At 40.0% G+C, this 57,671-nt stretch carries 57 protein-coding genes, 2 rRNA genes and 3 pseudogenes; 37 read left to right on the forward strand and 25 right to left on the reverse strand.

Features of this window, described 5'->3' with window-relative positions; all coding sequences use genetic code 11:
• Both rrf (AC1TO4_RS14330) and rrf (AC1TO4_RS14335) read left to right on the forward strand, forming a co-directional pair.
• Positions 1–101 (forward strand): 5S ribosomal RNA (gene rrf, locus AC1TO4_RS14330); the annotation flags it as partial.
• Between the two features lie 163 nt (positions 102–264).
• Positions 265–389, forward strand: a 5S ribosomal RNA gene (gene rrf, locus AC1TO4_RS14335).
• A 481-nt stretch (positions 390–870) separates the two neighbouring features.
• On the opposite strand, the gene AC1TO4_RS14340 is transcribed toward rrf (AC1TO4_RS14335), so the two are convergent.
• Together AC1TO4_RS14340 and AC1TO4_RS14345 are read right to left on the reverse strand one after the other, a co-directional pair.
• Entirely contained in the window at positions 871–1,230 is a 360-nt protein-coding gene (locus tag AC1TO4_RS14340) for a hypothetical protein (protein WP_482105895.1), read from the reverse strand.
• 77 nt (positions 1,231–1,307) lie between these two features.
• Positions 1,308–1,460 (reverse strand): hypothetical protein, encoded by a 153-nt coding sequence (locus AC1TO4_RS14345; protein WP_482105896.1) that lies wholly within the window; start codon positions 1,458–1,460, stop codon positions 1,308–1,310.
• Between the two features lie 229 nt (positions 1,461–1,689).
• Here AC1TO4_RS14345 and AC1TO4_RS14350 point away from each other — a divergent pair, with 229 nt between their 5' ends.
• The 5 genes from AC1TO4_RS14350 (at position 1,690) to AC1TO4_RS14370 (ending at position 7,161) form a co-directional block, all read left to right on the forward strand.
• Positions 1,690–2,517 carry a YihY/virulence factor BrkB family protein gene (locus AC1TO4_RS14350; RefSeq protein WP_482105897.1) on the forward strand — a complete coding sequence of 276 codons (828 nt, stop codon included), beginning with the start codon at positions 1,690–1,692 and terminating at the stop codon, positions 2,515–2,517.
• Positions 2,517–3,191, forward strand: a complete 675-nt coding sequence (locus AC1TO4_RS14355; RefSeq protein WP_482105963.1) for a response regulator transcription factor — start codon at positions 2,517–2,519, stop codon at positions 3,189–3,191. The genes AC1TO4_RS14350 and AC1TO4_RS14355 overlap by 1 nt, the downstream gene beginning before the upstream one ends.
• Positions 3,188–4,567: a HAMP domain-containing sensor histidine kinase gene (locus tag AC1TO4_RS14360; protein WP_482105898.1), complete on the forward strand. Its 1,380-nt coding sequence runs from the start codon at positions 3,188–3,190 to the stop codon at positions 4,565–4,567. The genes AC1TO4_RS14355 and AC1TO4_RS14360 overlap by 4 nt, the downstream gene beginning before the upstream one ends.
• Before the next feature lie 75 nt (positions 4,568–4,642).
• The gene (locus tag AC1TO4_RS14365; protein ID WP_482105899.1) at positions 4,643–5,041 is read left to right on the forward strand and encodes a hypothetical protein; all 399 of its coding nucleotides are present in this window, start codon (positions 4,643–4,645) and stop codon (positions 5,039–5,041) included.
• The gene (locus tag AC1TO4_RS14370) at positions 5,041–7,161 is read left to right on the forward strand and encodes an MMPL family transporter (RefSeq protein ID WP_482105900.1); all 2,121 of its coding nucleotides are present in this window, start codon (positions 5,041–5,043) and stop codon (positions 7,159–7,161) included. The genes AC1TO4_RS14365 and AC1TO4_RS14370 overlap by 1 nt, the downstream gene beginning before the upstream one ends.
• A gap of 47 nt (positions 7,162–7,208) precedes the next feature.
• Here AC1TO4_RS14370 and AC1TO4_RS14375 read toward each other — a convergent pair whose 3' ends face one another.
• The 6 genes from AC1TO4_RS14375 to AC1TO4_RS14400 all read right to left on the reverse strand — a co-directional run bounded on the left by AC1TO4_RS14375 (position 7,209) and on the right by AC1TO4_RS14400 (position 13,551).
• A complete protein-coding gene (locus AC1TO4_RS14375; protein ID WP_482105901.1) occupies positions 7,209–7,553 on the reverse strand; it encodes a MaoC/PaaZ C-terminal domain-containing protein in 345 nt (114 codons plus the stop codon).
• On the reverse strand, positions 7,550–7,945 hold the full coding sequence (locus tag AC1TO4_RS14380; RefSeq protein ID WP_482105902.1) for an FAS1-like dehydratase domain-containing protein: 396 nt from the start codon (positions 7,943–7,945) through the stop codon (positions 7,550–7,552). Before AC1TO4_RS14380 ends, AC1TO4_RS14375 begins: the two co-directional genes overlap by 4 nt.
• On the reverse strand, positions 7,942–9,039 hold the full coding sequence (locus AC1TO4_RS14385; RefSeq protein ID WP_482105964.1) for an acetyl-CoA C-acyltransferase: 1,098 nt from the start codon (positions 9,037–9,039) through the stop codon (positions 7,942–7,944). Before AC1TO4_RS14385 ends, AC1TO4_RS14380 begins: the two co-directional genes overlap by 4 nt.
• Positions 9,035–10,501 (reverse strand): AMP-binding protein, encoded by a 1,467-nt coding sequence (locus AC1TO4_RS14390; RefSeq protein ID WP_482105903.1) that lies wholly within the window; start codon positions 10,499–10,501, stop codon positions 9,035–9,037. Before AC1TO4_RS14390 ends, AC1TO4_RS14385 begins: the two co-directional genes overlap by 5 nt.
• Positions 10,502–10,709: 208 nt before the next feature.
• Positions 10,710–11,261, reverse strand: coding sequence for a biotin transporter BioY (locus AC1TO4_RS14395; RefSeq protein WP_482101385.1), 552 nt, complete (start codon positions 11,259–11,261; stop codon positions 10,710–10,712).
• Between the two features lie 157 nt (positions 11,262–11,418).
• Positions 11,419–13,551 carry a type IA DNA topoisomerase gene (locus AC1TO4_RS14400; RefSeq protein WP_482105904.1) on the reverse strand — a complete coding sequence of 711 codons (2,133 nt, stop codon included), beginning with the start codon at positions 13,549–13,551 and terminating at the stop codon, positions 11,419–11,421.
• A gap of 636 nt (positions 13,552–14,187) precedes the next feature.
• Between AC1TO4_RS14400 and AC1TO4_RS14405 the strand changes: the two genes are divergently transcribed.
• Positions 14,188–14,934, forward strand: a complete 747-nt coding sequence (locus AC1TO4_RS14405; RefSeq protein ID WP_482101383.1) for a gluconate 2-dehydrogenase subunit 3 family protein — start codon at positions 14,188–14,190, stop codon at positions 14,932–14,934.
• Positions 14,935–15,008: 74 nt separating this feature from the next.
• Positions 15,009–16,721 (forward strand): GMC family oxidoreductase, encoded by a 1,713-nt coding sequence (locus AC1TO4_RS14410; protein WP_482101382.1) that lies wholly within the window; start codon positions 15,009–15,011, stop codon positions 16,719–16,721.
• 491 nt (positions 16,722–17,212) lie between these two features.
• Here AC1TO4_RS14410 and AC1TO4_RS14415 read toward each other — a convergent pair whose 3' ends face one another.
• Positions 17,213–19,195: a methyl-accepting chemotaxis protein gene (locus AC1TO4_RS14415; RefSeq protein ID WP_482105905.1), complete on the reverse strand. Its 1,983-nt coding sequence runs from the start codon at positions 19,193–19,195 to the stop codon at positions 17,213–17,215.
• Positions 19,196–19,462: 267 nt separating this feature from the next.
• Here AC1TO4_RS14415 and AC1TO4_RS14420 point away from each other — a divergent pair, with 267 nt between their 5' ends.
• The 6 genes from AC1TO4_RS14420 (at position 19,463) to AC1TO4_RS14445 (ending at position 24,773) form a co-directional block, all read left to right on the forward strand.
• Positions 19,463–19,879: a MarR family winged helix-turn-helix transcriptional regulator gene (locus AC1TO4_RS14420; protein WP_482105906.1), complete on the forward strand. Its 417-nt coding sequence runs from the start codon at positions 19,463–19,465 to the stop codon at positions 19,877–19,879.
• A gap of 77 nt (positions 19,880–19,956) precedes the next feature.
• Positions 19,957–20,994 carry an LLM class flavin-dependent oxidoreductase gene (locus AC1TO4_RS14425; RefSeq protein WP_482105907.1) on the forward strand — a complete coding sequence of 346 codons (1,038 nt, stop codon included), beginning with the start codon at positions 19,957–19,959 and terminating at the stop codon, positions 20,992–20,994.
• 49 nt (positions 20,995–21,043) lie between these two features.
• Positions 21,044–22,357, forward strand: coding sequence for an NtaA/DmoA family FMN-dependent monooxygenase (locus AC1TO4_RS14430; RefSeq protein ID WP_482105908.1), 1,314 nt, complete (start codon positions 21,044–21,046; stop codon positions 22,355–22,357).
• Between the two features lie 262 nt (positions 22,358–22,619).
• Positions 22,620–23,252 carry an FMN-dependent NADH-azoreductase gene (locus AC1TO4_RS14435; RefSeq protein WP_482105909.1) on the forward strand — a complete coding sequence of 211 codons (633 nt, stop codon included), beginning with the start codon at positions 22,620–22,622 and terminating at the stop codon, positions 23,250–23,252.
• 143 nt (positions 23,253–23,395) lie between these two features.
• Positions 23,396–23,953: an NUDIX domain-containing protein gene (locus AC1TO4_RS14440; protein WP_482105910.1), complete on the forward strand. Its 558-nt coding sequence runs from the start codon at positions 23,396–23,398 to the stop codon at positions 23,951–23,953.
• Positions 23,954–24,164: 211 nt separating this feature from the next.
• Positions 24,165–24,773 (forward strand): MOSC domain-containing protein, encoded by a 609-nt coding sequence (locus AC1TO4_RS14445; protein WP_482105965.1) that lies wholly within the window; start codon positions 24,165–24,167, stop codon positions 24,771–24,773.
• Between the two features lie 107 nt (positions 24,774–24,880).
• Here AC1TO4_RS14445 and AC1TO4_RS14450 read toward each other — a convergent pair.
• The 3 genes and pseudogenes from AC1TO4_RS14450 to AC1TO4_RS14460 all read right to left on the reverse strand — a co-directional run.
• A pseudogene (locus AC1TO4_RS14450) lies at positions 24,881–25,135 on the reverse strand (DUF817 family protein); the annotation flags it as partial.
• A gap of 93 nt (positions 25,136–25,228) precedes the next feature.
• Positions 25,229–25,450 (reverse strand): helix-turn-helix domain-containing protein, encoded by a 222-nt coding sequence (locus AC1TO4_RS14455; protein WP_482105911.1) that lies wholly within the window; start codon positions 25,448–25,450, stop codon positions 25,229–25,231.
• 9 nt (positions 25,451–25,459) lie between these two features.
• On the reverse strand, positions 25,460–25,942 hold the full coding sequence (locus AC1TO4_RS14460; RefSeq protein ID WP_482105912.1) for a DUF2975 domain-containing protein: 483 nt from the start codon (positions 25,940–25,942) through the stop codon (positions 25,460–25,462).
• A 1,140-nt stretch (positions 25,943–27,082) separates the two neighbouring features.
• Between AC1TO4_RS14460 and AC1TO4_RS14465 the strand changes: the two genes are divergently transcribed.
• From AC1TO4_RS14465 to AC1TO4_RS14495, 7 genes are all read left to right on the forward strand, one after another.
• Positions 27,083–28,066, forward strand: a complete 984-nt coding sequence (locus tag AC1TO4_RS14465) for a ring-cleaving dioxygenase (RefSeq protein WP_482105913.1) — start codon at positions 27,083–27,085, stop codon at positions 28,064–28,066.
• A 17-nt stretch (positions 28,067–28,083) separates the two neighbouring features.
• Positions 28,084–28,692 carry an NADPH-dependent FMN reductase gene (locus tag AC1TO4_RS14470; RefSeq protein ID WP_482101374.1) on the forward strand — a complete coding sequence of 203 codons (609 nt, stop codon included), beginning with the start codon at positions 28,084–28,086 and terminating at the stop codon, positions 28,690–28,692.
• A gap of 142 nt (positions 28,693–28,834) precedes the next feature.
• Positions 28,835–29,776 (forward strand): ring-cleaving dioxygenase, encoded by a 942-nt coding sequence (locus tag AC1TO4_RS14475; RefSeq protein ID WP_482105914.1) that lies wholly within the window; start codon positions 28,835–28,837, stop codon positions 29,774–29,776.
• 67 nt (positions 29,777–29,843) lie between these two features.
• Entirely contained in the window at positions 29,844–30,782 is a 939-nt protein-coding gene (locus tag AC1TO4_RS14480) for a ring-cleaving dioxygenase (RefSeq protein WP_482105915.1), read from the forward strand.
• Positions 30,783–30,800: 18 nt separating this feature from the next.
• Positions 30,801–31,406, forward strand: coding sequence for a flavin reductase family protein (locus AC1TO4_RS14485; protein WP_482105916.1), 606 nt, complete (start codon positions 30,801–30,803; stop codon positions 31,404–31,406).
• Positions 31,407–31,455: 49 nt separating this feature from the next.
• Positions 31,456–32,070 carry an alpha/beta hydrolase gene (locus AC1TO4_RS14490; protein ID WP_482105966.1) on the forward strand — a complete coding sequence of 205 codons (615 nt, stop codon included), beginning with the start codon at positions 31,456–31,458 and terminating at the stop codon, positions 32,068–32,070.
• Between the two features lie 8 nt (positions 32,071–32,078).
• Entirely contained in the window at positions 32,079–32,507 is a 429-nt protein-coding gene (locus AC1TO4_RS14495) for a MarR family winged helix-turn-helix transcriptional regulator (RefSeq protein WP_482105917.1), read from the forward strand.
• 120 nt (positions 32,508–32,627) lie between these two features.
• Here AC1TO4_RS14495 and yiaA read toward each other — a convergent pair whose 3' ends face one another.
• On the reverse strand, positions 32,628–33,098 hold the full coding sequence (gene yiaA / locus AC1TO4_RS14500; RefSeq protein WP_482105918.1) for an inner membrane protein YiaA: 471 nt from the start codon (positions 33,096–33,098) through the stop codon (positions 32,628–32,630).
• Between the two features lie 260 nt (positions 33,099–33,358).
• On the opposite strand from yiaA, the gene AC1TO4_RS14505 reads away from it, so the two are divergent.
• The 5 genes from AC1TO4_RS14505 (at position 33,359) to AC1TO4_RS14525 (ending at position 38,604) form a co-directional block, all read left to right on the forward strand.
• Complete coding sequence (locus tag AC1TO4_RS14505; protein ID WP_482105919.1) at positions 33,359–34,102, forward strand: IclR family transcriptional regulator; 744 nt, start codon at positions 33,359–33,361, stop codon at positions 34,100–34,102.
• Between the two features lie 77 nt (positions 34,103–34,179).
• On the forward strand, positions 34,180–35,112 hold the full coding sequence (locus AC1TO4_RS14510) for an aldo/keto reductase (protein WP_482105920.1): 933 nt from the start codon (positions 34,180–34,182) through the stop codon (positions 35,110–35,112).
• Positions 35,113–35,159: 47 nt separating this feature from the next.
• Positions 35,160–36,305: an NADH-dependent flavin oxidoreductase gene (locus AC1TO4_RS14515; RefSeq protein WP_482105921.1), complete on the forward strand. Its 1,146-nt coding sequence runs from the start codon at positions 35,160–35,162 to the stop codon at positions 36,303–36,305.
• Between the two features lie 350 nt (positions 36,306–36,655).
• A complete protein-coding gene (locus AC1TO4_RS14520; protein ID WP_482105922.1) occupies positions 36,656–37,504 on the forward strand; it encodes a VOC family protein in 849 nt (282 codons plus the stop codon).
• Positions 37,505–37,530: 26 nt separating this feature from the next.
• Complete coding sequence (locus tag AC1TO4_RS14525; RefSeq protein WP_482105923.1) at positions 37,531–38,604, forward strand: LLM class flavin-dependent oxidoreductase; 1,074 nt, start codon at positions 37,531–37,533, stop codon at positions 38,602–38,604.
• Positions 38,605–38,841: 237 nt separating this feature from the next.
• Here the strand turns inward: AC1TO4_RS14525 and AC1TO4_RS14530 are convergent, their stop codons facing one another.
• Positions 38,842–40,326, reverse strand: a complete 1,485-nt coding sequence (locus AC1TO4_RS14530) for an MDR family MFS transporter (RefSeq protein WP_482105924.1) — start codon at positions 40,324–40,326, stop codon at positions 38,842–38,844.
• Between the two features lie 376 nt (positions 40,327–40,702).
• Positions 40,703–41,242 carry a DUF1572 family protein gene (locus AC1TO4_RS14535; protein WP_482105925.1) on the reverse strand — a complete coding sequence of 180 codons (540 nt, stop codon included), beginning with the start codon at positions 41,240–41,242 and terminating at the stop codon, positions 40,703–40,705.
• Positions 41,243–41,639: 397 nt separating this feature from the next.
• Between AC1TO4_RS14535 and AC1TO4_RS14540 the strand changes: the two genes are divergently transcribed.
• Together AC1TO4_RS14540 and AC1TO4_RS14545 are read left to right on the forward strand one after the other, a co-directional pair.
• Positions 41,640–42,374, forward strand: coding sequence for a sulfite exporter TauE/SafE family protein (locus AC1TO4_RS14540; protein ID WP_482105926.1), 735 nt, complete (start codon positions 41,640–41,642; stop codon positions 42,372–42,374).
• A gap of 165 nt (positions 42,375–42,539) precedes the next feature.
• The gene (locus AC1TO4_RS14545) at positions 42,540–43,139 is read left to right on the forward strand and encodes a short chain dehydrogenase (protein WP_482105967.1); all 600 of its coding nucleotides are present in this window, start codon (positions 42,540–42,542) and stop codon (positions 43,137–43,139) included.
• 63 nt (positions 43,140–43,202) lie between these two features.
• Here AC1TO4_RS14545 and AC1TO4_RS14550 read toward each other — a convergent pair whose 3' ends face one another.
• The 4 genes and pseudogenes from AC1TO4_RS14550 to AC1TO4_RS14565 all read right to left on the reverse strand — a co-directional run bounded on the left by AC1TO4_RS14550 (position 43,203) and on the right by AC1TO4_RS14565 (position 47,147).
• Positions 43,203–43,451: a hypothetical protein gene (locus tag AC1TO4_RS14550; protein ID WP_482105927.1), complete on the reverse strand. Its 249-nt coding sequence runs from the start codon at positions 43,449–43,451 to the stop codon at positions 43,203–43,205.
• 11 nt (positions 43,452–43,462) lie between these two features.
• On the reverse strand, positions 43,463–44,671 hold the full coding sequence (locus AC1TO4_RS14555; protein WP_482105928.1) for an alanyl-tRNA editing protein: 1,209 nt from the start codon (positions 44,669–44,671) through the stop codon (positions 43,463–43,465).
• A gap of 94 nt (positions 44,672–44,765) precedes the next feature.
• Positions 44,766–45,754, reverse strand: a pseudogene (locus AC1TO4_RS14560) (bile acid:sodium symporter family protein).
• 14 nt (positions 45,755–45,768) lie between these two features.
• Positions 45,769–47,147, reverse strand: a pseudogene (locus AC1TO4_RS14565) (FAD-binding oxidoreductase).
• A 189-nt stretch (positions 47,148–47,336) separates the two neighbouring features.
• On the opposite strand from AC1TO4_RS14565, the gene AC1TO4_RS14570 reads away from it, so the two are divergent.
• Positions 47,337–48,050 carry a FadR/GntR family transcriptional regulator gene (locus tag AC1TO4_RS14570; RefSeq protein WP_482105929.1) on the forward strand — a complete coding sequence of 238 codons (714 nt, stop codon included), beginning with the start codon at positions 47,337–47,339 and terminating at the stop codon, positions 48,048–48,050.
• A gap of 661 nt (positions 48,051–48,711) precedes the next feature.
• Here the strand turns inward: AC1TO4_RS14570 and AC1TO4_RS14575 are convergent.
• The gene (locus AC1TO4_RS14575) at positions 48,712–49,464 is read right to left on the reverse strand and encodes a hypothetical protein (RefSeq protein WP_482105930.1); all 753 of its coding nucleotides are present in this window, start codon (positions 49,462–49,464) and stop codon (positions 48,712–48,714) included.
• Positions 49,461–49,997, reverse strand: coding sequence for an RNA polymerase sigma factor (locus AC1TO4_RS14580; RefSeq protein WP_482105931.1), 537 nt, complete (start codon positions 49,995–49,997; stop codon positions 49,461–49,463). Before AC1TO4_RS14580 ends, AC1TO4_RS14575 begins: the two co-directional genes overlap by 4 nt.
• A 190-nt stretch (positions 49,998–50,187) precedes the next feature.
• Here AC1TO4_RS14580 and AC1TO4_RS14585 point away from each other — a divergent pair, with 190 nt between their 5' ends.
• A complete protein-coding gene (locus AC1TO4_RS14585) occupies positions 50,188–50,733 on the forward strand; it encodes an NADPH-dependent FMN reductase (RefSeq protein ID WP_482105932.1) in 546 nt (181 codons plus the stop codon).
• 148 nt (positions 50,734–50,881) lie between these two features.
• On the opposite strand, the gene AC1TO4_RS14590 is transcribed toward AC1TO4_RS14585, so the two are convergent.
• Positions 50,882–51,445 carry a GNAT family N-acetyltransferase gene (locus AC1TO4_RS14590; RefSeq protein ID WP_482105933.1) on the reverse strand — a complete coding sequence of 188 codons (564 nt, stop codon included), beginning with the start codon at positions 51,443–51,445 and terminating at the stop codon, positions 50,882–50,884.
• Between the two features lie 93 nt (positions 51,446–51,538).
• The gene (locus tag AC1TO4_RS14595; protein ID WP_482105934.1) at positions 51,539–52,426 is read right to left on the reverse strand and encodes an EamA family transporter; all 888 of its coding nucleotides are present in this window, start codon (positions 52,424–52,426) and stop codon (positions 51,539–51,541) included.
• Between the two features lie 224 nt (positions 52,427–52,650).
• Between AC1TO4_RS14595 and AC1TO4_RS14600 the strand changes: the two genes are divergently transcribed.
• The 5 genes from AC1TO4_RS14600 to AC1TO4_RS14620 all read left to right on the forward strand — a co-directional run bounded on the left by AC1TO4_RS14600 (position 52,651) and on the right by AC1TO4_RS14620 (position 56,411).
• Entirely contained in the window at positions 52,651–53,589 is a 939-nt protein-coding gene (locus tag AC1TO4_RS14600) for a carbohydrate kinase family protein (RefSeq protein WP_482105935.1), read from the forward strand.
• A gap of 141 nt (positions 53,590–53,730) precedes the next feature.
• Positions 53,731–53,931 carry a PLDc N-terminal domain-containing protein gene (locus AC1TO4_RS14605; RefSeq protein WP_482105936.1) on the forward strand — a complete coding sequence of 67 codons (201 nt, stop codon included), beginning with the start codon at positions 53,731–53,733 and terminating at the stop codon, positions 53,929–53,931.
• Positions 53,928–54,827 (forward strand): ABC transporter ATP-binding protein, encoded by a 900-nt coding sequence (locus tag AC1TO4_RS14610; protein ID WP_482105937.1) that lies wholly within the window; start codon positions 53,928–53,930, stop codon positions 54,825–54,827. Before AC1TO4_RS14605 ends, AC1TO4_RS14610 begins: the two co-directional genes overlap by 4 nt.
• Entirely contained in the window at positions 54,827–55,609 is a 783-nt protein-coding gene (locus tag AC1TO4_RS14615; RefSeq protein ID WP_482105938.1) for an ABC transporter permease, read from the forward strand. Before AC1TO4_RS14610 ends, AC1TO4_RS14615 begins: the two co-directional genes overlap by 1 nt.
• 97 nt (positions 55,610–55,706) lie before the next feature.
• A complete protein-coding gene (locus AC1TO4_RS14620; RefSeq protein WP_482105939.1) occupies positions 55,707–56,411 on the forward strand; it encodes a CBS domain-containing protein in 705 nt (234 codons plus the stop codon).
• A 46-nt stretch (positions 56,412–56,457) separates the two neighbouring features.
• Here the strand turns inward: AC1TO4_RS14620 and AC1TO4_RS14625 are convergent, their stop codons facing one another.
• Entirely contained in the window at positions 56,458–56,706 is a 249-nt protein-coding gene (locus AC1TO4_RS14625; RefSeq protein WP_482105940.1) for a hypothetical protein, read from the reverse strand.
• Positions 56,707–56,862: 156 nt separating this feature from the next.
• Between AC1TO4_RS14625 and AC1TO4_RS14630 the strand changes: the two genes are divergently transcribed.
• Positions 56,863–57,330 carry a YflT domain-containing protein gene (locus AC1TO4_RS14630; RefSeq protein ID WP_482105941.1) on the forward strand — a complete coding sequence of 156 codons (468 nt, stop codon included), beginning with the start codon at positions 56,863–56,865 and terminating at the stop codon, positions 57,328–57,330.
• A 31-nt stretch (positions 57,331–57,361) separates the two neighbouring features.
• On the opposite strand, the gene AC1TO4_RS14635 is transcribed toward AC1TO4_RS14630, so the two are convergent.
• Entirely contained in the window at positions 57,362–57,556 is a 195-nt protein-coding gene (locus AC1TO4_RS14635) for a CsbD family protein (RefSeq protein ID WP_482105942.1), read from the reverse strand.
• Positions 57,557–57,671: the final 115 nt, after the last annotated feature.

The following is a 57,671-nucleotide window of genomic DNA, read 5'->3' on the forward strand; positions in this document are numbered from 1 at the left end:
GAAGAGGTCACACCCGTTCCCATACCGAACACGGAAGTTAAGCTCTTCAGCGCCGATGGTAGTTGGGGGTTTCCCCCTGTGAGAGTAGGACGTCGCCGGTCTCAAAGTAAAGTCATTGCCTTCGGGCAGTGGCTTTTTTTTGTTTTATTAGATTTTAACCGAAGGTTATATTGATCTGATCCAGTGGAATGCGAGAAAGGCGAGGGACGGTAGAGTTCGAGGAAGCGAAGGCAGGAGGATCGGAGCGTATGAAATACGTGAGAACCGGACGACTGAAGCTGACAAAGAAATCTGCCGTTCATCGACTTTCGGAGCCCGAACACGGAAGTTAAGCTCGCGCTCCGATGGTAGTTGGGGGTTTCTCCCTGTGAGAGTAGGACGTCGCCGGTCTCAAAGTAAAGTCATTGCCTTTTAGGCAGTGGCTTTTTTTGTTGTTTATATTAAATTATAATTGAAGGTTGGATTGCTCACGCGCCAATGGGTAGTTGGGGGGTTCTCTTTGTGAGGGAAGGACATGTTAACTCTCGCCATGTAAAGTCGTCCTACTTATATAATTATATTTACTTCAAACAAAAAGAGTGACCCCCTAAGGATCACTCTTTTTGTGCTGTCATAGCTGCTCGGAGGAGAAGAAAGGAAGTTTTAAATCCCATTACACCTGTTACCCGAGATTTTATAGATTGTTAATCGATCATTATTGAACTTTGTAATTTAAGAAAGTTGAATGTTTACCTTTTAGGTTTAAACGTTTAGCCTTGAGCTTTTTTTCAATTATTTAGGTTGATTGTAGTGCAGGGATTTGACCCAGACCCTGCAAACGGGAAAACTTTCTTCTTTTTCTCTATAACAGCAAATCAAAATGGTTATGTACTAGTTAACAGTTATTAATGTACGCGCATTGATTTCGCTGAGTGCTACATCGACATCATCTTCAAAAGTATCAATATCAATTGCCATTTTCGTAGTTAGTTCTTTTACATTGATTGGATCAATCAATTTAGTTTCCTCAGATGCCCAAAATAGCTTTTTATAGCCTTCAACAGCGGTTAAGTCTGTTTTACCATCTTTAGAGATCATGTTATTTAGTTGCGTGTCTAGTCTATCTTGGGCAAGTTCATTATTTTCTTCTACGCGTACTTGAGATTGACCATAGTCATTATTCATTTTAAAAAGAAGTGATTTCTCTATTTCGATAAAATTCTTACGTTCAATTGCATCAGCAACCGTCATTTTAACTCCAGAAACTTCTACAATTGTTTTTGCATTGGATTCAACAATCGCTTTTTTTATTTGTTTTCTACGAGAAATCAAATCTTTAATGGATTGTAAGCTCTCTTTTGCTTCATTTTCGAACTCGTTGATTGTTTTGAAGCCGCAAAAGTAGTTTCACTAATTTTTTTTAGTATACGTGCATCCAAGGTTTTAAGTTCACGTAAAGCTTTAGTAATAGAGATATCCATCTGCAAATCACTCCTAGTTTTTACCTTACTATAAGTAATAGTCTACCGTAGTTAATGAAGCAGTTCAAGTATTCCTTTAATAGCCCAGTTGACCTTAGACCGGCTTAATGGATTAGTCGACCCCAATAAATCAAATTCTGCTATTGGAACTTTATATTCATAATTAATTTTTGTGGTAATCCATTGGCTTTGTTTAGAATAGGGTATATTGGAATAGGGAGGTAAGCGTATGAAGATTATTGAAAATGTAATCGGTCGTTTTTTCAAGGAACGCTTTTTTGATCAAGCAGCGCAGACGGCATATTATCTTCTATTGTCGATGTTTCCATTTTTCCTTTTCGTTTTATCCCTGCTTAGCTTATTTCCAGTTAATGAAGAAATGCTACTAACCTTTCTGAGACCTTTCGCCCCTGTTGAGGCATTCACTGTAATAGAAGACAATGTCCGAGCAGTTCTAAATAAAGGCCATGGAAAAATACTGTATGTGAGCCTGATAGCAGCATTTTGGGTTACTTCCATGGCTGTACAGTCGTTAGCTCGTTCACTTGATCTTGCGAATGGCCATGTGCGCCGTTATGCATTTTGGAAAGTCCTTATCCGTGATTTGGGCGTCACACTCCTTTTTATGCTCGTTATCCCACTATCATTGTTTCTTCCAATTATTGAGAAAGCTTTATTCAAAGTAGTGACATACTACGATACAATTGAAGAATGGCAAGGTTGGCTTTATATTTGGCCAAATGTTAAATGGGGGCTGGGTACGCTCTTTTTACTTCTGTTTTTCCTTTTATTTTACAAAATTGTACCAACGAGCAAAGTTACATTTAAAGAAGCGCTGCCGGGTGCGATTTTTTTTGCTATTGGTTGGCAGTTATTTTCTCTAGTTTTTGGAAGCTACGTCTCGAATGTTGACTATACTCGTTTATATGGCCAATTGTCGGGTATTATCTTACTTGTTATCTGGTTTTATTTGACGGCCGTTATCATATTGTTATCAGGTTTATTAAACGCGGAATGGTATAAGTTATACGGTAGAAAGAAAGGGAATGTTTCATGATGAAAATACTTGTGGTAGATGATGATCCTAATATATTGGAACTTGTGTCTATTCAATTGTCTCAAGCGGGTTATACGGTTCTGAAGGCGTCTGATGGATTTAAGGCGCTAACGATACTAGAAGAGGAATTAGCCGACTTGGCAGTGGTGGATGTAATGATGCCAGGTATGGATGGGTATACGCTGACAAAAAGAATTAGAGCAGAGCTGGATATTCCGGTACTATTGTTGACAGCAAAAGGGGAATTAGAAGATAAAGAAAAGGGTTTTCTAGCGGGTTCTGATGACTATGTTGTAAAACCATTTGAACCAAAGGAATTGTTATTTAGAATAAATGCAATCTTACGTAGATACGACAAGGCGGTTGATGTGTTTATCCAGGCAGGCCCGATGAAAATAAATCGGCAGAGCTATGAAGTTTCCGTCGAAAAAAAGGTACTCCTTCTTCCTTTAAAAGAGTTTGAATTACTTTCAGTTTTAGCATCACGACCGAATCATGTGTTCACAAGAGAAACTTTGATTGAACGGATATGGGGTTATGATTATGAAGGTGATGAACAAACATTGAACGTGCATATTAAGCGGATTCGAGACAAGCTGGCGAAACTCACTGGGGAAGTGACCATCTCTACTCTGCGGGGTATTGGATATAAGCTTGAAGTGTCCTCGCTATGAGATCGTTATACGGGAAGTTTATTGCGACAACAGTGGTGATAATGATATTGAGTACGCTCATCGCATTTCTCGCCATCAATACATATTACCATCAGCATTTGAAAGGGCAGAACGACGAGAAGAATATGAACATTGTAAAAAGCATTGTATCATTCATTGAGTCAAATAAGGATATCGATCTTGAAGATTATTTGGAAACACAATCAGCAGTCGGATATAAGCTCTATGTGGTCAATGAAAATCTAAAGTCTACTATGTATGGGGACGGATTTCGAGAAGAAAAACTTTCAAACGAAGTCATAGATAAGGTAATGAATGGTGAAGAATACCATGGGATGAGAGATCTCCCGAGCGAAACGTTTGTAACAGGCTATTTCTCGAATAAGTTGGCAAACACAGTCGGAGTTCCGTTTAAGTATAACAACGAAACGTTTGCACTATTCCTACGCCCCGATATTAAAATGCTATTCACAGAAGTCCATTATATTTTAGGTGGAATGGTTTTAGTCATGGCTGTTTTCAGTTTGCTATCAATGTTATTTGTGGCTAAAAAGCTGATTGATCCAATTACGGAGCTGACTGCGGCAACAAAAAAAGTTGGCGATGAACAGTTTACAGGGACGCTCGATATTAACCGAAAAGATGAAATTGGGCAACTGGCAAAAAGTTTTCAGCTAATGACAGAGAAATTGAGTGAAAATGATCGAATACGTAAAGAGTTCATAAGCGATGTGTCGCATGATTTCCAGTCACCCTTGCTTAATATCAAAGGTTATGCGGAGCTTCTTTTTGACAATATGCTAACGGAAGAGGCGCGAAAAAGTTATGCATCTGTCATCCAATCAGAAACGGAACGATTGTCTTCATTAACGAAACAGCTGTTGCTACTAACTTCGCTTGATCAGTTAGCATCCCCACTTGAGATGAAAACCTTTGAATTGGATGTGCAGTTGAAGGAGACAATCCGCAAGTATAGATGGTTGTTAGAGGAAAAGGATATGACATTGTCGATGGATATTGCAGAGGTCCATTTTACTGGTGATCCTGCCTTCCTTGAAAAAGTATGGGAGAACCTTTTATCTAATGCGTTGAAGTATACGGAAGTTGGCGGAGCGATTGAAATAGTGCTAGCAGAGGAGACGGACCACGTTATAATCCTTGTTCGGGATAACGGGATTGGTATTGAGGAAAAAGCACTGGCGCGCATCTTCGACCGTTTTTATCGGGCAGATCATTCAAGAACCCAGGAAACTGGAGGAACAGGACTTGGATTGTCCATTGTCCAGCAAGTCGTGAAATTGCATGGCGGGACGATTGAAGTAGTTAGTGGTAAAGGGAGTGGCACAACTTTTACTATGAATTTTCCGAAGTTGTAATGTCCTGTTCATCTTCCGTTCATAAAGGAAGTCTAAGATAAATGTATAACATCAACAACATAGGGGGAATTTTGCATGCAAGAAAAATGGAGTTTACGGCTTATTCGTGTTTCTGCAATTTTCGGATTGATAGGAACAATATTAGGCTCACATATGGCGGGTTCTGGATCAGCTGCCTTCCGTCCAATCCACGCGCATATTTTATTGGTTGGCTGGTTGTCACTATTTGCTTGGGGCGTCTTTTACAAGATTTATAAAGTTCGAGCTAAAAAACTCGTCTCCGTTCACGGTTGGACTGGTATTATTGGTGCAATTGGTCTGACGACTGGGATGTGGTTGCAATTTATGCAACCATTTGGCATTAATTCAACGTTTTCGCTTATTTTCTATATAATCGGTGGAACAGTCTTGCTAACGAGTTTTGCTTTGTTTGTCGTCATTACATTCATGACTGAAAAAGAAGGCAAACGATAATGGCAAATGAAAAACGAACCCGAAAAAGAATATGGGTATGGTCAGCTACTATCTGGATTTTACTTGCAATTGTTCTTTCTGCTTTTGCGCCCGGCGGCAATGAATTTGTCACCGCCAATAAAGACAGTGGTTTGCCAGCCGATGCAGAGTCAATCATAGCGGAAAGGAATCTTGAAAAGTATTTTCCAGCAGATGGTGGATTACCCTTGTTTGCTGTCTTTCATACTGAAGACGGTTTAACAGACGAGGATCTTTTCGGATTTTCAGAAACACTTGAGTCACTTCAAGTCGATCCGACGTTAAGTGAAGTGACAGTAGTCCCGTTGACGAAACTTTCTCCGGACGTTCGGGCAACATTTCTTTCTGAAGATGGAAAAACATTTTTCGTACCTCTCACGTTATTAGGGGAGCTAGAAAGTAAGGAACTAAATAATTTAGTTAAATCAATTAAAAAAGATGTAGAACCTAAAATAGATGAGGGTATTGAAGTATCATGGACGGGACCTGCTGGAATCGCTTCTGATGCAGTTGAATTATTTAGTAAAGCGGATGTCATTTTATTATTATCTACTGTTGGAATAATTCTCGTTTTACTGTTGGTCATTTATCGCTCCCCATTGTTGACACTAATCCCGCTTGCTGGGGCAGCGATTGTGTATGTCGTTGTTGACAAGATAATCGGACTGACGACACAGGCAGAATGGTTTTTAGTAGATAGCCAAGCTCTGTCGATTATGACAATATTATTATTCGCAGTTATTACAGACTACTCTTTGCTAATCTTTTCACGCTATCGTGAAGAGCTAAAAAGATATGAGTCGGTTAATGATGCAATGACTGAAACGATGCGTCATGTAAAAGAACCAATTTTCTTTAGTGGGAGCACAATCATATTGGGAGTAGCAACATTATTCTTCGCCCTTTATGAACCGTACCGTAATTTTGCGCCTGCTTTTGCCATTGCAGCTATAGCAATGCTTATTGCAGGACTTACGCTGTTGCCAGCACTATTTGCATTGATTGGCAGAAGAGCTTTTTGGCCGGTCATTCCAAAATATGGAGAAGTGCAAGAAGACAAAGCATCCATTTGGGGCAAAGTTGCAATTAAAGTTACGAAACGCCCTGCTATGTTTATGGTTCCAATTCTATTGCTGTTACTAATCGGAGCGTGGAATGTGACCAATATTAAAGAATCTTATGATCTAATTGAATCCTTCCCGGAGGATTTGTCTTCTCGCATAGGGTATGAGCGACTCGGCGAATCATTTACTGAAGGAAGTTTAGCACCTAGTACTCTGCTTTTCGTTTCGAAAGAACAAATGGGTATGGAAGAAATGCTTGTTGCAATTGAGAAGCTTGAAAAACTACCAGGCGTTGAGAGTATTACTGCTCAAGGAAATCCTTCTACGGAAGATGGAAAAAGTGCTAAATTCTCCATCACATTTAAAGGCAATCCGTATGATAAAGAAGCACTGGATGCTGTGAAAGAAGTCCGCGCAAACAGTGAAATGATTTTAAGAGATGCTGAACTTACTGAAACGAAACTGTTTGTCGCTGGAGAGAGTGCGAAAAATGCAGATATTCGAGATGTTAATAAGCGAGATACGATTGTTATTATGTCGATTATGACGGTACTTATTTCGATCATGCTTGGACTCCAAACACGTTCGATTATCGCACCGGTTTATATGATGGGCACAATTCTGTTGTCCTATGCGGCTACACTTGGTCTATCCCTCTTCCTATTCGACGTCTTTTTAGGACTGGAAGCAATCAGTTACCGAATTCCGTTATACACGTTTGTCTTCCTAATTGCACTCGGCGTCGACTATTCAATCATGCTTATTGCAAGAGTACGTGAAGAGATGAAGTCAATGCCGTTTGAAGATGCGGTTAGAAGGGGAGTCGATAAAACAGGAGGCGTCATCAGTTCTGCGGGACTTGTCCTGGCAGCAACATTCCTGGTGCTTGCGACAATGCCAATTTACGAACTTAAACTCTTTGGGTTTATCATGGCACTTGGTATTATTATCGATACGTTCGTTGTACGACCACTTCTGATTCCAGCGATACTGATATTGTTAGGGAAATGGAGCTTCTGGCCGAGGAAAATGAATTAAATTAGTCGAAAAAGTCACTTCCTAAATAAAATAGGAAGTGACTTTTTTCATGTTATTATAATCGATCCTTTAATAACAATTTGCTCTTCGCATATTCCTTCAATTTGAAGTCTATCTGCATCGTGTACGACCTGTAAAACTACGATGTCTTCTGCATGAATAGGCGAATAAAAATCAATGATATACTTCGATGGGAAGTCATTAGGCGTTAATAAATTGCTTGAAACCGCACTCCAAACTTTCCCCATTACCAGCATGCCGTGGGCGATTCTTCCTGAAAATCCATGATTCTTTGCCTGACCATCATCCAGGTGGATTGGATTATAATCACCGGAAATCTCAGCATAGTTTTCAATGTCTTGCTGCGTCAAAAGTAACTTTATTTCAATCATACCAATTCACCTGAAACAAGTTGAGAGATCCCGCTGAAACACAAACTCCCTTCATAATTGTATAGAAATAGTGTCTGTTTACTGAATGTATGTCCCTTTCTGACTTTCACATCCGATAATGAAATAAAACCGGTGTATACTTCATCGATGTACATTTTAATATGATTTATGCATTGTTGTTTACGAAGAATAACAGGCGCTTGTAACGTCCATGGTATTTCGAATGATTTATAGAGAGTCATTGGCATTACAGGCGGGATAGGGATTGTCCGAAATCCCAATTGCCGTGCACTCTCCTCGCAATCATATACAGGATTTAAGTCACCGAGCATTTGAACATATTTCTGTACTTGTTCTCTCTGGAAAATGAACGACTGTTTTTCTGTTTTCACCCAATCACCTCAAATAACACTGCGAGTCCCACACCGCCAGCACTTCCAATGGAAGCAATCACATATTTCATCCCTTTTCTTCGTTGAACCTCATAAAATAGCCGGGTAACCAGAATTGCACCTGAAGCCCCGTAAGGATGTCCTGTTGTCAAAGCACCGCCGGATACATTTAGTTTTTCGTAGGGAATCGACAATTCCTGCGCGCATGCAACAATTTTTGAAGCGAAGGCTTCGTTTATTTCAAACAAGTCGATATCCTCAATCGACAGACCGTTTCGATTCAATAACTTGTGGATTGCTGGAACTGGAGAAATACCGGGATAATCAGGATGGATTCCACTCACTTCACTATCGACGAATCTCAGAACGGGTTTCATATGTAGTTCCTTGGCAAGTCCTTCTTCCATGACAACTACCGCCGCAGCCCCATCGTTAATACCACAGCTGTTTGCGGCAGTTACTGTACCGGCGTCTTTTATGAAAATGGGTTTAGCGCGTGTTAACAACTTTTCCATATCGCGTTCTTTATAAAAGCTTTCGTCTATAGTCATTTCTCCGAATTCAATAATTTCAGGTTGATACAAACCTTCACGATAGGCATTCCAGCTACGCTGATAACTGAGGAGTGCATAATCATCTTGCATTTTTTTAGTGATTTTGTATTTTTGTGCGACATTTTCTGCAGCTATGCCCATATCAGGGTCGCCTAAATGGTCAGGGGAAAATCGTGCTCTTTTTGGAAACGGGGAAGTACTGGTACTTTCCACACCCCCTGCGATATAACAATTGCCTGCTTTCCCTTGAATGAAATGGCACGCGGTCCGAATGGCTTCAAGACCCGCGCTACACTGCCTATCAATTGTCATTCCAGTTACCGATAAAGGAAGCCCTGATTCCAACGCAGACAAACGGGCGATATTTCCCCCGGGCCCTATAACATTTCCAAAAATAATTTCATCTATTTCATGTGTTATCCCCGTTGACAATTCTCGGAGAAGTGGCGCTGCAAGAATATGAGGTTGGATATCTCGGAACATTCCGTCTTTTTTCCCTATAGGTGTCCGTTTCGCTTGTACGATTACCGCCCTGTTAATTTCTGACCACCTCGGTTTCGACTAATTGTTGAACTTGCATGCGGGCAATCTTACCGCTAGTTGTATAGGGTATCTCTTCGACAAAAAACCATTTACGTGGAAGTTTGTAAGAAGATAGATTATTCATACAGAGCTTTTTTAAGTCTTTCTTAGATGCATGCCCTTTTATGACGGCAACTGGTACTTGTCCCCAATACGAATCGTTCATGCCAATGACAACTGCTTCTTCGACATCGGGATGCCTCAGCAAGACCGTTTCGATTTCTTCAGGGAAAACATTTATACCGCCGTATAAAATCATGTTTTTCTCACGCCCGACGATATATAAGTAACCGTCTTCATCTAAATAACCCATATCATCGACAGTTACCCAATTGTTTTCGTCTTTGATAGATTGAATGGCATGTGATTGTGGATGAATATAGCCATCAAAGATCATTGGGCTCCTGACAAAAATTGTACCTATTTCCCGATCGGATGCTTCATCCAGATGGGCGTTTCTGATTTGAATTTCAACGTTATGAAAAGGTTTACCCACAGAACCAAGTTTGTCCTCATCGCTGTCATTACATAAAAAAGATACAAAACTTAGTTCACTCGCCCCATAAAACTCAAACATCCTAACATGAAGTAACTGCTCCTGGATTTTTCGTTTTGAATCTACTTCCCATTTTGCCCCCGACGATATGATCTGTATAGGCTTATCGATAATATAGTCTTCCAAGAGCATCGCTTCTACCATTGTTGGTACGACATACAGTATTGTTATCGGGTAGTTTTTGATGAAGTCCAGTGCAAGAAGAGGTGAAAACTTTTCTAATAGATAAATTGTTCCGCCTAGGTACAAAACACTGATGGCTCCGTAAAGAAAATGGGAATGAATGAGCGCACCTGGAATGAGAACATGATCAGTTTTGTCTATGTGAAAATCATGCCGGCTACATTCGAAACTAGCAATCCATGAATCATGGGAACGAATAAAGGCTTTAGGGACACCGGTTGTTCCTGAGGTGAAACCCATGTAAAAGGGTATTTCCCCTGTGAAATCTTCGCTCCAAGAAGAATCACACTGTAGGATTTGGTCTAAAGCATCTTCCCAAATAATGATGGTAAACTCCGTGCCCCTAATGCGTTTAGCCAATTCGGCGGTTGTTACAACAACTGAAGGGGACGAGATTACTAAACGCTGTTCAAGCTCTGTTGGTTTCCATTTAGCGTCAAAAGTTGCGGCAATACGCCCAGCCATCGCAGCGCCTGTAAATAGTTGAAGAAAAGAAATACTGTTCGGCATGAAGATACCGATGACACCGCGGGTAGCGGTTATCGAATGTATCCAATTTGCTGTTTTGCAAACGACTGTATTCCAGTCGCGGTATGTAATGGATTCGGTAGAAGTTTGTATGGCAATTTTATCAGGATTGACAAAGACTTGTTGTTGATAGGAACTTGTAATCGTAGGCACATAAATTCTCCTTTTTGTAAGAAAAGTGCAAAGCGCCGTTTAGCCCCGACAGGCATAAGACGGTTTGCGAGGAGGCGTACTTCAGCCCCCACAGCAAAATGGCTTATGACCCGAGGGGCTGGCGCTTGGAGTTAGACAGTAAGAAAAGTGCAAAGCGTCGTTCAGCCCCAATACCGACCCAGGTAGAAATTTTTCAACTTTTATATCTTCAAGTGAAAAGTAGTTTTCTATTGAAAACGGGATACTTCTTTAATTTGACGACTAGTAATGTTGCTAGTGTTGCTTTGATGAGATCACCAGGCAAGTAGACAAGACTCATCTTGACTGCAAGCAGCAGATCGATATTCATAACGAAAGCTTGTACAGGTATTCCAAACAAGTAAATAAGGAAAATACCAACAGTTAAGTTAATGGGTAAAATAGTAGCAACCCTTACTTCTTTGAAGCGAGACTGAATGGCCCCTAAGCAAAATGCTGTAATGGGATAAGATAGCAAATAACCCGCACTCGGTCCAACAAATACACTGAGGCCGCCCCGGCCACCTGACAAGAGCGGGAGCCCAGCAGCAACGAGTAATAAGAAAACGACTTGACTCATTGCGCCTAAACGAGCACCTAAAATCCCTCCGGCAAGCAAGACGCCAATCGTTTGGAGTGTAATCGGAACGGGTGTAAATGATAGAAAAATAGGAGGAAGTAAACCTAACGCTCCCATAATTGCAGCGAATAAAGCAACGTGTGTCATCTCTCTAATTTTCATAAGACATCCCCAGACATAGGTTAATTTAGTTGATATCGAGTATTTTAAGCTCAAACCATCATTTGTGTCAACCTACTTCTTTATTTTGTTAACTAATAAAGTCGATAAAAAGATACGCAACCCACAAATCTTGGGTTACGTATCTTTTTTGGGAAACTTAGAACTCTATAGTAATCTTACCGTTTACCAATGTTAAGGTTCCATCAAACTTTTTATCCGAATTGGAAGTGAAGCCTTTGATAACGTTTGTTTTCCCTTTTGTACAAAGAAGCTTTACTTGAGTAGGTGAAAGCTTTTTCTTTAGAAAAACAGCGGGGAAAGTCTGCTTGCAACCACTTGCGTATGCACTGCAGCCATAGAAATCTTTCCGCGCAACGATTGTACCTGTTTTGCATGCTGGACACGGAACAATTCCATTCGTGACGATGGCGGGGGAAGCAGGGGAATTGGATATCAGTTTTGTATCAATCTTTTGAGATTTCAATTGACCTGGTACTTCTTCCAATAAGCTGTAGATGAACTTTGCAATACTACCTAGAAAACGTTCCTGCGTTCCTTCACCGTTGCCGATCTTCCGCAAATAGGTTTCCCACTTGGCGGTCATAGATGGACTTGCAAGCAGATTCCCTTCTATTGCCTGGCAAAGAATACGCCCTTTATCCGTGATAGAAACAATGTTCTTCGTTACATCGATGTAGTTATGCCTTTTGATTGTTTCGATGATTCCACTTCGGGTCGCCTCTGTACCAAGTCCTTCTATTTCTTTCAAAATATCGGTCTCTTTTTTGTCCTCGACAAGTTTCCCACATGTTTTCATCATCGCGATTAGCTGACCTTCTGTATAAGGCTTAGGCGGCATTGTTTTGCCTTCTTTAATGCTGATATCACTTTCGACCGGTTCGCGCATCGTAAGCGGTGGTAGCGTAGGCTCGTCCTTGTCGTTTTCCTTCGTTGAACGGACAAACAATGCTTTCCATCCTTTATCCCGTTCTGTTTTACCGGTTGTGAAGAAAGGTAGCTTGTTGACGTCCGTTGTTACTTTTGTTTCAGTGTAGAGATAGTCCGTATGGAACATGGCGAGCGTCGTCCGGACAACTTCTTCGTATAAATTGCGCTCGATGGTAGATAGTCCGGCAATCACCCCTTGTGACGGAATTTTCTTCGTAGGAATGATTGCGTAATGCTCCTGTACTTTTGAACTGTCGACATACCTTTTTTTCGGAGTGAGTGATGCGACAGGGAAAGGGTGGCCGATGAGTCGTTGATAGTCGGTCACTTGTCCGGCCAGATAGGTAAATTCACTTGGTGTAATGTACCGGGAATCCGTCCTTGGGTACGTCACAAGTTTCTTTTCATAAAGTCCTTGCATAGTCTTCAATACATTGGCGGGACTGATTTTCCACAAGCGGTTTGCTGTAGCTTGTAGCGTAGACAACGCGTGTAATTGAGGCGGTGGCGTTCGCTTATCAACTGTTTCTACAGAGGTAACTACCCCCGGTGAATTTGGTTGGATGTCATGCTTCGCAAGTAGGTCTCGGATAATTTCCCTTTTCGGTTCCTTTGCTTTCGCTTTCCCTTTGTACGTTCCATTTACGGCGGTAAAAGTAGCTTCGATTTCATAGAATGGTTCTGAAACAAATGCTTCAATTTCCTTTTGCCGCTGATAAATAAGGTAAACAGTTGGCGATTGCACACGGCCAATCGAAAATACTTCCCGAATTCCACGTGCTTGCAACAAAAGTGAATAAAGGCGAGAACCATTCATCCCGACAAGCCAGTCACTAATCTGCCGGGCTTTCGCTTCCTCGTACATGAGAAGGTCTTTGCGGTTGTCTTGTAGGTTCGCAAATCCTTTCCTCACTTCATCCACTTCGAGGGAATTAATCCAAAGCCGTTTAATCGTCTGGTTTTTTGCACCTGTTTGATAATAGATACTATAGAAGATATTCGATCCTTCACGGTCGACGTCACAGGCGTTAATAACAGTATCAGTACCTTTAATCAGCTTCTTTACAATGGCGAACTGCTTGCTTTTTCCTTTTGCGACTTGAAACTCATAGTGTTCCGGCAAGATTGGTAAACTGGCAAGCGACCACTTGGCCCATTTTGGATCATACTCTTTCGGTTCTTTTAGTTCGACAAGGTGGCCGATTCCCCATGTAATGTATGCACCTTCAGAAAATATCGGAGAAGGTAATAATTCCAAATAACCTTCATGCCGTCGCACAGAAAAAGCGTCTGCATACGCTTTCGCTTGGCTTGGTTTTTCGGCTAGGATGACTGGCTTCATGACAAGACCTCTTTCACTGATAAGGTAAAAACGTTAGTTCTACTATTATCGCATAATTCAAGGAGGTTTTCTAATGGAAGCAATATTGAACTGAGTCAATTTTATAGAGACTTCTGCCACAGCCAATTATTTTGCCCTCACAGATAACCAGATAGTGATCTGGTAGAAAAAATAATAAAAAATTGAATAGAGATAAGAAGGCGTGCGCCGGGAACCCAAATCGCGAAGAGTTGACTTTCATCATGAAACAAATGATTTTGTTCACAAGGGAAAATCTAAAAACATTTAATATATAAAAAGATTATTCTCCAAATTATAATAGTAACCACAAAAATCTAACACAATAGTGTAAACAAAAGGTAGAAAAAAGTCGATTTTTGTGGTATACTATATGAGCATTTCGAGATAGGGATCAATAAGATAGTGGGTCTTCTATCTTATAAAATGTCGAAAAATGTTAATATTTGTCGAAAAATATAAACTTATGGTAATGAGTTTGTAAGTTTTGTTGTGCAAAGACTTATAGTTCATTATGTGTCATAAAAAAATACTAGATTATAAAAACCCTTTTTTTTATTATGAATTAAAAATAGAACTTTCACTATTTTTTTTGGGGTTTATTAGGAGGGGCAAACGATGGCGGACAAAAAGACAGCGAATAAATCTACTCGCAGAGATTTTCTTAAAAAATCTGGTTATGTAGCCGGTGGAGTTGTTGGTGGTAGCGTTTTAGGTGGATTGCTCGGAACTCAATTGGGGGAAACTAAAGAAGTTTCTCCAGTTGCAACCAAAGTACAGCAGTATGATCATGCTCTAGAATATTTTACGAATCGAGCGGATTTCATATTGCTAGGACAGGCCACAGAGCGAATTTTTCCTGAAGATGAAAATGGACCAGGTGCGCTTGGTCTAGGAGTTCCTTATTATATCGATCACCAATTAGCAGGTAAGTGGGGAATCAATGCGAAAGATTATAGACAGGGACCCTTTCATGTGGGAGAGGCTGTTCAAGGTTATCAAACACAATTAAAGTATCATCAGGTTTTTGACTTAGGAATAGAAGCAATTGAGAATCATAGTCAAGCGACATTTAAAGAGAAATTTACAGCATTAGAGGGCGAACAGCAGGATGAGGTCTTAGTAGCTCTTGAAAATGATAAAGTGAAGATACCTGGTCTTAAATCAAGCTTCTTCTTTGAAATTTTACGCAAAGCAACTTTAGAGGGTGCGTATGCTGATCCACTTTACGGTGGGAATAAGGATATGCAAGGTTGGAAGATGAAAGAGTATCCTGGTGTTCAAATGACTTATTCGGCTGAACAAGTGGCATCTAAAGAATTCATTGAAGTTGCACCAGTGAGTCTTCATGACAGACTAAACTAATTATTATATAAAATAATGAAGCTAAATAAAAAAGCTTCATAAAATACGAACAGCAGGAAGAGGGGTTATTCATTATGGTTACGAAACTACCTAAAACAGATGTTGTAACGGTAGGTGTAGGCTGGACAGGCGGAATTATAGCTGCTGAGGCCAGTAAAGCAGGTCTAAAAGTTGTCGGATTAGAACGTGGTGGAAATCGTGGAACGGAAAACTTTGGTATGAAACATGATGAACTGCGCTATGCAATACGCGGTGAATTGATGCAGGATTTATCGAGAGAAACGTTAACATTTAGAAATAATGGTGGTCAGCGCGCATTACCAATGCGTCAATATGGATCCTTCATGTTAGGAAATGGTGTTGGAGGAGCAGGTACACATTGGAACGGAATGACCGACCGTTACAACCCATATGACTTTGAAATTAGATCAAAAACGGTTGAAAAATATGGTGAGAAGAAAATTGCAGATGGGCTACTCATCCAGGACTGGGGAATTACCTACGACGAAATGGAGCCATATTATACGATGTTTGATAAAATGGCTGGTATTTCTGCCGACGAGACGCCTCTACGTGGGAAACGTTCGGAACCCTTCCCAAATCCAGCATTGAAACATGGTCCTGAGCTTGATTTATTTAAAGAAACAACGAAAAAAATGGGACTGGATCCTTTCACCATGCCAGCAGCGAACAACTCACGACCTTATCAAAATCCAGATGGTCAGCATTTAGCTGGTTGTCAAATGAACGGATTCTGTGAACGTTTCGGTTGTGAATATGGTGCAAAAGCAAGTCCAAACGTTACGGTTATCCCAACAGCATTGAAAACTGGTAATTTTGACCTTCGCCCGTATTCTGAGGTCATCGAAATTTTACACAAAGATGGAAAAGCAACAGGGGTTATTTATGTCGATACACGTTCAGGTGAGAAATTTGAACAACCTGCAGATATTGTTGCAATAACAAGTTATACGTTTAATAATAATCGTTTGTTACTCAATTCAAAACTTGGTACTGCCTATGACCCTAAAACGCAAAAAGGTACAATTGGGAAAAATTACTGTTACCAAATAATCGTAGGTACGAACGGATTCTTTGATGATCGTAAATTTAATACTGCAATTGGTTCAGGTGGACTCGGTGCAACATTAGATAACTATAATGCTGATAACTTTGACCATACAGATCTTGATTTTATACATGGTGGAATGATTACCATTAACCAATCAGGAAAAAGACCTATTGAGAACAACCAAGTTCCTCCTGGTGTACCAAGCTGGGGTAAAGAATTTAAACAGCAATCGTTAAAATACTATAACCGTATGATTAACGTTCACACGTATGGAGCAGTTATGCCTCATGTGAATAACTATTTGGATTTAGACCCGACATATAAAGATATACACGGTAAACCACTTGTTCGCATGACGTTTGACTTCTCGGAAACGGACCGTAAACGTGGTGAATTCCTAAACAACCACACTAAGAAAATCATGCAAGAAATGGGAGCAACACATGTCTCTGACAATGAGTCACTTGAGCACTATGACATAACAAAATATCAAGCGACACATAATACAGGTGGTGTAATCATGGGAGCGGATCCTGAAACATCTGCTGTCAACTCTTACCTACAAATGTGGGAAGCGGATAATGTTTTCGTTGTTGGTGGATCAGCATATGCTCACCAAAGTGGTTACAATGCGACTCATACTTTAGGAGCGCTTGCTTACCGAGCATCAGAAGGAATCATCAAATATAGTAAAGAAGGAAACATGCTAGTCTAAGCGTGTTAACTAGAATCGGACTCAAATCCGAGGAACAAATTTGTTTACCCGACCGAGTAAGTGAACAAGAGTAGTTCCTGTTCGTTTTACTCAAGTACTTGTGAACATATTACGAAGCACACCGACCCTTTAAAGGGTTGGTGTGCTTTTTTTAATATAGTAGTAATAGGGATGGAAAAGAGTAAGGAATCCATGAAATAATACCTTCTTGAATGATAGGTAAATATTAATATTTGACAAATAATTTGGTTACTTGTAAGGAAGTGATTTAGTTTTCAACTGCTTGGTGGCTTACTTTTAAGCTACATTATACAAAGAAGGTTTTCTAATATGTAAGCAGATAAGGTTCCTGTCACCTGTCACAATGTGAAAAAAGAAGTCAACCAAGATTTAACCTGGCTGACTTCTTTTCTCTGAACAGTGTTTCACTTCTGTTTTTAAAAGAAACTAATATGGATTTTACTGTTTTTTAATAGTGACGCTTGCTTATTTCAAAGCTTAAAATGACGAACCAGCTCATGTAGCTCATCTGCTAAGTCAGATAGTTTATCTGATCCCATCGCTACTTCTTCCATCGAGCTGCTTGATTGTTGGCTTGTTGCAGCAGTTTCTTCGACGCCGGCAGCTGACTCTTCGGAAATTGCCGCAATTTCCTCAATCGAGCTATTCAACTCTAGGCTGTTTCCTGCAATATCGGATAAATTCTCAGCAATTATTTTAATATTATCCACCATTTCCGTCACAGCATCGTTAATGCCATTTAAAGTATTACTTGTCGTTTTAATATGGCGAGTTCCTTGTTCGACTTCTTTGTAGCCTCTTTGAAGCGAATCGGTTACATCTGATGACTCTGTTTGAATATTGTTAACAATACCTGTGATATCCGTTACTGAAACAGACACTTGTTCTGCAAGTTTTCTTACTTCATCTGCAACTACAGCGAAACCTTTTCCATGTTCTCCAGCTCTTGCAGCTTCAATCGCTGCATTTAAGGCTAGGAGGTTCGTTTGCGCAGCCACTTCTTGAATAACAGAAACCAACTTAGATATCTCTTGCGTCTGATTGTCGAGGTGATCCATTTTTCTAACGGCTTCTTGAACGATTTCTTCGATTTTTATCATTTGGTTCTCTGAAGATGCCATCAATCGTTGTCCATCATTTGTCAGGCCAAGTACTTCTAAAGAGGATGTGTGTATTTGCCCTCCTTTTTCACTCGTTTCTTGTGCTTTTGTAGCAAAAATGCCCATCGTATAAGCTAGACTACTAGCATTGTCTGCTTGTTTTTCCGTTCCAGATGCAATTTCCTGCATCGTTATAGCAATTTGTTCCGATCCTGTTTTTACTTCTATTGCTGATTGGGTTAATTCTTCACTTTGTGCTGAAACACTGAGAGAAGCGTCAGCAACTTGTTGAAGTGTCTCATGAAGTGTGTTTTTCATAACTTGCATCGCTTCCGTTAATTGCCCAATTTCATCATTTCGGTTACTTTCTCTTATTGCAACTGTTAAATCACCCTTAGAGAGTTCCCCCATCAATCCAGCTATATATTTAATTGGATTCGAAATCGTTTTACTGAACTTAATAGATACAAACAGCACAACCAACAATGTCACGACTGTAATAACTAATGCGATTAACAGAATTTGTTGCTTCGTATCCTCAATAACAGATATGTCTTGATTGATGCCGATGGCGCCAATAATCACACTTTGCGTTGGATCATACATCGGGATATAGGAATTCAGACGTTCGCCATTACTCTCGGAGATTGATTCTCCATTCTCTACAGAAGATAATATTGAAGCATAATCAATGGCCTTCCCGACATTTTCCTCTTCGGAAGAGACAACAACCGTTCCGCTTTTATCATAAAGATCGATTGTCACGCCTTGCAACATCTCGTTCAATTCCTTTAGAAAAGTACCGTCAACACCCGTTTGTAGGGTTCCAATCACTGCATTATTGTGGATTACAGGTGCAAATGCACGAACGGATAGACCGCTTGAACCAAACTCGAATCCGGAAATCGATTGGCCATCTAACGCAGATTGAATTGCTGAAAGTCCGCTCTTGTCATCACCATGCTTATCTGGATTATGCCCACGTAACGAAACAATGCCTGAAGTATTTCCGAATTCAAATACATTAAGTCCATGTTCCTCCTGGAGACGAGGGTAAATTTTCTCGACCTCTTGTAGTAGTTCATCACGCTTTCCTGATTGCAAAGCTAAGACAAGTTCTTCATCTGCAGCATAAATCGATGTAACATCAAGTAGGGCTTCGGAAGCCTTGTTGAATTGCGTTTGAATGGTATGCTCCATCTCTTCCTGCTGATTGGTAATCAGTTTTGTAAATCCTTGTTCCATTGCATAATAAATCACGAGAACCGTAATTATTAATGGAATAATTGTTAACGATAAAAAGATTGCGAGCAACTTTTTGTTTAAGCTGTTTGGATTAAATATTGTTTTCATTTCAAAATTCCTTTCATATCTTTTCAAGGATTCGAATCAATAGGTGATTCTTCAAACATCCCAATTCCTTATACCTATAGCTAATAATAATCGCTATATAAGTAACTGTCACTAGAAAGTGTCATTTTTCACAACGAAATCACTTTATATAGCGAAGGTTAAGTTTTCTACGCTATATATAGGAGATAAAACAGATTATTGGATATTAAAATGAGTTTTTGATATGGTTAGCATGCTATCTAATTTTTTCTATGAGAAGGTGAACTTTTGATTGATGATGAGATTCGTGAAATACTTGATGGAATATCGGCTCAGATGCGGAGGAATTACTCGGAAATGCTGCGTGAACTAAACCTTCATGTTGGTCAGGACCAGTTATTGTGCCGCCTTTGGAGCGAGGATGGCGTTACACAGACCCAGTTAAGTGAACGTTTGAACTGTGAACCGCCAACCGTAGCAAATATGGTAAAAGCGCTCGAAAGTTATGATTTGATTTATCGGCGGCGTGATGAGTTAGACGGTAGGGTCAACAGGGTTTATTTAACGACTAAAGGTCACAATATAAAAGTTCCTGTCGAGCGTATTTGGGTAAAGCAGCAAGATAAATTATTGGATGGCATTTCATCCGAAGAGCGTATCGTTTTAAAAAAGCTTCTGAAAAAAATGGCTGAAAATATTAAGTAAGCTCAGCCTATTTTTATTCAATTAGTTAGCATGCTACTTAATTCTTAATATTAAAGGTAAAAGGGAGTTTTGAACATATGTCAACTTCGGCAACTCAAAGTAAATTACAATTATCAATTTTAGATCTAGCAAATATTTATCAAGGTAAGACTGCAAACGAGACTTTACTAGATTCAACTGAGCTTGTGCAGCTAGCTGAAAGTTTGGGCTATACTCGCTACTGGTTTGCGGAACATCATAATGCCAAAAATCAGATTAGTACTTCTCCTGATTTATTGAGTGCTCATGTAGCGGCGAAATCGAAAAGTATACTTGTGGGGTCAGGTGGTATTATGTTGCCCAATCATAGTCCACTTAAAGTAGTCGAGAACTTTGCGCTATTGGAAGCTTTGAATCCTGGCAGGATCGACTTGGGAATTGGTCGGGCACCAGGAACGGATGGAATGACCGCATACGCATTAAGACGTTCACGTGAAGCAGTAACTACTTATGATTTTCCGCAACAACTAGATGAGCTACTTGCATTCTTTTCCCGAAATTTTCCTGCTAATCATCCGTTTAGTGGAATTACACCGACAGCAGATGAATCATTAATACCTGCAATTTACATGTTGGGGTCAAGTGATGGGGGCATGCAGTTTGCGGTTGAAAAAGGGTTGGGCTTTGTCTTTGCAGCACATATTGCACCTCATTTAGCAGTCCCGATGTTACGTGCTTATCGCGAAAACTTTAAACCCTCTACGTACATGTCTGAGCCTAAAAGTATTTTATCGACAATTGTTATTACGGCTGAGACCAACGAGGAGGCGGAGTACTTGGCGGGCCCGGTAGAATTGTTTTGGGCTCGATTAGTAACAGGGAAATTGGAACTGCCAATTCCGACTCTTGAAGAGGCGAGTTCTCATGTCTATTCTCTAGCGGAGGAACGAGCACGACGTGAGAATAAAACGCGTTTTGTAATAGGTAGTGTAGAAAAAGTTGCAACGAAACTAAGAAACCTTGCTACAGAAGCAATGGTTGACGAAATCATGATGATGGATTTTTACACAGAAACTGTCGATCGACATAAAGGATACCGACTATTGGCAGAAGAGTTTGGTCTTTCATCTAACTAAGTAATTTATCGCAAAAAGCACGTCGATTTTATCTGAGGAGATGGTTGTTTTGAATAGCAATGCAAAAATGCAATTAGCAATGCAATTGGGTTCTGGATATGGCTTAGATGCAGGTGCTTGGCGAATGCCGGGCGCTGATCCGACTGCCTATACAAATATGGACGTCTACGTAGAGTTGGCAAAAATTGCTGAACGAGGGAAGATACAGATGCTCTTTATGGCAGATACGCCAGTACTGTCAGTGGACTTGAGTAATCAGCCACCGCAAACTCCAATGGATCCAATGCTGACATTAGCTGTGATTGCACGAGAGACTGAACGCATCGGACTTGTAGCGACGTTATCCACAACATTTAATGAACCTTATAACGTAGCTCGTCAGCTCAAAACACTAGATGTAATTAGTAATGGACGTGCAGGATGGAATGCGGTAACAACATCAAATCAAGCAGCTGCGGCAAATTTCGGTAGTACTGTTGCCGGTCGTACCGAGCGATATGAGCGGGCGCATGAGTTTATCCAACTTGTTCAAGCGTTGTGGGGGAGCTGGGGTGAGGATGCTTTAATACTTGATACGAAAAACGGTAATTATGCTGATATGAATAAGATTAAACCGATTAATTTGGGTGGGAAATACTTGTCTTCTCAAGGGCCATTGCCAATACCACCTTCTGCGCAGGGACAGCCCGTTATTTTTCAAGCAGGTGGTGGTCGTGAGGGATTAGAACTTGCAGGTCGATACGCGTCCGGCGTTTATGCAAACCCTTTCGACATTCCTTCTGCGATGACTCACCGGGCCATGGTACGGCAGAGTGTAACTAGCTTCGGGCGAAATCCTAACGAAATAAAGTTGTTGCCAGGGATTATTCCTTCGATTGCATCAACAGAACGAGAAGCATTGGAACGACGCAAACAACTTGATCAGTCTATCGATTTACCAGGGAGAGTTGGTTATCTTGGTCATATGATCGGGGTACCGCTGTCAATCGATGACATTGATCTTCCTGTATCGGAAGACTTGCTGAATCGTACCTATGCGAATCCTGAGGATCCAAGATCAGTCTATGCGCTTGAACTGGCACGAAGTGGTATGACGGTTCGTGATGTGTTGGCGCATGGGGTCATTAATTACCATCCTGTTATTGTAGGGACACCTGAGCAAGTAGCGGATTTCATGGAGCAATGGTTTGTTGCGGGAGCTTGCGACGGTTTTGCTATTCAACCGGATGTCAGCTTTGACGGCGTTTCTGATTTTGTCGACCAAGTGATTCCTATTCTACAAAAACGCGGACTGTTTCATGAAGATTACGAGGGCACTACGTTACGCGACCATATGGGTGTATCATACCAGTACGGGTTCTAATAAAAGATAGTAACTACTTATTTTACAAGCTCAGCATGATTGAGAAACTACTCATACATATCCTAAAATGAAAAAGGTACAAAAATAATTGAGCTGACAACATCTACAATAACAGCATTTGCTCATTCTGGAAATTTTTTCATAGTGTATGGTGGACTGGCATCGGAAGCGTACTGAAACAAATGAGTTGATATTTGTCCTGAATTCATATAGTATGAATTCGAGGTAATAACAATAAAGATTTAAAGAGGAGATTAATAAAATGAATATATTAGTAGTCAAAGCAAATAACCGCCCAGCTTCAGAAGCTGTATCAAGTAAAATGTATGAAACTTTCATGAATAATATTGAAGGTGTAAACGTAACGACTTATGATGTATTCGAAGAAGATATGCCTTATATTGGTCAAGAATTATTCGACGCTTTCGGTAAAGTACAATCGGGCGAAGAAATGACAGATATCGAACAACGTCTTTTAGCTGCAAAACAAAAAGCAATGGATGCATTAACAGCAGCAGACATCGTTGTTTTCGCCTTCCCATTATGGAACTTAACAATTCCGGCTAAACTACATACATTCGTCGACTATGTATACCAAGCTGGTTTTGCATTTAAATATGATGAAAATGGTCAAGCTGTACAATTAATGACTGACAAAAAAGCTGTTATTCTAAATGCGCGTGGTGGTGTTTACTCCACACCGGAAGCAGCACCAATGGAAATGGCTGCTAACTATATTAAAAACGTCTTTGGTGGCGTATTCGGTATGGAAATCGTGCAGGAAGTTATTATTGAAGGACATGCATCAGCACCAGATCAAGCAGAAGCTATTATTGCTGAAGGTTTAACAAGAGTGGAAGCTGTCGCAAAAGAGTTATCCGCAGTATTGGTTTAATATCAATCGGTTATAGATGATAGTCATGGAAATGATATCATTGTATTGGAAATTAAATACAAATAAGAAAGCGCCATTCGGAATATACTGAATGGTGCTTTTTGTTTATCTGAATATCAAAACAATAATATGGAGGTTTTTATATGGAAATGAATTATTGCCCGAACTGTGGAGAATTGTTAGAAGTGCGTATTATCAATGATGAAGAGTATAAGGCGTGTCCAAGTTGTTCGTTTATTCATTGGGGAAATTACAGTATAAGTGTTGGAGCTTTAGTCATAAAAGATGAAAAAATGTTGCTCGTCCGCCGTAAAGATAATCCAGGGAAAGGGAAATGGACGAACCCTGGTGGTTATATCGGACAAACAGAACTCATTGAACAAAGCATTATACGCGAAGTATTAGAAGAAACAGGTGTAACTGCAAAAGTGAAATCGGTCGTAATGTTGGGGGATTATCCAGGTCGAATACATAACGTCTATGTTGGATTTGCGATGGAATATGTAGAGGGGCAGCCACAACCAGATGACGTTGAAGTAGATGGTGCTGACTTTTTCTCATTGGAGGAAATGGAGTCAATGGATGTTGCAGATATGACGCGGGGTCTGGCCCAAATCGCTTTTGAACAACAAGCCGTTGGATTAGAATTAAATCCGCTGCCGAAAACAGTTTTTAATGGCTACACCTTTTTTAATGTTTAGGAAGATGATAAATCGTTATTCAATAGCACATGAATTTCACGATTATAATTCAACAACAGAGACAGATTAATGACGCTAACTATGCGTGGTGGTTTTGGCAATGGTATAGTTTTGGTAATAGATATTTTACGAGGGAAAGGGGGTAATTCATAAAGTGGGGAATAAGGATTCTATTGAGCTGAAAAACATTTCTATTGGATCACCGAAACTAATGAAATATGATGGTGGGAAGGAAATAAATACCGGAATACGCAAGGGGACAGTGGAAGAGGCTTTTTTAAGAAAAGAAGGGTTTCACGGGGATGGCGTTGCCGACTTACGTTTTCACGGTGGCCCTGATCGTGCCGTTTGCGTTTATCCATATGAACATTATTCGCAGTGGGAACAAGAATTTGGAACCCCTTTACCTGCCGCAACCTTCGGGGAGAATTTAACAGTCTTAAATATGTTGGAAGCAGATGTTCATATTGGCGATATCTTTAGGTTGGGGGAGGCGGTTATCCAAATCACACAAGGCAGAATTCCGTGTAGTACAATTACTAAGCGAACGAATCTGCCATTACTTCTAAAACGAATGGTAGAGACAGGTTTTACAGGCTACCTTTGCCGTGTTTTAGAGGAAGGAACAGTTAAACATGATTCAAAGATAACATTGATTGAGCGGCATCCTAAGCAAATGTCAATCCTGTTCGCAAACGAGACTTATTTTCATAACCCTAGAGATATTGAAGGTATTAAAAAGATACTAGACGTTTCGGAATTGGCTGGAGAGTGGAAAGAGTCATTAGAAAAGCGGCTAAATAAATTAACAAGTTTATAGCAGTAAAGATAGGCTATTAGAATTGTTTGCATAGCTAGAATTTAAACACCACGCCACAAGTGCTCGCATTTGTGGCGTGGTGTTTTTTTCGAGTTTTCGCCATGAAGCATAGGTAAAGCTAACGTAACCCAATAAAAGTGGACCACTACTTCTAAGTATCGTAAAAGTAGGCGTGTTTCAAGACCTGATCGCACCATCCACCACTGCATCAGAAGGCAAATGATGAGCACCCAGTCATAACGTGGTAGGAGGGGAAGTGGGATGAATTTGGTAAAAGCCAAAGAGGCAAAAATAACGACAGGAAACAAACATGATAGAGCCTGCTCGCGGCCAAAACGAACGAGTTGTTTTAGTGCTCTCATGATTTGTGCCTCCATTTTGAATGGTTAACTACATGAGTGATCCCATTATGCGAAATAATGGAAAAAGAAGTATCTCTTTTCCTTTCAACTTTATTAAACTGGGGTGTCTTCATCACTTCGGTATTCTAAAATATCTCCAGGCTGACAGTCCAAAGCCTTACAAATCGCCTCTAGAGTTGATAATCGAATCGCTTTTGCCTTTCCATTTTTCAATATAGAAATGTTAGCCATTGTTATCCCAACTCGATCTGAAAGTTCTGTTACGCTCATTTTCCTTTTTGCCAACATCACATCAATATTGATTATAATCGCCATTTTTTCACCTCAGACTGTTAAATCATTTTCAGATTTTATCGTAATAGCTTCTTGCAAAAGTTTTTGGAGAACAGCAGCAAAGACTGCGATTACCAATGGAGCAAATATAAAAAGCATTCCAACCAATACGACACCCGGAGCGTCATCTAACTGCGCAAAGATAAAGAAGAATGGCAGTCCAATGAGATGTAAGCCGCTGATTGTGATTGCACAATACTTTATATTTTTCAAAGCTTTTACGGATATTTCCGAAAATGCTTTGTTCCGGTCAATATAACTTAACAGTTTAAAAGCTTGATACAATGCTATGAAATACGGTATCGCCGACACATACATAACGGTTACAAAGCCATATACCACATAAGCGAACTCCGAATTACTTTCTGTTGCATCTTTCGCTAGTATTGGCAACGCAAATATACATATAGCAAGGATTGGGAGTCCGAGAAAAATAACAGCTATTTTCAAAAAGTTTGTTGAACCTCGTTTCATAAAAAGCACCTCACCTCTTTATTGTTAGTTTTATTTTAGCACGGTATTTATCGTTTTGCAATAAATATTTATTGCTAATAATTGATTACAAACATCCCAGTACTTGTATAGTTGCTATTGGATTGCTTTGAATTGAACGACTTCTATACCATTATCGAGATATCTTAACAAGTAGGGATGCGACTTCGCCGCATCTCTACTTGTTTTTTCGGTAATCGTATGGTGGTTGTTTATCCGTCGCTCTCCAAAGACAGAAGTACAAGAAGTGCTGAAGCTTTTCGGGACTAAAGAATAGCTCACTTCTCATATGGAGAGAAGCGGCCAAAGATACAATTTTGGCCGCTCAAGCTTCTACTATTAAGTCTCTATTTTTATTTTAAGGAAATATCACTTTCTTATAGAGTAAAGCAGAGAATACAATGTACAACGTGCTAGATTGCCCGAAATTGCATCTTCGGGCACTTACACTCTTGATAGAAGTACATCTATTCTTTTTTCAAAGCAACAGCATTTTTCACTTGAATATTGCAGGAACGCGACAGGTGATTAATCACAACAGGATTATCCCAAAGAGTGTGGCTAGAAGTGACGGAGTCACTTCTAGCCACACCTTCCCCTTGGTAAAAGTGTCGTGATTAATTCGCCGAAAGCGGGCTGAAAATAATCCAGTGAAAATGGCGGTTTTCAAGCCCTTCTCGTCGTCCTTTTATACAAGCAAATGGATAATCAACAGACGTGTTTAAACATAGATAAAAGCATCTCTCATTATAAGGAAATGCTCCATAACTTTAAACTAATAATTCACTATACCTTGTATTAACTGCGAAATATTAGTAAATACCAAGGATTCTCTACAAATACAAACTAATTAGATCTAAAGTGTTGACAGTTGTAGCGTATTCATGTTAAATTTAGTTTGAATTCGAGATACTTGAATTAAAGGTAATTAGAATAAATGCTATAGAAGAGTGAAACAATTGAATATGGCTCCTAAAAAGTTGAATATCGTTTCTGCAATTCATGAAACGATTTGAAAAGATTCAGCGAAGTATAAATTGAAACCATCAGAGTCATGTATTGATAGGAAAGAAATTATTAAGTACACACCTTGAATCCAAGGAAATCAAAGGAGGAAACACAATGAACCATTTAAAAGGAATTCACCACGTAACGGCCATCACAAGTAGCGCAGAAAAGAACTATGAGTTTTTCACATACGTATTGGGAATGCGTTTAGTAAAGAAAACAGTCAATCAAGATGATATTCAAACATATCATCTATTCTTCGCAGACGATAAAGGTTCTGCGGGTACTGATATGACATTTTTCGATTTCCCTGGTATTCCAAAAGGAACACATGGAACGAACGAGATTTATAAAACAGCTTTCCGTGTGCCGACAGACGCTGCACTTGATTACTGGGTGAAACGTTTTGATAAGTATAAAGTGAAAAATAGTGGTATTGAAGAAGTGTTCGGTAAGAAAACAATTTCATTTGTGGACTTTGATGAGCAACAATATATGTTGGTTTCTGACGAATTTAATGAGGGTATTGAATCAGGAACGCCTTGGCAAAATGGTCCTGTGCCATTGGAGTTTGCAATTACAGGATTAGGACCAATTCATATTCGTATCGCACAATTTGATTATTTAAAAGAGGTTTTGGAGAAAGTGATGTTAATGCGTGAAATCGCACAAGAAGGCCCAATGCATTTATTTGAAATGGGTGAAGGTGGAAATGGTGCGCAAGTAATTGTAGAGCATAATACGGTTCTCCCAGAAGGTCGCCAAGGCTATGGCACAGTTCATCACACTGCCTTCCGTGTAGAAGACACGAAAGTATTATATGAATGGATTGACCATATGCAAGCTGCTGGTTTCGGTACTTCTGGGTATGTAGATCGCTTCTTCTTCGAATCTTTATATGCACGAGTAGCACCTGGCATCCTTTTTGAGTGGGCAACAGATGGTCCTGGTTTTATGGGGGATGAGCCTTACGAAACAGTAGGTGAAATTTTATCATTACCACCATTCCTAGAAGGGAAACGGGAACAAATCGAGGCATCAGTACGACCAATCGATACGGTACGTAGCACAATTAAAATAGACAAAGAGTACTTATAAGGAGGTGGAATTGGAAAATGGGTTTTTTTAGTAAGTTATTCGGAACACAACAACCACAACAACAAGAGGAGGAAAAAACAATGACAAAATCAAACATAGGTATTATTTTAGGATCGACACGTGAAGGACGCGTAAGTCCACAGGTAGGGACATGGGTAAAAGAATTAGCAGATAAACGTGGGGATGCAAACTACACGATTATCGATATTGCAGAATACAAATTACCACTTTTGGGTGAAGCTGGCGGCGACGCATCAGGTGCAGCTGCATGGTCAGAAATCATTGCAAAACAAGACGGATTTGTATTCATCGTTCAAGAATACAATCACTCGATTACAGGAGCACTAAAAAATGCGCTAGACTACTTACGTGATGAGTGGAACAATAAAGCTGCAGGTATCGTATCATACGGTTCAGTAGGTGGAGCTCGTGCAACAGAACATTTACGTGGTATTTTAAGTGAATTATCTGTAGCGCATGTTCGTGTTCACCCAGCGTTATCGTTATTTACAGATTTCGAAAATGGTACAGACTTCAAACCGGCTGCTGTACAAGCAGATTCAGTAAACCAAATGCTCGACCAAGTTATCCCTTGGACGACTGCATTAAATACTGTACGTAACTAATTTTAATGCAAATAAATTTATACAAGTCGCAAAATGTGCATATGCACATTTTGTGATTTTAATAAATAAATTCTAAGCAAAACGATTTCAAGTGGATTGAAGGTTTTGCTTAGAATTTATACCGGAAAGGAAGATACTTAAGATGAACAAGATAGCGGGTCATCACCATATTTCCATGATTACAAAAAAGGGACAACAAAACAATCAATTTTATGTAAAGGTGCTCGGACTGCGTAGAGTGAAAAAAACAGTCAATCAAGATGATCCAAGCATGTATCATTTGTTCTATGGAGATTTAACCGGCAGTGCTGGTACAGAGTTGTCCTTCTTTGAAATCCCGATGGCTGGAAGCACAAGGAGAGGAACGAATGCCATTACGCGGATTGGGTTACTCGTTCCGTCTTATGATAGTTTACTGTATTGGAAAGATAGATTTGAATTACTAGATGTAAAACACGGGGAGTTAACCAAGTACGCAGGGCGTGACGCACTCCATTTTGAAGATGCTGAGGGTTTACGTCTAGTTCTATTAAATAATAACGACGACGAGGTTCCGACGCTGTGGCAGACATGGGACGATTCAATTGTTGTAGAGAAACATCGTATTCTTGGAATGGGCGCAGTGGAAATGACCGTGCAATCTTTAGATAGCCTTGCGAATACATTAGAAAATTTGTTTGGGTATGAACTAGCCTCGCGTAAAGCAAAAGAAGCTATCTATCAGTCAGTAAAAGGACAGTCTTTTGGTGAAATTGTCATTGTGGAGAAGGGTGGTCCACAAGAGAGACCAGGAAAAGGCAGTGTGCATCACGTAGCTATCCGAGTAAAAGATGGCGATGAGTTACGTGAGTGGAGCCAACGTATTCAAGATTTTGGTTTTGCAGTGAATAAAATAACAGATCGTTACTATTTTGAGAGTTTATATTTTAGAGAAGAAAATGGTATTTTATTTGAATTAGCGACAGACGGACCAGGTTTTACAGTGGATTCGACCATTGAATCCTTGGGGGAAAAGTTAGACTTACCGCCATTTTTGGAGAGTAAGCGAGTTGAAATTGAGGCGAAATTAGAACCCATTGAGTAAAGGCAAGGGGAACTAGTACAAGTAGTTACGATAGGAAAAGGAAAGAACAATAGAGGAGGAAATAATTGTGAAAAAACAAACAGCAGGTATTCACCATATTACAGCAATTGTTGGTCATCCACAGGAAAACATTGATTTTTATGCAGGGGTATTAGGTCTACGTTTAGTTAAACAAACAGTGAATTTCGACGATCCGGGCACATATCATTTGTATTTTGGAGATGGTGGTGGAAAACCAGGTACTATTATTACCTTTTTCCCATGGGCAGGCGCTGCTCAAGGTCAAATTGGAGATGGGCAAGTTGGTATTACGTCGTATGTTGTACCAGTAGGATCTTTGGATTTTTGGGAAAAGCGTTTGGTTAAATTTAAAATTGAATATAAACAAGTAGAGCGTTTTGGTGAGACATATTTACAATTTGATGATCCACACGGCTTACATCTTGAAATTGTTGAACGTGAAGCGGGAGCGCTAAACGATTGGACATTTGGAGAAGTAACCAAAGAAGTAGCTATAAAAGGATTTGGTGGTGCAACTCTTTACTCAAGCAGACCAGAAGAAACTGCTAAAACAGTAACGGATGTAATGGGGCTTGAATTGGTTGGAACTGAAGGTGACTATACCCGCTATAAAGCTTCTGCTGATTTAGGGAATATCATAGATTTAAAAATGGTCGCTGGTGTTCGTGGCAAGATGGGTGTTGGGACGGTTCACCATATTGCATGGCGGGCTCAGGATGATGCAGATCATCTTGAATGGCAACACCATGCGAGGAATCTTGGTCAACATGTAACAGAATTGAAGGACCGCAACTACTTCAACGCACTGTACTTCCGTGAATCAGGTGAAATATTATTTGAAATTGCAACAGATCCACCAGGATTTGCACATGATGAAACACTTGAAACAATGGGCACTCAGTTGATGTTACCTGTACAATATGAACAACGTCGTGAGCAATTAGTTAACGCGCTTATTCCAATTCAAGTGCGTTCAATCGACTAAATAAGGGGGCTATATAAATTGATTTCGATTGACCCAAAACAAAATAGTGAGCGGGATAATTATAAACTTCTCATTGGTACAATAATTCCTAGACCTATTGCTTTTGTTACTACTGTGTCTGAGGATGGTATCGTTAATGGTGCGCCATTTAGTTATTTCAATATCGTTTCATCCAACCCGCCGATGGTTTCATTAGCTATCCAAAGACCTAGTGGTGGATTGAAAGATACTGCAAGAAATATTTATAGCAGTCGTGAATTCGTCGTTCATATTGTAGATGATGAAAATGTGGCAAAAATCAATGAAACCGCAGCTACATTACCTGCAACAGAAAGTGAAATTGAATTGGCGAATCTAACGCTTGTACAAAGTGAAATTGTCTCTGTACCGGGAGTGAAGGAATCTAAAGTTCGAATGGAATGCAGACTTGTACAAGCCATTCCTTTAGGTGGAGAAGGACCTGGTAGTGATTTGTTTATTGGAGAGATTGTACGCTTTCACATTGACAAAGAGATTTATGAAGATGGTCGAATTGACCCGAGGGGCTTAAACGCTGTCAGCCGCTTAGCTGGTACCAATTACGCAAAAATTGGTGATATTTTTTCTATTGAAAGACCGAAGTAGTATTGAAAAACCTACTAAGATTACCCTCTTTTGAAAGGAGAGAATAATTATTATGCAACATATTTTTAAACAAGGAACAAATAGTGAAAAACCAGTTCTATTACTATTACACGGTACTGGTGGCAATGAAAATGCTTTATTGTCTTTAGCAGATATCGTAGATCCTGATGCTTCTGTACTCAGTGTACGTGGGAATGTATTAGAAAACGGGATGCCCCGTTTCTTTAAACGCTTAGCTGAAGGTATTTTTGATGAGGAGGATTTAATTTTCCGAACAAATGAGCTTAATGCATTTTTAGATGAAGCTGCTACAGAATATAAATTTAACCGTCAAAACATCGTGGCTATTGGGTATTCAAACGGTGCTAATATTGCGGCCAGTCTGTTATTCCATTTTAATGATTCACTAAAAGGTGCGATTTTACATCATCCTATGGTGCCAAGACGAGGCATAGCACTTCCAGATTTAACAGGTATCCAAGTATTCATTGCAGCAGGAACAAATGATCCGATTTGTCCACAACAAGAATCCGTTGATCTGAAAAAACTGTTAGAAGATGCAAGTGCGTCAGTTGGTGTGATATGGGTAGATACTGGACATCAGCTCACAATGACAGAAGTGGAAGCTGCTAAACAGTGGTATGAACAGAACTATTTTAAGTAGGTGATTAAGTGAATGATAAGTGTGAAAACCAGCCATATTTGTTGCTAATGAAAACAACAAAAGCAATTCAGGAGCGAATTAGGCGGGTAATGATTACTAATAAGCTTAACATTACGGAGTTTTCTGTTTTAGAGGTACTATTTCTACAAGGGAAACAAACCATTCAGCAGATTGGTAATAGCATACTCATTGCTAGTGGTTCTATGACTTATGTTATAGATAAATTAGAAGATAAGGGATTATTAAATCGAAATGCATGTCCTGATGACCGAAGAGTAATCCATGTGATACTAACGGAAGATGGAAACCACTTAATGCAGAAAATCATGCCAAACCATCAAGATATGGTTAATTACATGTTTGGATCTTTAACTGAAGATGAGTCCAAAACAATGGTAAATCTTTTAAATAAGGTAAGTAAAAGAGTAGAGGCATAATATTTTTGCTTGTAAATATCTAGAATCCGAGATGAATACAACAACCCCGTTCTAGATTTAGAACGGGGTTTATATATTGCTCTTTAATTGGAAAGGATTGTCAAAATAGAGAATGGGAACTCAATCTATTTCTCTTGCTTTCTGTGTATCCCTAACATTTTTTTGAACTGTTATCGCTGCAAATATACTAAGAACAAAAGCCATACCATAAAACCCTTTTTCACTTAAAACAATACTTCCTGCATTGTATAATCCGATGGCCATTAATAAAATAGATACAATTAGCGCAAACCAGCTAATTCCATAATAGATATTCGTAACTGGTATTCCTTCATCTTTATCTCTAACTGCTTTTTGTAAAGATATAGATGAATACAGTCCGAATAGTAAAACTGCAAAGTAATATCCTTTTTCATTCAGTTCCATGACTGCGTTATACAAACCTAAGAGATAAGCCGATACTCCTATTAGAAGCGCTGCTAAGGAAGCACCTTTGAAGGCTGAAGTGGGTTCTCCTAGTTTTCTTTCTACTTTCATTTTTGAATCACTTTGTGTTTCTTTGTCAAAGAACCCTTCATTATCGTTAGACATTGAATATTTCCCTCCCTTCAGATAATCATATCCAAACACATGTAAACTAGCAACAATATTTAAAATATTCGGACACCTAAAACTTGTTCGATTCCATAAAATGTTGAGCTTAATATAATAAAATCTAGCTGCACTACGGCTTTTAAAAACGTAGATTATGGGCTTACTTCAAATATGTTTCAAATAATGAAACAAAGTGCTGAGTTGTTGAATCAAATTAAAAGGTGACCTAAGATGATTTTGGAGACGGGGTGAATTGAATGAGTAAATATGAAGTTGCGACGTTAAAAAAAGGGCTTCAAATCTTAGATTTACTACAACAGGAACAATATCTAACTTTGACAGAAGTCACAAAGGCACTGGATTTAAATAAGACTACTGTTTTTCGGTTGCTGAGCACTCTGGAAAATATGAACTATATTTCAAAAAAAGGCAAGTATTATACATGGAATAATGAAAAGTTCCAAATGGATGGAAGTGAAAGATCCATTGACTGGACCACGTTACAAACACCTTACCAATTGGGAGTAAGTGCGGCAGAAGGTGTGTATATTGGGGTGCTAGAAGGAACTGAAGTAGTTATGAAACAAATGATTAAACCTCCTTTTATAGAACCGTACCAGCCCGAGATAGGGGATCGTTCCCCATCCCACATTAGTGCCCTTGGTAAAGTCATACTGGCAAATTTAATCCCAACCGACCAACAAGAAGTATTCTCTCTCCTTCCATTTAATCAAGCCACCGGTAATACATTTGTAGATCAGGAAATTTTCTCTCAACATTTGGAAGTTATAAAAAACCAGGGATTTTCCATCGATGATGAAGAAAGATTTGTAGGCGTACGTTGCATCGCTGCCCCGGTATTCCATGAGAATCATGTAATTGCAGCAGTCGCAATTGCTGGGCCAATTGACAAAATGAAAAAAACTATCCTAAGAGGATTGACGAATAAAGTGATAGCTGTAAGTGAAGAAATAACCAAGGAACTAATCATTCGGTATTAAGAATTGAGTCTCCTGCATAGGAAATCATAGTAGTGATAAGCATAAATGCAATTAAAATGCGAAATGAGGAAACCATAATGACGAAACAAACACAACTTGGAAAATCAGGAATATATATAAATCCGATTGGACTTGGAACCAATGCGGTTGGGGGACATAATCTATATCCTAACTTAGACGAAGAAGCGGGAAAAGAGCTCGTTCGAGTTGCGATTGAAAATGGTGTGAATTTTATCGACACAGCCTATCTATATGGACCGGGAAGATCAGAAGAATTAGTTGGAGAGGTAATTAAAGAAACAGGGAAAAGGGAGGATATTATTCTTGCAACGAAAGGGTCAATGAAATTCGTTGGCCAGGAAATGCAAAATGACAATACGCCATCCTTTTTGAAACAAGCAGTAGAAGATAGTTTGAAACGTATGCAAACCGACTATATCGACTTATTCTATATTCACTATCCAGATGGTGTTACACCGGGATATGAAGCTGTTGGAGCATTAAAAGAATTAAAAGATCAAGGGAAAATTAGAGCAATCGGCCTATCGAATTTTTCGTTGGATCAGTTAAAAGAAGCAAACAGAGACGGTTATGTTGATGTTTATCAAGGAGAATATAATTTAATCCAGCGTTCAGCTGAAAAAGAATTACTTCCCTATACTGCCGAGCAAAATATTTCCTTTATTCCATTTTTCCCGCTTGCTTCAGGATTGTTAGCAGGAAAATACAATAAGGACATGAAATTTAATGATTTACGTGCCAACATGCCGCATCTACAGGGCGAAGAATTTGAAAAGAACCTAGGGAAAGTGGAACAACTTCGTGAGATTGCGAATGCAAAACAGGCTGAAGTGGCACATATTGTTCTAGCTTGGTATTTAACACGCGATTCGATGGATGCTGTCATTCCTGGCGCTAAACGGGCAGATCAAGTGCTTAACAATTTAAAAACGCTAGATGTTCAATTAACAGAGAACGAGATTGCAAAGATTGACAGTATTTTTAGGTAAACATTAATTATGCATTTTTTATGAAACATCAAAGGAGAGAGTCAACAATGAAAGAGAAATACCAACCATTATTAGAACCTTTTACACTAAATAATGGAGTTCAGTTAAAAAACCGAATTGTCATGCCGCCTATGACCACTTTTTCGGCAAATCCGGATGATACTGCTTCAGACGCGGAGCTAGCCTACTATGCGGCTCGTTCGGGTGGACCAGGTATGGTGATTACGGCGTGTACATATGTGCAAGCAAGCGGAAAAGGTTTTGAGGGACAATTTGCAGCGGATCGGGATACGATGATTCCTAGTTTGAGAAGTGTTGCTTCTTCGATAAAAGATAAAGGGGCGAAGGCTGTATTGCAGCTTTATCATGGCGGGAGATTGGCCGTGCCACATCTGATTCCAGAAGGGGAAACTGTAAGTGCAAGCAGTGTTGCTCCCCTTCTTGATCGTGGTTTCTACAGTATCGAGAAAACACCTCGAAGCTTGACGGATGAGGAAGTCCTTCAATTAGTTATAGCATTTGGCGAGGCAACGAGGCGGGCTATAGAAGCTGGTTTTGATGGAGTGGAATTGCATGGTGCGAGTGGGTACATTATTCAACAATTCTTCTCCCCTCATTCGAATACACGAACAGACCGCTGGGGCGGATCCATTGAGAACCGATTGGCCTTTCCACTTGCCGTCATTGAGGAAGTGAAACGCGTAATTGCTGAGTATGCCAGAGAACCGTTTATTATTGGCTATCGTCTGTCTCCAGAGGAACCGGAAACGCCAGGAATTACGATGGCTGAGACGTTCGTGCTTCTCGACTCACTAATGGATGAGGAAATAGACTATATTCATTTGGCGTTAAACGACTTATGGTCGAAACCTCGACGCGGTGTGGAAAGTGATCGTTCACGGGTCGAACTCATCCAGGAATATGTCGGAAACCGTGTTCCTATTATAGGAGTAGGCTCCATCCACACACCAGATCAAGCAGTACAAGCACTCGAGCAAACGGGTATTCCACTTATTGCTTTAGGAAGAGAACTTATTATGGAGCCAGAATGGGTAGAAAAAGTGCAACATGGAAAAGAAAACGAAATCAATACGACGATCACTCAAAATGATCAGGTCCGTCTCCAAGTACCAGATCCACTTTGGGAACTCATGATGTCCGTAGAGGGTTGGTTCCCTGTTAAAAGTTTGTGAAAGCTAAAAAATTGTCCTCAGACATTTAAACTGGGGACAATTTTTTCTTGATGTAAAATGAGAATAATCTCATCTAACAACCTCGTTTTCCAAATCCTTTATCCTCTCTAATAGGACTCTGCTACTCACACCGATTCAAGAATGCAAAAGGTCTGTGGACCAGGTATTAACTTTAAATCATTAACCCCATCCACCTATAACCTTACAAACCTAGGGCAAGTCGACTTCTTCCATCAAATCAACTGTTGCAAATTAGTTACTTGACTACTTCTTATTTTAATTATATACTTACTTACATAAAGTAAGTAACTAACTAGTATCTTGTGTTTAAAAATGAGGAGGTAACAGCAATGAATTTTCATCATGAACCTATAACATTCGTAGGTCAAGTTAACTTAAAGGTACAAAATTTAGAACAGTCGTTAGCATTTTATCAAGAAGTAATCGGATTTAAGGTAGTAGAGCAAACTGAAAAAACTGCAAACCTGACAGCGGATGGAAAGACAGTATTATTAACAATTCAACAGTCGGATCATATAGTTCCTAAACAAGGGAAAACTACGGGATTATATCACTATGCACTTCTTCTACCTAAACGTTCTGATTTAGCTGCAATCGTGCAACATTTTAGAGGAATTGGTTTACGGTTTGGTTCTTCTGACCATCTTGTGAGTGAAGCCCTTTACTTATCTGACCCGGATGGAAATGGGATTGAAATCTATATAGATCGTGACCCTTCCGTATGGGATTGGGATAACGGTGAAGTGGCTATGACAGTTGATCCATTGAATTTTACAGATCTCTTAGCTGGAGATGAACAGCAATCATGGGGAGGTTTACCTGCCGGCACTGTTATGGGACATATCCATTTGCATGTATCCGAGTTAGAAAAGACTGAAGAATTTTATATCGAAGGACTCGGATTTGAAGTAGTAAATCGATTTGGAGCTCAGGCACTATTCATTTCGGATGGTCACTACCATCACCATATTGGTTTAAATACTTGGAATGGATTAGGAGCTCCTGCGCCATCACCTAATAGCGTCGGGCTTGAATCTTTTACGTTAATGCTTCCAAATGAGGAAAAGAAAAATAAAATGATTGCTCAATTAAAGAATATTGGTGCATCCGTCACTGAAGACAATGGTTCTACCGTTGCTACAGATCCTTCTGGAAATCGTATTCATATAAGAGTCTGAGGATTAAATGGAGGATTAATACAACTATGCGTGAAAGTGAAGGAATTAAAAATTCGGGAATTGAAATTGGTCTATACACACTTGGAGATATAGTGGCTGACCCGTTAACTGGAAAAACGATCAGTGCAGGGCAAAGGATTAAGGAAATAATGGAAGCGGCAAAACTTGCAGATGAGGCTGGACTTGATATTTTTGGTGTAGGTGAACATCATCGATTAGACTATGCCATATCTTCACCTTCAGTCGTCTTAGCTGCCATAGCCCAACGAACGAAACGAATCAAATTGACAAGTGCGACTACAGTGTTAAGTACGATTGATCCAGTTCGTTTGTTTGAGGACTTCGCTACATTGGATTTGCTATCAGATGGACGGGCAGAAATAATCGCAGGTCGTGGAGCGTTCTTGGAATCATTCCCCCTTTTCGGTTATGACCAAAATGACTATGATGCCTTGTTCGAGGAAAATATCGACTTGTTTTTAAAGCTAAACGAAAATGAGAGAATTACATGGGATGGTCACTTCCGCCCGTCATTAAGGAATGCTGAAATTGCACCCCGCCCCTTGCAGAAAGAATTGCCAATGTGGGTTGGTGTTGGAGGAACTCCAAGTAGTGCTGCCCGTGCTGGCAGGTTGGGAGTAGGGATGGCTTTAGCTATCCTAGGTGGTGATCCTGTGCGGTTTAAACCGTTGGTGGATTTATACCGTAAAGCTGGAATTGAGGCTGGGCATGACCTAGATAACCTCAAAATCGGTGTAACTGGCCATGGATATTTGTCAAAGACAACTCAACAAGCCAAAGATGAATTCTATCCTTATTATTCAAACTATAGGTCATACGTAGACCGTCAGCTAGGGATGGGCGAAGGGAAGATGTCACGGACGGAGTTTGAACAAATCACGGCTCCTGACTCCGCTTTGTTCGTAGGTAGCCCACAAGAAATAGTCGAGAAAATCCTTCGACAACACGAACTCTTTGGACACCAACGTTTCATGGCACAGTTGGACATAGGCGGTTTACCGTTTAAAAAAGTAGCCGAGAGTATTGAGCTATTAGCTACAGAGGTGGCTCCAATCGTCAGGAGAGCCACAAGTAAGTAAAGATGGAATATTCTTTCCGAAATTAAAAAAGCCGAATTCCTCGCTTATAGCAGCGAGAAATTCGGCTTTTTTTCTTGGCGTGAATAAGCTTCCGTACTTAGTATTGGATTATTATATAGAGTAAGGAAGTTTTCGAATTCGTAGGCATGGTGGTAATGGTGCTGTAGTTGTTCAGTCCAAGGCAATCCGAAAGCGCCCGTACAAAAATTAGTGGGAAAGGCGCTTGATAAGTTATTGTCAATTACTCTTTTTGGTCGGTTCATCCATTTCTCTTGGCTCAGCACGATAAACAGTAAACGCCAAGATTACTGCTACGATAGACATGGCAAAAGCGATGAAATAGACAAGCTCGACACCGGCTACCATTGCTTCACTTATTGTAGCCGGATTATTAGGTGTATCTGTTTGTTGTAAAAATTTAAGCTGCCTAGCGTTCATGATACTAATAAACACGGATACACCGATTGCACCGGCCACAGGTTGTAATGTTGACATAACTGCGGTTCCGTGTGGGTATAGTCGTTTTGGCAACTGGTTTAAGCCGTTTGTCTCTGCAGGCATCATGATGGCTGAAACAGCTAACATTAATAAAGTATAACCGACGATTACAACCCATAAAGAAGTTTCAGTCGTCAATCTGCTCATCATAAACATCGTTCCGCTTAAAACAAGTGTTGCAGGAATCATTAATACTCTAGGACCGAACTTGTCAAAAAGATGCCCCATAAATGGTGACATAATTCCATTCAAAAGACTCCCTGGTAAGAGCACGAGACCTGCTGTAGCCGCACTCAAAGCTAAAGGGCCTTGCATATAAATTGGTAAAATAATCTCTGAAGCGAACATGGCCATGATAATGATTAAAAACATCAAAACTGCATGTGTAAACATTGGGTATTTAAAAACCCTTAAATCCATGATGGGTTCTTCAAGTTTTAATTGCCTAATTACAAATAATACAATTCCAGCGACTCCAGCAATGATTGCGATTAAAACATTTGTACTCAAAAATCCATCCGCGCTTTCTCCCAATGAACTAAAACCGTAAACAATTGATCCGAAACCGATTGTAGAAAAAATGATTGATATGACATCTATCTTCGGCTTGGTTATTTCTGAAACATTAATTAAATACTTGTAAGCAAATAAAATAGAAAACAAAGAAAATGGAATGACAATAATAAACAAATAACGCCATCCTAAATATTCAACAATAACTCCAGAAAGCGTAGGTCCAATTGCGGGTGCAAACATAATGACAAGGCCGACTAAGCCCATTATCTTTCCACGCTTATGAGGGGGATAAATGAGTAAAAACACATTAAAGATGATAGGCATTAATAATCCCGTTCCAATTGCCTGGATTAATCGACCGACTAACAATATTGAAAACGTTGGTGCACTCGCACATATAATTGACCCAATGGTGAAAACAACCATTGTACTTAAAAATAGTTGTCGGGTTGTATACCATTGGAGTAACAATGCAGATACAGGGATAACAACTGCCATGACGAGCATGAAACCTGTCGCCATCCACTGTACAGTCGTTAATGAGATTGAAAACTCTTCCATTAATGTGACGAGCGCAATATTCAAAAGTGTTTCGTTTAATATCGCGAAAAAAGCTCCAATAATTAAGGAAAGCATAATAGGGATAACCTTAGCATTCGGATTATCCGCCAAATACTCGTACTTTTTTGGTTCTTGATTATCTTCCATATACAAAAATCTCCTTCCGTCTATATAATTTTTTAATCACAACTCCTAGCTTGAGTAAAAAGTAGACGAAAAGGAGCAAACTTGCATAATTAATTTTAGACATAAACACTTTCCATCACACAATAAAAATGTAGGGATGGATATGTTTAGAAACAAAAAAAGAGAGAGTAGTCCCTCTCCCTGTTTAATCTAGTTGAATTTACTTAAAAGGCAGACCTATTCGAATGCTCTACCCAAGTAGAGCCTTCATAGCTATTCAATTAGCCAAGCAAAGTGAATCGAAACCTCCCAGCTGCCGTTTTACTCCAATATTGCGTTCGGAAAATGTAAGATAATCCTAACGTATCTCAATTATGAATAGCCGTCACTAAACGATTTATCTTGATTGGTTTTCCCTCAGCATTTTTTGCAGGTATTCTTCCGATTTTCCTGTGGGAATACTAAGGCTTTCCCAATTCTCGGCTTTTAATTGTTTCCCAATAAAAACAAGTTGCCCTATATGATAAGCGTAATGGGCTAGTTGTCTTTCAATAGCATCAAGTACCGTATGACTTTCACCACGAATATATACTTTTTTCAACAAGTCTTGTTCATCTAAACCACTTAGCGTTTCAAACAGAATAGTCCAACCTTTCTCCCAAGTTATCGTCAAATCTTGCTTAGATGAAAGCGTATCTTCAAATTCTTGTTCACGATTTCTAGAAGGTTTTTCCCCATCCGAAGTTAAAAAATCAGACCACCTAGATGTCATATTGCCACTTAAATGCTTCACGATAACTACAACGCTATTTGAACCAGCATTTAAAACCCAGTGAATATTCTCTTCGGATAATTGGCTTATCGTTTTATCTCCAAGGTCTTTAACGCTTTTAAATCGTTCTTGGACAATCTTCAAATACTCATTTCCTAAATTCATCAAGTCATCCTCCTCACGCGTTCGTTCAAATTAAATTTCCGCTTGCTTAACAATGAACACTCTCTAATTCACTTTCGATTTAGAAATGAAGAATTCCTTCTTTTGGCCGATAAGTTCGTGGTGACTGTTATGATTACTTGCACAGCTAAGAATTCGACATGCATCAATTGCGGACAAGTTGCAAAACATGCCGTTTGGTTCGCTCGAGCTTATTAACTAAATAACTATTATGAAAAATGCTCTCCGAATAAATCGGCAGGAGTATTTTTTATATAATTAACTTTAAGGCCGCTCATTCAGTTTACGAATGGACTTTCATTCATACAATTGAATTTACTTATGAGTGGAAGGGGAATATGCTATTCATATAGTGGTTTTTTGGAAAGAAGGATTTAGGATGGAATACATTATGCTTTACTTCATCGGCTTTGTCGCAACAACGCTTGGTACTTTGGCAGGGGGCGGGGGACTCATCAGTTTGCCGGCCATGCTATTGATGGGATTGCCGGTACATTCTGCAATCGGTGCGAATAAAGTATCAAACACAGTAAGCTCATTTTCGAGTTTTCTAGTGATTTATAAAAATAAAGAAGTAACGATAAAAGAAGCACTTAGGGTTGTTCCAATCAGTCTAGCCGGCGGAATTACCGGTGGACTTATCGCGTCCTTCCTAAAAGAAGAATGGATGATTGTTATCGCGATTGTACTATTAACATTCGCGTTCATTACTTCGTTTCTTGGGAAATCGGACTTTAGAGGCAGTGAATCATTTCGTGTAACTAAAAAAAGTGCTTCGTCATTATACGGGATTGGTATTTACGATGGGGTGTTTGGTCCAGGCAGCGGAACATTAGCGCTGTATTTATATGCACGATTAAAGGTTTCTTACTTAAAAGCAGTCGGTCTTTCTCGGATTATGATTTTTTCAAGCTGTTTTGGAGCATCGATCAGTTATATCTCAACAGGGAAAATAATATGGCCGCTTACGATTGCATTAATGCTTGGTTCGATAAGTGGTGCGCAACTCGGCGTACGTCTAGCGCGTAAATTGAAAACTGAGCATGTTAAACCAATACTTCGCGTTGTCACCGTGCTCTTAATTATGCAAATTGCAGTGAATTATTTTGGATAAGTATAATGAAATACAAGCTCATAAAGGGTTTATAGTGGAATACAGAATTTGTCGACGGACTCTATGGGATTCCAATCGGAACATTTTTCATAATTAATGCATTTGATAAGTATCATGGAAGAATAGTTAGTTAGCGCTACACACTCTAAAGAAGGAGGATTACATATTAAAATACTCGTTGTGGGTGCAAGTGGAACGATTGGGAAAGCGGTTACTGAAGAATTGGAGAAAAACCATGAGGTGATCCGCGCGGGACGAAACGGTGCTGATGTGTCTGTTGATATTACGTCAGTGGAGAGTATTAAGAAGATGTACGAACAAATTGGTAAAGTGGACGCTGTTATTAATGCAGCAGGTCGTGCCCATTTTGACGCAGTAACGGATATGACACCCGAGTTGAATGACGTAGGGATTAATAGCAAATTGAAAGGGCAAGTCAATCTGGTTTTATTGGGATTTGATAATTTGAATGATGGTGGAAGTTTCACGTTAACGACGGGAGTTATGATGGATGATCCGATTGCATTGGGGGCTTCAGCTGCACTGGCAAACGGCGGTGTCAGAGCATTCGTTAAAGCTGCGGCAATTGAAATGCCAAGAGGAATTCGCATTAATAGCGTAAGTCCAAATGTGTTAAAAGAGTCGATGCATAGGCTTAGTGGTCTTTTCCAGGGGTTCGAAGCGGTTCCTGTAAAGCGTGTGGTTCTTGCTTTTGAAAAAAGCGTCTTTGGCCTACAAAATGGCCAGAATTACGAAGTGTACTGACATTTGGAATACAAGAAGCCTTCCAGGTAGATTTCTTGGAAGGCTTCTTGTATTTAGTGTGCATCAAACATTGGCTGGAGCTTTTGAGGTTTTACTTAGTCTCTGTGAAAGCAAAAAGGCAATTGTCGATGAAAGGAAAATGATGAATAGAGAATTGGTGGAAGCACTTTCTACTATAACTTCTTGTCCAGATGTGGATGATACGCCTGATATATTAGGTGTATATAAAAGCGTTAGAATCGCTCCCGATGAAATTTGGAACAAAAGATACAGTACTGCAAAACTACTGATAAAGATTAAATATTTTTTCATTGTTTTCACCTCTACATCTCTTTACGAACGATATTAACTAAAGTTTCAATTATTTCAGTTAGCAACTGTTCTGCTGATACCAACCGTTCGCCGCCACCTTGGACAAAAGCATCATTTCCGCCGCCTTTGCCATTGATAAGGGGAAGTATAATAGATGGAATTGGCTTCAAACTCGTCTTTACAGAAGCTCCACGGGCTGTGACGAATTGTAGTTTATTATCATTTTCGGCAACAAGAAGTACAATTATTTCATCTGATTCAGCCACAAGGAGCCGGGCAAGTTTCTGTAATTGCTGAACAGTTCTACCTGTAAAGAGTGCTTTCACAACGCCGTGTTCCTGTTGACTTAATAAAGTTTTCGCTTCAAATGCCAACAGTGCTTCTTGTGCATCCGCCAACGATTTCTCAAGCGAATGATTCGCTTCCAATAACTTCCGCACCGCCTTTGCAACGCCGTTATCGGGTGTACTTAACAATCTTGAAGCTTCCGTCAACTCATTATTTTTACGCTTCAATTGCTGTAAAACACGTCCACCGCAAACAAAATGGACGCGCACTTTGCCACGATGCTTTTCGGTCGATAAAATTTTCAGCATACTTACTTGTCCAGTTGAATGTGGATGCGTGCCACCACAGCCGTTGTAGTCATAATCGGGGATGATGACGAGCCGGATTTCATCTGTCATCGCCAATTGCTTGCGAAGGGGATATCGATGAAGTTCAGTTTCTGTCACCCATTTTATTTCAATTTGTAAGTTTTTTAAAATGATGTCATTCGCTAATTCTTCCACTGCATGTAATTGATCCAAAGATACTTCTTCAATATCTAAATCAATCGATACGATCTCTCTACCTAAATGGAAACTCACTGTCGGAAATCCGAACAGTTCATCAAAAGCAGCTGACAGAATATGCTGTCCTGCATGCTGTTGCATATGGTCAAATCGTCTTTCCCAGTCAATGACGCCCTCCACTTCGGTCATAGAACTGAGACTTTCAGCTACCGTATGGCGGATTTCATCGCTCACTTCCTCGACGTTGAGTACGGCGATGCCATTCAATGTACCTATATCATGCGGTTGACCGCCACCTGTCGGATAAAATGCTGTATTGTCTAAAACGACATAGTGATGCCCATCTGAATCTTGTGCTGCCTTCTTTATCTGAGTCGTAAATGATTTACAAAATGGATCTGTATTATACAAACGATCTTTTAGCATGCAATCGACTCCAATAGTTTTTTTCTATTTTATCACGAATAAAGAAAAAGAGTGGCAATCCAATGGGGATTGCCGCTCTTTTTTCTGATTAGTCTTATAGCTTGCCAGCAGGAGATAAAACCTTATCCCGCGGCTCGTCAGTTTCATCATTCTCATCAACAATCGGTTTTTTCGACCAGATTGTGGCGAAAATTGGACCTGTAATATTATGCCAGATGGCGCCCCAGACGCTCGGTAGTGCAGCGAGCGGACTGAAATGCGCAGTCGCCAGTGCCACGCCTAATCCAGAGTTTTGCATGCCAACTTCAATAGAGATGGCTCTCCGATCATTTTCGTTCAGGCCGAGCATTACCGCCGTCAAGTAACCAAGTAGCAGACCGAATCCGTTATGAAGGAAAACGGCAATAAAAACAAGAAGTCCCGAACTTGCGACATTATCTGCATTGGCAGCAGTTACTGCGGAAACGATGATTAAGATTGCCAGTACTGAAATGAGGGGGACGACCGAAACGCTTTTCTCGCTGTTTTCGGGAAAAACTTCTGGACGGCAAATCCTAGAATAATAGGGATAATAATCACTTGTACAATCGATAGAAACATCGAAACCGGATCAACCGGCAGCCATTGCCCTGCAAGTAAAAGTAGCAAGAGTGGCGTAACGACTGGAGCCAATAAAGTGGATAGGGAAGTCATTGCAACTGATAACGCAAGATTTCCTTTTGCTAGATAGACCATTACGTTGGAAGCTGTACCACCTGGAACACAACCCAGAAGCACTAAGCCCGCCGCCAATTCAGGAGGCAACTTGAGTAAGTGTGCTAATGCGAAAGCGACAAGGGGCATGATGATGAACTGAGCTGCAACGCCGCCAATCACAGGTAACGGCTTTGTCAGGACAATTTTGAAATCAACGGGCTTTAACGTCAATCCCATTCCGAACATAACGATTCCTAGTAAAATTGTAATATAGCCGCCTAATCCTAAAAACGGCGTGGGCGCGATGAATGCAATAACAGCAATAATAATAACCCAAAAGGCGAAGTATTTTCCTGCAATTGTACTGAGTGCTTCGAGTGTTTTCATAATAGGTATCCTCTCTAGTCCATCTTCACGATTTTATTTGGATTCAATAAATTATTCGGGTCAAGTGCTTTTTTGATTTTTTCCATGACAAGGAGTGCTGCACCGTGCTCTTGCTCCTGGTATTTCTGTTTGCCACTACCAACGCCGTGCTCTCCAGTACATGTGCCTCCGCGCTCAAGCGCATACATGACGATGCGTTCATTCAATTCTTCAGCTTTCGCAAGTTCTTTAGCGTCGTTCATGTCCATCATCAGTAGTACATGGAAGTTACCATCGCCTACATGACCGACAATTCCGCCAGTCAAACCTAGTGATTCAACCGTTTCACGCGCGTGTTCAACTGCACTTGCCAACTCTGAAATAGGAAGACAGACATCCGTAACCATCATCTTTTTCCCTGGGTAGCCGTGGATGAAAGCATAGGCTAAATTGTGACGTGCTTCCCACAGCCTGTTACGTCCAGCGTTGTCCGTTTCAAATTCAATGTCTTCACAATGATGGTCTTTAACAATTTCTTTTGTAAAATCGACATCTTGTTTCAATCCCGCTTCATTCCCATGAAACTCCAAGAATAATGTCGGTTTTTCTTTATAGTTGGTTTCACTGTAAAGATTCGTCTGTTTTATAGATGGTTCATCTACTAATTCCACCCGTGCAATCGGAATCCCAGCTTGTAAAATAGAAACGACAGCTTCCACTGCGTCATTGACGGTAGGGAAGGATGCACGCGCGGCCGTAACATGCTCCGGAATTCCGTACACACGAAGTGTCAGTTCTGTAAAGCAACCAAGCGTACCTTCAGACCCTACGAAAAGGCCATTTAGATGAAGGCCCGAAGCAGATTTTGCAGCCATGTTTCCAGTGTGGATGACCGTACCATCCGCCATTACAACCTCTAAATCACGGACTTGATCACGCATGACACCGTATTTTACGGTCGTTGTACCGCTAGCGTTTGTTGCCGCCATGCCGCCGAGTGTTGCGTCTGCTCCTGGGTCGACCGAGAAGAACAATCCATTTTCAGTTCTATATTTAACTGTGTACGTGTCACGCCGGGTTGTACTTTTACCAGAAAATCATTTTCTCGAACTTCCAATACTTTATTCATCAATGAAAAGTCAATCGTGATTCCACCTTTGGATGGGATTATATGTCCTTCTAGGCTAGAACCAAGACCGAACGGCACGATAGGAATTTGGTATTCATTCGAAATTTTCATCACGCTGCTAACGTCTTTGGTGGATTCTGGGAAAACAACAATGTCTGGAAGGCTTGGGGCGTGATAGGATTCATCCTTTCCGTGCAGTTCTCTCACGGTTTCATTGATGGTCACCTGATCGTCTTTAAGTACATTTTTTAGTATGTGGACTATATCGTCTATAGCTGTTGTCATTTCGATTTCTCTCCTTCATTTAAAAAGTGGTCATACCGGGAATTTTGGTGATTTAGAATTATTAGATTTTGGTCCAACCAATGTTTATCGTTATAACCAATAATCTGAACAATACAATACTTATTTTTAAGTCATTGATTAATCTAATAATGGTTGGTATCGTTAATAGTACGAATCGGGGTGAAGCGATTGATTACACAGAGAAAAAAGACCTATGAATTAATTGTTGAAAAAATAGAAGAACTCATTTTAAATGGAGGACTGAAATCGGGAGATAAGCTGCCGCCCGAAAGAAAACTGGCGAGTCAGTTTAACTTCAGCAGAACGTCTGTGAGAGAGGCACTACAAGCATTGGAGACTAACGGTACGATTGAGATTAGACAAGGCGGGGGGAGTTTCATCAAAACGTCTGAAGTTCAAATGATAAGTGATGCACTCTCCTCTACGTTTATTCAAGCCGAAAACAACTTGGTCTATGAAATGCTTGAATTGCGTCGTGCTTTGGAAGTCGAATCGGCATCACTTGCCGCACAACGCGCAACTTCCGCAGATTTGGAAAAGATTCGCCAATCACTGGAACTGATGGCCGCATCCCAGGAAGATGCAGAAGCGGGAGTACAGGCAGATTTGCATTTTCATCTGCAAATCGTCCAAGCTTCTCAAAATAAATTACTGATTAATCTGATTCAAACGCTTACAGAACGAATGGAAGACACAATACGAGCGACACGCAAACATCGTTTTTTAAATGACAATCGCTTTGAGGATACATTTGAGGAGCATAAGGAGATTTACGTGGCAATCGCATCGGGCAATCCCCAGGAGGCAAAGAAACTGATGGAAGAACATATTACGCGTATTCGTAGAGAGCTGAGCATGAATTTTTTGCCGGAGTTAGGATAAACAATATGTTAGATCCAACTATAGTAAACGATATATTTAAAAATGGTTGCATTAAGGGGTAAAATTATGCAAAAAAAGATACGGCTAATGAATAGCCGTATCTAAACAAGTAGATCATTTTAGTTTCGCTGCCTGGCTTTCAGAAAGCGTATTTCCTTTAGACGAAAGGAAAGTAACCAGTTTATTAGTTTTTCGTAGTTCTCTTTCCATAATTTTTTCATTAACAATGTCAAGAATAGCAAGGCTAGAAATAGTGAAAAAGAGATTATAGTTGTTAACCGGAAAAATAGTGTTTCTTGAAACCCGCCATAACCGACGCAAACAGCAATACTACTTACAAAAATGATAGCCAGCACAGGTAACAATTGAAAAAATATATCGTATTTTCTATTCTTGATAAACCGCATTATATGTGGGGAAATCATAGCAATAAGTAAGATATACGATATGATGACGAGCGTATCTACTACAACTATGAATATATCCATCTTGCTCATAACCTCCCTTTTAAAATCAACTAAAAGAATGACTCTTTCGGAAGATGCTATATACATAATATATACCCTTCCAATCCTGCATTTATGCCTAGAAAGGCACACATTTTTTACAATAAAAATAAAGAAAGAGGATGGTTTTATCACCCATCCTCTTCCCCGTGGTGTTAATCTATTATTTCGAAACTCTCCAACATATGGTGGAACCTAGCGCCGTGACCCTCCGCCGCTTCAAGGAAATAGTTTTCTGTAATGACGAAGCTTCCTTCTTTTCCGTTGCTTAAGACGTAAGCAGTGACGACTTTACTATCCCACTCACTGCCTGTAATACCATGCAACCAGTATCCTTCGAGCGGTTCTGTTACTGTTTCCACCGCGCGCAATTCAGGGAAATCCTTCTTCAATTCTGCTTCGATTTTGCCAACAAGGTCTTCCGGTTTTTCATTGGCGACTTGTTTAATTTCCATCGTTACTTCAGGGTATTTTTCAGGTAATGGATCAATTGTGGTAATGATATCTACCTCTTTTCCGTTGATCATTTTGTAGCGTGTTTCATCTACATAAATGATGTACTCGGAGTTGGTACCTTCATTCAAGTTAACGTTCGCTGCCTCGTCCTGACCTTCGATACTTTGAATGATTTCTTTTTCAGGGACGAACATATCTTTAATGCCTTTAATGAATGCCAGTCCTGTATCCGTTTGTAAACTGAATGCAATGACAAGGGCGGCGGCAGCTGTAATAATGATGGGAATTACTCGGCTTTTCTTTTTCATTTTTTTTACCTCCCCTTTGTTATCTTGCTCTTCGCTGAACAATTCTTTTTCCAAACTACCCCATATTTCATCTTTGAGCCCATTCGTTTCCTGTTTGGTCCGTGTATGAAGTTCTTCATTTACTCGTTTGTCGAAATTACTCATCGTAACCCATCCTCCTTATCTAACGTATCCAGCTGTTCTTTCAGCTTCTTCCTGCCTTTAAACAACCGTGATTTTACAGTATTCAGATTCAAACCTAGAATGTCTGCAATCTCTTTTTCGGTGAAGCCTTTCACATATTTTAAAATGAGCGGAATCCGGTGCATGTCTTCTAGTGATTGAATCGTATCGTATAAATCAGATAGATGATTGAAAGATTCTTCAGCAAGGGAAGGATCATTTTCTAAATCGGGATGTTCGAACTTTGATAGTGGTGATTCTTTCTTTAGGTAACGAAGGCATTCATTCGTCAAGATTCGATAAAACCATGGATCGAAAGGCAATTCGGGATTGTAGCTGCCGATTTGTCGATACACGCGGATGAACGTCTCTTGGACGGCATCTTTCGCCATTTCACGGTTTCGCGTAATTGCAGAGGCCGTTCGGATTGCATAATCAGCATATGCTTCGTAAAAGATACGGAATGACTCTTTATCTCCAGCCAGTATATTTCGTATTATTTCTTCTTTTTCCATTTAGGTTCAACTCCTTCGGAACAACGGTATTTTGTTGTTCATACTATACTTACCCTCAGAACTATGAAAAAGTTTTCGTGTCTACAATCTTATTTTTGTAATGCCGAGTCGAATGACATATGCGGATGAAAGCTATCGTGTAAACTAAAAGGTGAAGTATGAAAAGTGTGAAAACAGAGGAGAGAGATTGATGAAAGTCGTTGCGATTGTCGGGAGTTTGAGGAAAGAGTCATTTAACATGCAGTTAGTGAAAACGATTGAAAAGAGGTACAGTCACCTTTTTGAAATAGAAATTGCAGAAATCGGTAATCTTCCGTACTTTAATGAAGATAATGAAAAGACACCTCCGGAAGTGGTACAGAAATTTAAGAAAATGATTATTGAAGCAGATGCTATACTTATTAGTACACCGGAATTCAACTGGTCCATCTCCGGTGTTTTAAAAAATGCGTTGGAATGGCTGTCCAGGGTCGATAAGGTGATAGCGGGGAAGCTAGTCTTACCGATGGGCGTTTCACAGGGAGCACTCGGGACAGTAAGGGCTCAGTTGCACTTACGACAAGTATTAGGGAGTATCCAAGCGAATACGATGCCTCCTGCAGGAAATGAAATCTTCATCGGCTCTGCCGGACAAAAGTTCTTAGATGGCGAGCTGATAGATGAAATGACACTTAAGTTTTTAGATCAAGTCGTCGAAAAGTTTGTTACTTTTGTTAAAGAACAAGAAGTTAAATAATAAAAGAAACCGCCTTTTTGATTTCCATTGGAGAAATCTTAAGGGCGGTTTGTATATTATATAAATTAAAATAAAGAAATCCTTCAAATTTGCTTCAGCTACCCTTTGTAAGACGCCTAAGCTGTATTCAATTGTACAGCCGATCCAGTTAAATAACTTTCACCATATGATGAAACGGTTCACCAATAATTGTCCATGGGGAGACAATGTCATAACCAAGCCGTTTGTATAGACGAATAGCTGGTTCTTTTTGTGTTTCTACGTTTAAAGAGAGCTTTGCGATGTTTTTTTGCTTCGCAATTTCTTCCGCATACTGAAACAGTTTCGTCCCGATTCCTTTACCGCGAAACAAAGGATCAATACAAACAGTATCGATATAAAGTTCGTCAGGTAACGATTCCGCATCCACTTCAGAATTGTCGGCACCTTTTTTTGCGAGCCATTCACTTAAATTTCGATCGAGATCAGGGGCATCTGTACCTGCGTATAACACCATAATACCGGCCACTTTATCATCTAGTTCTGCAACATATGTATAGAAATAGGAGTGTCGGTTATCTTCACGCTTGAACAGTATACAGAGTTCCTTTTCCACCTTGTCCCAGTCTGTTTCGCCTGTCATTCTTTTGGCAATATCACCGATTGCGTCAATTATAAGTGGTGCTGCCTGAGTTGCATCAATCGGTTGTGCCTGCCGAATCGTTATGTCCATTTGAAAATCCTCCTTATTTATCCTCTGATTATAGCAAACGTTCTTACCTATTTAAAAAGAACCACCCACTGCAAATGCAGTAGGTGGTTCAACTTATCTACTATATTTCAATCTTCGTTGGGAAATAGTCGGTAAGGTCATACCGATAACGATGATAATAATCCCGATTATTTGGAAAATAGTCAGCGATTCTTTCAATAAAATAACGGAGGCGGTAACGGCAACCGGCAGTTCCGCGGCACTTAATATAGAGGTCATTGCAGTACCGACTTTTGGCACGGCAATCGAAAAGAGATAAATTGGAATGACAATCCCAAATAATCCGAGAATGATGCCATATATCCATAAACCGCCGCTAAACAACGTACCATTCCAGACGATTTCCGGCGTTTGGAAAAAGAAGATGGCAATTGCTGCAAAAAACGATGTGAATAGCAGACGCGTTTCCGTATCCATACCTTCGACTTGTCTCGAGTTAATCATAACGAAAGATGCAAAGCTGACAGCTGAAGCCATTCCCCATGCCCATCCTTGCCATGGAATTCCGCTAAGGTCTGCATCGATAATTCCAGCTGCAAGTATGGTTCCTCCAAAAAGGAAGAGTAGTGAAATAACTTCAATTTGTTTCGGCAGACGTCTCTTCGCAATGCAGTCGAACAGCATACCGACCCAAGTGAATTGGAATAACATGACCACCGCAAGTGAAGCGGGCATATATTCAATAGCTTGTCCATATACTGTGCCTGTTGTAGCGGTAAATAGACCCGCTAACAGTAGCGTAGAACCACCACCAAATTTAGGGATTCTATGTCGTACAATAACGAAAATGAGTAGTGCTATAAAAAATCCAACGAAATATTGGCTCGTCACTGCTTCAGCAGCTGTGAAACCATCTAGGATCGCCAGTTTAATAATCGTCGAAAGAATTCCGTAACAACTTGCTGCAAAGATAATAAGTAACGGATAAATCCAATGTTTCATAAAATAACCCCCTTTTCCATTCCATCAGTATATCACTATTTGGGAAAGGCTTACAGGTCTGAGGTCGGAGGACTACAACAAGTTATGCTGAGAAATTTCAAAGACCCGTCCATAAATTGAAATGAGTTCACCAAGTTCTGAATATAACTATATTTATTTGTATTCTATCTGTAGTTCGCGTTCCATGATACGATTAGAAAAATAGAGTGACAGGGAGAGTTTCGATGGTTAACACTAAGAAAAAGCATGTTCTTATTTACGGTGATGCATTTGTCGATTATATAGCGAAAGACCAGTCCAATTCGACATTTGCAATGTTCCTTGGCGGTGCTACGGTCAATGTGGCCGCGGGTATTTCCAGACTAGGTGCCTCAGTTGCATTCATTACAGTGACAGGTGATGATCCGACTTCTGAATTTGTCCGAGATGAATTGCAAAAAGAGGGCGTCGATTTGGCATTCGCAAAACTTGAGAATGATAAACGGGTTAGCGGTGTTTATATTCATTTGACGAAAGATAACGACCGTATTTTCCAGACTTATATCGATGAGACACCTGATATCCAGGTGGAAGCCTCCGATTTGACTGTGAAGGCGTTCCAGGATGCATCTGTGTTGCATATTTGTTCAGGCACGATGTTTCATCCGACTGCTTTGGAGACTACACGGGAAGCGGTGCATCTTGCTAAAAAACATGGTGTACTTTTGTCGATTGACGCAAACATCCGACCGCTCAGGTGGGAAAGTGAAAATCTTTGCCGCGAGACGATTTTGTCTTTCGTTGAGAGATCGGATCTGTTGAAGTTGACGGAAGAGGAACTTTTTTTTCTGACGGAGACAGAGACAATTATTGACGGTATCGGCAAGCTGGAGTCCTATCAAATTCCTGTCATACTTATTACTGCCGGAGAGCTTGGAACGTACGCTATTATCGATGGTGCAGTGACTCATGTGGGGATCACATCAGTCGTTCCTGTCGATACAACGGGAGCAGGCGATGCATTCATGGCAGGAATTCTTCGCCAAATCCATTTGAAAGGACAACCTAAAACGACTGATGAATGGATTGATTTTATTTCCTTTGGTAACAAACTTGGCGCAATCTGTGTAACAAAATCAGGAGCCTTGTCTGCGATGCCTTGGCTTATAGACATAGAAGAATAAATGAGTCCTCCCAGTCATATCGATTGGGAGGACTCATTTATGAGATGGAAGGTTGTTATATTTATCTAATTTGTTATATACAATGTATAACAGAGTTGTTATACTGAATTTACTGAAAATAACAGAGAGGTTGTGAAGTCTTTGTCTCAACTCGAAAATATTCCATGGAGCCTTATTATGCCGATTATTGTGTTGCAGGTCATTCTCATGAGTATTGCCCTCGTTGATGTTATTCGGCATCAGCGGACAAATGGACCGTTCATCATGTGGATTTTCATTATCATCTTTGTAAATCTGATTGGTCCTATCCTGTACTTTATTTTTGGGAGGCGGCAAGTATGAACACTTTGCTTCAAGTAGAAAATTTGTCTAAAAGATATGGGACCAATAAGGTAGTTGAAGAGGTTTCGTTTGCGCTTGATGAAAATACCGCTACGGCTTTGATTGGACCGAACGGGGCTGGAAAGACGACGACACTGTCGATGCTTGCAGGTCTGGTTTCGCCGACTGGCGGCATAATGCAGTTTCAAGGTGACTCCAAACCAGATATACGGTCGGTTATCGGATTTCTCCCACAGTATCCAAAATTCTTCCCATGGCTATCTGCACTTGAGTTCACGGAAATGGCAGCTCAATTGAGTGGAGTAGCATCTAGACAAGCAACTATCGAAGCAAGAAAGACATTGGAGTTTGTCGGTCTTGGGGAAGCCCTTAACAAAAAAATAGGTACCTATTCTGGAGGGATGAAACAACGACTTGGGCTTGCGCAAGCAATTGTCCATAAACCGAAGTTGCTGTTGTTGGATGAGCCGGTATCTGCACTGGATCCAGTTGGACGCCGCCAAGTGATGAATTTGTTGAAAGAATTGCAACGGGAAACAACGATTTTATATTCAACCCACATTTTGAATGATGCGGAAGAAATGACCGATCAGGTGCTTTTTATGAGACACGGAAAACTTGTTGAACAGGGTTCGCTTAATGAGGTGCGTGCACGCCATGCAGAACCGCGTATTATTATAGAATTTGAAGGTATGCAAGAATTGGGACGTTTCAAGGAAATGGTCGAGTGGCAAGTGACGTCAAAAGGATTGGTTCTATCTATTGATGTTCAGTCGCAATTGATTGAAATGTCATCTGTTCTATCCGTATTAAGTGCGGGTGCTTTCCTAGTTAGAAAAGTTGAACTTCAAACGGCGACCCTTGAAGAAATCTTCATGAAAGTGGCGGTGATTTGATGAATGGATTGAGCGTGTTATTGCGTAAAGAATGGCGTGAGCATACAAGAAACTTTAAGATACTATGGATCCCTATTGTCTTTATCATTTTCGGGATATTAGAGCCCCTTACGAATCATTTTTTACCTGAAATCATGAAAAGTGTTGGCAATTTGCCAGAAGGAGCCGAATTTACTTGGCCAGAATTCAGAGGGGAAGATATTTTCATATCATTACTTGGGCAATATCAACTCATTGGCATTCTTGTTATTATTTTTGCATTCATGGGAGCGATTTCAGGTGAACGGAAAAATGGGACAGCGACTCTTCTCTACGTCCGCCCGATGTCATTTCGTAATTACTTTTTGAGCAAGTGGATCGTTATTAATGGAATTATACTGGGTAGCGTATGGCTAGGTTTCGTTGGAGCATGGTATTACATTGAACTTCTCTACAACCATATAGATATAATGTCGGTCTTCGCATTTATTGCGACTTATAGCCTGTGGATTATCTTTGTTGTGACGGTTGTCTTAGCGTTGAGTGCATCACTTCCAACAGGTGGTACTGCGGGGCTTGCAATTCTGACTACACTTATTTATCAGGTTATCGATTCACTTATCGGAACATATTGGACCGTGTCACCCTGGAAATTGTCGGTGTATGCTTCTTTTTGGTTTAAGCCGGAATCAGATAAAGCGGATTTATGGATGAGTTCAGGCCTCACATTGGTCCTTATAGTCGCACTTATCGTATTCGGTATTTACATGGCAAAACGGAACGCAGCAAAAACAACAATGTGACTGAAAATTCTGTTATTATTATAAGGAAAGCACATAGTCTAGACGCTGTTCAAGGTTAAAAAATGATACTTATTCTACGAGATAGGGGGAATTATATATGACAGTACGCAACTCGGACCGATTTATTTTTGCATATAACCGAATTGAAAAGTCAATGGAGAAAATTAGTGGCTTAAATAGCTATATGCCATTCTCGCGCTTAATTGACAAATCAAAGCATTTGAACGCAATTATCCGCAAGTTTGAGCAGGATTTGCGGGAATATGGTGATTTGCGTAACGCAATCGTTCATCATCGCACAGATAATGAGTATGCAATTGCGGAACCGCATGACGATATAGTCGAGCTGATTGAGTATATCGAACGCGAACTATCAAAACCAGTTACAGTCGGCGATATGTTTACACGAAAAGTCCATACATTACAGGCTTCTGATACATTATCCTCCGGATTAAAGATGATACGTGAAAAAAAGTTCAATCAAATCCCTATCTATCAGAATAACAAGTTCATTGGACTTGTAACAGCTACGGGAATTACATATTGGCTTGCAGATAATATGACAGATACTATCATTTCCCGGGAAATGCCAACACTCCTCGACATTTATTCCCATGAAAAACAAAAAAACACATACAAATTCGTTAAAAGTAATCTTTCTGTTTATGAAGCTGAAGAATACTTCAAAAAGTTTGTCTCTGAAGGAAAGCGCCTCGAAGCTCTTTTAATAACTGAAAACGGTAAGCCCGAAGAGAAATTACTGGGAATAATTACGCCACTGGATCTTATAAAAATAGAGTGAAAAAGCTTTGTACCATTCACACAAAGTGAGTGGTACAAAGCTTTTTTCAATACTTGGGCAAACCGGATCCTGGTGATTTCTCGGCGCTGGACGAATTGCTTTTAGTATCGTGGTGACGTTTTTCTTCTTCCCATTCCATCCGAGCGTCCTCAAGAGGTACCGCATCAACAGTTTGCATATCCTCATGCATATCATAAATGCTCTCTTTATCTGTTCGGAGATATTCTGGATTATCCATATATGGCCCATCTGCATCATTCCGGTCACGTTCAGTGAATACTTTCTTTTTAGTCACTAAAACCAGACTCCTTTCTATTTTAATCTGCCGTGGAATATTCTGTTGTCCTTATGTTATTCACTATTTTATAGAAATTAAACATTAAAGTTTTTTTATGAAATTGACGGGTACATTATGAAAAAGAGACTATTCATCAAGGAGGAGCTATGTAAAATGGAACACAAGAAATTTATCGGTACATTTCATTCTGAAGATACTGTTTTATATAAAATCACGGAAATGAAAGCGCAAGGATATGTTGAAAGTGAGATGTATGTAGTTACGACCGCAGAAGATACTATTTCAATGTTGCGTGGACAGACAGAAGCCGAACTTTTAGGTACAACTAATGGAAATGGGTTAGACCGATTCAAACTATTTTTGAGTGACGAAGAACCGATTCTAGCAGCTTTTAAAAGCATGGGGGTTTCAGAACAGAAATCAAGGGAGTACTATAATGAGGTGAAGAATGGCGGAGTTGCATTGTTCGTAGAGGATAGGGAGAGACATAATCAGACGACGGAACAGCACCCTGAAGAAATGGATAGCAGGGCTGAACGAAGTTTGAGTGGAGAACAGTTGGCTGGATTAGATAATAACCAACAAGACACCGTTCCACGTATTAATACAAATAACTTATAGTTGGATAGAAAAAAGCTGATTCCAGTTGAAATCAGCTTTTTTCACCTTCATTTTTCACCTGCTTTATTTCCCCGACTGCCTGTTGCGCTTCGCCTTTTAACTTTTCAAACTTACCTTCGGCTTGCAGTGAAGCATCATTTGAAGCATTACCAATCTGGTCTTTCGCTTCACCTTTTATTTTATTCACTGTACCTTTTACTTTGTCTGATAAACCATCGTTCGTCATAGTAAAACCTCCAATTTTTTCGTTGTTTACAATATACCCGCCAAGAAAAAACCTGAACTTGTGAATAGTGTACGGATTTTGGAATACCTTGTCTAAAGATGGGTCTAGATACCTA

It is taken from the genome of Sporosarcina sp. Y838 (assembly GCF_056786515.1).

What these genes read in the sequence shown, in the direction of transcription:
- AC1TO4_RS14535 (WP_482105925.1), bottom strand. Translation starts at nt 41,242, where the DNA reads ATGAATTTAGGAAATGAGTATTTGAAGATTGTCCAAGAACGATTTAAA.
- AC1TO4_RS14410 (WP_482101382.1), top strand. Translation starts at nt 15,009, where the DNA reads ATGGTTACGAAACTACCTAAAACAGATGTTGTAACGGTAGGTGTAGGC.
- AC1TO4_RS14575 (WP_482105930.1), bottom strand. Translation starts at nt 49,464, where the DNA reads ATGAGTAATTTCGACAAACGAGTAAATGAAGAACTTCATACACGGACC.
- AC1TO4_RS14465 (WP_482105913.1), top strand. Translation starts at nt 27,083, where the DNA reads ATGAACCATTTAAAAGGAATTCACCACGTAACGGCCATCACAAGTAGC.
- AC1TO4_RS14540 (WP_482105926.1), top strand. Translation starts at nt 41,640, where the DNA reads ATGGAATACATTATGCTTTACTTCATCGGCTTTGTCGCAACAACGCTT.
- AC1TO4_RS14515 (WP_482105921.1), top strand. Translation starts at nt 35,160, where the DNA reads ATGAAAGAGAAATACCAACCATTATTAGAACCTTTTACACTAAATAAT.
- AC1TO4_RS14350 (WP_482105897.1), top strand. Translation starts at nt 1,690, where the DNA reads ATGAAGATTATTGAAAATGTAATCGGTCGTTTTTTCAAGGAACGCTTT.
- AC1TO4_RS14435 (WP_482105909.1), top strand. Translation starts at nt 22,620, where the DNA reads ATGAATATATTAGTAGTCAAAGCAAATAACCGCCCAGCTTCAGAAGCT.
- AC1TO4_RS14555 (WP_482105928.1), bottom strand. Translation starts at nt 44,671, where the DNA reads ATGCTAAAAGATCGTTTGTATAATACAGATCCATTTTGTAAATCATTT.
- AC1TO4_RS14475 (WP_482105914.1), top strand. Translation starts at nt 28,835, where the DNA reads ATGAACAAGATAGCGGGTCATCACCATATTTCCATGATTACAAAAAAG.
- AC1TO4_RS14620 (WP_482105939.1), top strand. Translation starts at nt 55,707, where the DNA reads ATGACAGTACGCAACTCGGACCGATTTATTTTTGCATATAACCGAATT.
- AC1TO4_RS14610 (WP_482105937.1), top strand. Translation starts at nt 53,928, where the DNA reads ATGAACACTTTGCTTCAAGTAGAAAATTTGTCTAAAAGATATGGGACC.
- AC1TO4_RS14415 (WP_482105905.1), bottom strand. Translation starts at nt 19,195, where the DNA reads ATGAAAACAATATTTAATCCAAACAGCTTAAACAAAAAGTTGCTCGCA.
- AC1TO4_RS14425 (WP_482105907.1), top strand. Translation starts at nt 19,957, where the DNA reads ATGTCAACTTCGGCAACTCAAAGTAAATTACAATTATCAATTTTAGAT.
- AC1TO4_RS14355 (WP_482105963.1), top strand. Translation starts at nt 2,517, where the DNA reads ATGAAAATACTTGTGGTAGATGATGATCCTAATATATTGGAACTTGTG.
- AC1TO4_RS14460 (WP_482105912.1), bottom strand. Translation starts at nt 25,942, where the DNA reads ATGAAACGAGGTTCAACAAACTTTTTGAAAATAGCTGTTATTTTTCTC.
- AC1TO4_RS14365 (WP_482105899.1), top strand. Translation starts at nt 4,643, where the DNA reads ATGCAAGAAAAATGGAGTTTACGGCTTATTCGTGTTTCTGCAATTTTC.
- AC1TO4_RS14440 (WP_482105910.1), top strand. Translation starts at nt 23,396, where the DNA reads ATGGAAATGAATTATTGCCCGAACTGTGGAGAATTGTTAGAAGTGCGT.
- AC1TO4_RS14550 (WP_482105927.1), bottom strand. Translation starts at nt 43,451, where the DNA reads ATGAAAAAATATTTAATCTTTATCAGTAGTTTTGCAGTACTGTATCTT.
- AC1TO4_RS14530 (WP_482105924.1), bottom strand. Translation starts at nt 40,326, where the DNA reads ATGGAAGATAATCAAGAACCAAAAAAGTACGAGTATTTGGCGGATAAT.
- AC1TO4_RS14400 (WP_482105904.1), bottom strand. Translation starts at nt 13,551, where the DNA reads ATGAAGCCAGTCATCCTAGCCGAAAAACCAAGCCAAGCGAAAGCGTAT.
- AC1TO4_RS14340 (WP_482105895.1), bottom strand. Translation starts at nt 1,230, where the DNA reads ATGACGGTTGCTGATGCAATTGAACGTAAGAATTTTATCGAAATAGAG.
- AC1TO4_RS14345 (WP_482105896.1), bottom strand. Translation starts at nt 1,460, where the DNA reads ATGGATATCTCTATTACTAAAGCTTTACGTGAACTTAAAACCTTGGAT.
- AC1TO4_RS14595 (WP_482105934.1), bottom strand. Translation starts at nt 52,426, where the DNA reads ATGAAACATTGGATTTATCCGTTACTTATTATCTTTGCAGCAAGTTGT.
- AC1TO4_RS14590 (WP_482105933.1), bottom strand. Translation starts at nt 51,445, where the DNA reads ATGGACATAACGATTCGGCAGGCACAACCGATTGATGCAACTCAGGCA.
- AC1TO4_RS14585 (WP_482105932.1), top strand. Translation starts at nt 50,188, where the DNA reads ATGAAAGTCGTTGCGATTGTCGGGAGTTTGAGGAAAGAGTCATTTAAC.
- AC1TO4_RS14635 (WP_482105942.1), bottom strand. Translation starts at nt 57,556, where the DNA reads ATGACGAACGATGGTTTATCAGACAAAGTAAAAGGTACAGTGAATAAA.
- AC1TO4_RS14470 (WP_482101374.1), top strand. Translation starts at nt 28,084, where the DNA reads ATGGGTTTTTTTAGTAAGTTATTCGGAACACAACAACCACAACAACAA.
- AC1TO4_RS14520 (WP_482105922.1), top strand. Translation starts at nt 36,656, where the DNA reads ATGAATTTTCATCATGAACCTATAACATTCGTAGGTCAAGTTAACTTA.
- AC1TO4_RS14580 (WP_482105931.1), bottom strand. Translation starts at nt 49,997, where the DNA reads ATGGAAAAAGAAGAAATAATACGAAATATACTGGCTGGAGATAAAGAG.
- yiaA (WP_482105918.1), bottom strand. Translation starts at nt 33,098, where the DNA reads ATGTCTAACGATAATGAAGGGTTCTTTGACAAAGAAACACAAAGTGAT.
- AC1TO4_RS14510 (WP_482105920.1), top strand. Translation starts at nt 34,180, where the DNA reads ATGACGAAACAAACACAACTTGGAAAATCAGGAATATATATAAATCCG.
- AC1TO4_RS14445 (WP_482105965.1), top strand. Translation starts at nt 24,165, where the DNA reads ATGAAATATGATGGTGGGAAGGAAATAAATACCGGAATACGCAAGGGG.
- AC1TO4_RS14525 (WP_482105923.1), top strand. Translation starts at nt 37,531, where the DNA reads ATGCGTGAAAGTGAAGGAATTAAAAATTCGGGAATTGAAATTGGTCTA.
- AC1TO4_RS14395 (WP_482101385.1), bottom strand. Translation starts at nt 11,261, where the DNA reads ATGAAAATTAGAGAGATGACACACGTTGCTTTATTCGCTGCAATTATG.
- AC1TO4_RS14455 (WP_482105911.1), bottom strand. Translation starts at nt 25,450, where the DNA reads ATGGCGATTATAATCAATATTGATGTGATGTTGGCAAAAAGGAAAATG.
- AC1TO4_RS14615 (WP_482105938.1), top strand. Translation starts at nt 54,827, where the DNA reads ATGAATGGATTGAGCGTGTTATTGCGTAAAGAATGGCGTGAGCATACA.
- AC1TO4_RS14630 (WP_482105941.1), top strand. Translation starts at nt 56,863, where the DNA reads ATGGAACACAAGAAATTTATCGGTACATTTCATTCTGAAGATACTGTT.
- AC1TO4_RS14375 (WP_482105901.1), bottom strand. Translation starts at nt 7,553, where the DNA reads ATGATTGAAATAAAGTTACTTTTGACGCAGCAAGACATTGAAAACTAT.
- AC1TO4_RS14405 (WP_482101383.1), top strand. Translation starts at nt 14,188, where the DNA reads ATGGCGGACAAAAAGACAGCGAATAAATCTACTCGCAGAGATTTTCTT.
- AC1TO4_RS14370 (WP_482105900.1), top strand. Translation starts at nt 5,041, where the DNA reads ATGGCAAATGAAAAACGAACCCGAAAAAGAATATGGGTATGGTCAGCT.
- AC1TO4_RS14360 (WP_482105898.1), top strand. Translation starts at nt 3,188, where the DNA reads ATGAGATCGTTATACGGGAAGTTTATTGCGACAACAGTGGTGATAATG.
- AC1TO4_RS14600 (WP_482105935.1), top strand. Translation starts at nt 52,651, where the DNA reads ATGGTTAACACTAAGAAAAAGCATGTTCTTATTTACGGTGATGCATTT.
- AC1TO4_RS14505 (WP_482105919.1), top strand. Translation starts at nt 33,359, where the DNA reads ATGAGTAAATATGAAGTTGCGACGTTAAAAAAAGGGCTTCAAATCTTA.